The following is a 48,360-nucleotide window of genomic DNA, read 5'->3' on the forward strand; positions in this document are numbered from 1 at the left end:
GTCCAGCAGGGCGAGCAGTCCCTCGACGTCCGACATGTGCAGTCCGGTGGTCGGTTCGTCCAGGACGTACACCGCGCCGGTGCGGTGCAGCCGGGTGGCCAGCTTGATGCGCTGCCGCTCGCCGCCGGAGAGCGTGGACAGCGGCTGCCCGAGCGTGAGGTAGGTGAGGCCGACGTCGCGCAGGGAGCGCAGCCGCCGCCGTACGCCCGTGTCGGCGAAGAAGTCCAGCGCCTGGTCGGCGGTCATCGCCAGCACGTCGGCGATGGAGTTGCCGGCGACCGTCAGCCGCAGCACCTCGTCGCGAAAGCGCCGGCCGTCGCAGTCGACGCAGGTCGTCGTCACGGGGTCCATGAACGCGAGGTCGGTGCAGATGATCCCGCGCCCCTCGCAGGTGCCGCACGCGCCCGCCGAGTTGAAGCTGAAGAACCCGGCCTCCGCGCCCGTCTCCCGTGCGAAGAGCTTCCGTACCGTGTCCATGATCCCGAGGTACGTCGCCGGGGTCGACCGCGACGAGACGCCGATCGCGGACTGGTCGACGACCACCGCGTCCGGGTGTGCGGCGATCAGCTCCGCGACCAGCGTGCTCTTGCCGGACCCGGCGACCCCCGTGACCGCGGTCAGTACCCCGGTCGGGAAGGCCACCGTCACGTCCCGCAGGTTGTGGCGGCCGGCGCCCTTAACCCACAGCTCCCCGGTCGCCGTCCGCGGCTCCTCCTTCACCGCCGTACGGCGTCCGAGGAACCGCCCGGTGAGCGTGTCCGCCCCGGCCAGCTCGTCCGGCGCCCCCTCGAACACCACCCGGCCGCCGCCCGCGCCGGCTCCCGGCCCCATGTCGACGACGTGGTCCGCCAACGCGATGACGTCCGGGTCGTGCTCGACGACCAGCACGGTGTTGCCCTTGTCGCGCAGTCGCAGCAGCAGGTCGCCGAGGCGTCCGACGTCGCGCGGGTGCAGCCCGACGCTGGGCTCGTCGAAGATGTACGTCATCCCGGTCAGGCTGGAGCCGAGATGCCGCACGGTCTTCAGCCGCTGCCCCTCGCCGCCGGACAGGGTGGCGGTCTCCCGGTCGAGGCTGAGATAGCCGAGGCCGATCGCCTCGACGCGCTCCAGCGCGGTGACCGCGGCACCGGCGATCGGCCGGGCCACCGGATCGTCGATCCGCCTCAGTACGGCGATCAGGTCGGTGACCTGCATGGCCGAGCAGTCGGCGATGGAGTGCCCGTCGATCCTGGCCGCCAGCGCCGCCGCGTTCAGCCGGGCGCCGCCGCACTCGGGGCAGTCGGCCTCGACCAGGAACCGCCGCACCAGTTCCCGGGTCTTCTCGCTCATCGCCGACAGGTCCCGTTTGAGATACAGCCGCTCGAAGCGGTCGGCGAGGCCCTCGTACTCGGTGGTCCAGGTGCCGCCCGTGCCGTTGACGGTGACCTTGCTGCCGGGCCGCCCGCGCATCAGGAACGTGCGCTCGGCGTCCGTGAAGTCGCCGACGGGCTTGTCCGGGTCCAGCTCGTCCGTGTTGGTGTACGCCTGCCCCTGCCAGGTCCCCGCCGCGAACGGCGGGAAGCGGACCGCCCCGCCGGCCAGCGACCTGGCGGGGTCGAGGATGCGGTCCCAGCCGGGCTGCACCTTGCGGCCCAGGCCGTCGCAGCCGGGACACATGCCCGACGGGTCGTTGAACGAGTACGCCGTCGCCGCCCCGGCGCTGGGCGCGCCGTGCCGGGAGAACAGCACCCGCAGCACCGAGTGGATGTCGGTCATCGTGCCGACCGTGGACCGCGAGTGGCCGCCTACCGGACGCTGGTCGACGACGATCGCGGGGGAGAGGTCCTCCAGGGCGTCCGCGTGCGGCCGTTCGTACTTGGGCAGCCGGTTGCGTACGAACCAGGTGAACGTCTCGTTCAGCTGGCGCTGCGACTCGACCGCGATCGTGTCGAACACGACCGACGACTTCCCCGACCCCGAAACGCCGGTGAACACGGTCAGCCGGCCCTTCGGGATGCGAAGCGTGACGTCCTGGAGGTTGTTCTCCCTGGCTCCGGTGATGCTGATGAACTCGCTCATGCCGGGAACGCTAGGCGGGATACCCGACAGCTTCTGGCGTGTTTTCCCTCAGCTCTCCCTCCTCCATCAGCAGCCAGCGGGTGATGCCGATCGACTCCAGGAACGGCAGGTCGTGACTGGCCACCACCAGCGCCCCCTCGTACGACTCCAGGGCACCGGTGAGCTGCCGCACGCTCGCGATGTCCAGGTTGTTCGTCGGCTCGTCCAGCATCAGCAGCTGGGGCGCGGGATCGGCCAGCATCAGCGCGGCCAGCGCCGCCCGGAAGCGTTCGCCGCCGGACAGGGTCGCCGCCTGCTGGTCGGCCCGGGCGCCCCGGAACAGGAAGCGCGCCAGCCGCGCCCGGATCCGGTTGTTGGTGGCGCCCGGCGCGAACCGGGCCACGTTCTCGGCGACGCTCAGCTCGCCGTCGAGGACGTCCAGGCGCTGCGGCAGGAACCGCAGCGGGACGTGCGCCGTCGCCTCCCCCGCCACCGGCTCCAGCTCCCCGGCGATCGTGCGCAGCAGCGTGGTCTTGCCCGCGCCGTTGCGCCCGATCAACGCGATCCGCTCGGGGCCGTGCAGATCGAAACCGCCCTCCACGCGTGCCCCGTAGGCCAGTTCCAGGTCCCGCAGCGTCAGCACCGAGCGCCCCGGCGGTACGGCCGTGTACGGCAGGTCGACGCGGATCTCGTCGTCGTCCCGCACGGCCTCCACGGCGTCGTCGAGCCGCTCCCTGGCCTCGGCGAGCTTCTCCTCGTGCATGATGCGGTGCTTGCCCGCGGACTCCTGCGCCGCGCGCTTGCGGGCCCCCATGACGATCTTCGGCTCACGCTTCTGCTCGTACATCTTCTGGCCGTACCGCTTGCGACGGGCCAGCTTGACCTGGGCGTCGGCCAGTTCGCGCTTCTGCTTGCGCAGATCGGACTCGGCGACGCGCACCATCCGCTCGGCCGCCTCCTGCTCCACGGCCAGGACCTGCTCGTACGCCGAGAAGTTCCCGCCGTACCAGGTGATCTCACCGGAGCGCAGGTCGGCGATCTGGTCGACGAGGTCCAGCAGCTCGCGGTCGTGGCTGACCACGACCATGACCCCCGGCCAGGAGGCGATGGCCGCATACAGCCGCCTGCGTGCGTACAGGTCGAGGTTGTTGGTGGGCTCGTCGAGGAGCAGGACGTCGGGCCGGCGCAGCAGCAGCGCGGCCAGCCGCAGCAGCACCGACTCGCCGCCCGAGACCTCGCCGACGGTGCGGTCGAGCCAGATGTGACCGAGGCCGAGTTCGCCGAGCGTGGCGAGGGCGCGCTCCTCGACGTCCCAGTCGTCGCCGAGGGTCTCGAAGTGCTCCTCGGCCACGTCGCCCGCCTCGATGGCCTGCAGCGCGGCCCGCCGGGCGGCGATGCCGAGCGCCTCGTCGACCCGCAGGGCGGTGTCGAGCGTGACGTTCTGCGGCAGGTACCCGACCTCGCCGGCCACGCGGACCGTGCCGTCGGCCGGGGGGAGCTGCCCGGCGATCAGTTTCAACAGGGTGGACTTGCCCGACCCGTTGACACCGACGAGCCCGGTCCTGCCGGGTCCGAAGGCGGTGTCGAGACCCTCGAAGACGGGCGTGCCGTCGGGCCAGGCGAACGCGAGGGACGTACAAGTGATGGAAGTAGACATGCAGGGTCTCCGCGGTTGCTTGAAGCGGTCAGGGGCAAACGCGTATCGAGACACCGGGAGGCGGCGGGCGCCGTCGGACGAGGGAAGGAAGAGTCCCGGGGAGTGCTTGGGCAGAAAGAGGCCCTGCTCCGCAAGGACGGCTCGAACGCCGAGGTCGCACGCGGCGTACACACAGGACATGTGTGACGCGGTGTCTCAGGACCTCAGACGAGCAACGTCCTTCTCCAATCGGCGGCAACAGAAGCGCTGTACACCGTACGAGAGACCGGATGGGCTGTCAATGCCTTACCGTGAATCCGGTCCCACGGCCCCAAGGAGGCCCCGTGCCCAACGGCTCGCTCTCGCTGCCGGCCCGGCTCTGTCTGCTGGCCTGGGACCCGGCGCGCCCCGGGGCCACCGACACCGTCCGGCACCACCATCTGGTGCGCGCCGGCGCGCTCACCGAACTGGCCCAGCGCGGCCTGCTCGTCGACGACGCGGGCATCGCCACCCCCGTCGACCTGGACTCCCGCACCGGGGACGCCGTCCTCGACGGGCTGCTGGACCTCGTCCGCGAGTCGATGCCCCACCGGTGGCGCACGTGGGTGAGGCTGCACGCGCGGCTCACCTTCGACGCCGTCCGGGAGCAACTGGTGGCCGAGGGGTACCTGCGCGCCGAGAAGAAGCGGGTCCTCGGCATGTTCCCGTCCGTGGAGTACGTCCTGGCGCGGGGCGCCGCGGCGCAGGTGCTCCGGGAGGAGACGCGGTACGTCCTGGAGGGCCCGGTGCCGGCCGGGGAGGTCTCCGAGCGGAACGCGGCCATGGCCGCGCTGGCGGCAGCCGCGGAGGTGCGCGCCCTCGGGCCGGCCGGGGCCGACGTGCGCCGGGAGGGCCGGATCGCGGAGCTGACCGAGCGCGGCGGGGCCGCGGCCCCCGGGCTGCGGAAGATCCTGGGCGAGGTGTGGGGAGCGGTCAGCGCGGAAACGGCGCGGGCCGTGGCGTCGACGGGCGGCTGAGACGGGGCCCGCGGCCCGGCGCACCGCCGGTCGCCGAACCGGCCGCGCCGGCGGCGTCGACCACGGGAAGCTGAACCGGCTGCCGGCGAGGGAGCGTCAGGGAGTCGTCAGCAGGTCCCCCGCATCAGCTCCGCCAGGTCGTGGTCCAGGTCCAGCTGGAGATGCTCCAGGCCGACGGGGACCAGCTCGCCGGTGGCCTGAAGGAACCTGCGCAGCTCGCCCGAGCGGATGTGGATCACGGCGGTGCCCTCGGGTGCGTGGAACTCCAGGACGGTCCGGTCGTACCCGTACGGGCGCACCCGTACGTCGCCGTGACCGTCCGGCTCCCGCATCCCGGTGACGAGCAGCTCGCGGGAGAAGGTCCAGCAGACCTCCACGCCCTCGAGGGTGGCCGGAGCCGGGAAGGTCATCCGGACGGCGAACGGATCGCTGCGGTCGTAGTGCAGCGTTGCGGGAATGCTGGGCATACGCGGCGCGGCGGCGACGAGACGCGCCTCGACGGGCTGCTCGATGACGGTGGACAACGCCTTGCTCCCTCGTGACGGCTGGACGGGCTTCCGGTTGGATGCGGGCCGGGCACTGGAAGAGACGACGGAATCAGCCAATCCGTGCACACGATGACCGAGTGACCTCTGTCACCGCGTTCATGCGCGGGAGTGACGCGCCTCTCCTCGTGGGACCCGTAAGGCACTTGTGGCACTCGTGCCCGCCCGCGCGCGCCGCACACGGTCCTCCGGACGGCGCCCGGACGGTGGGGTGGCTTCGCCCGCCATGAGGAGCTTGGGGAGCCTGCGACGCACGGCACGGTCCGTTCGTACCGGTGGCAGGCGCACGGCACGGGCGGTGATCGCCGGGGCGGTCTGCGCGGCGGCGCCGGCCGCGCTGACGGCGGCCGCACCTGGCGAACCGGCGGCACGGGTTCGTACGACACCCTGGACTGCACCCCGGACCTGTGCTGCTGGGCCGCCGGCGGGCAGGGACGGGTCGCCCGGTCGGAGCGCTGACGGCGCGCGGGGCCGGGTCTTCGTCCGTAACGTGGGTATCCGTTCGCTGAACGCGAGAGGAAGTGAGCGGACATGCCACGCGGTTCGAGCTCCAAACGGGAGCGGCAGTACGAGCACATCAAGGACGGCGCCGAGGACCGTGGCGAGAGCACCGGCCGCGCCAAGGAGATCGCCGCCCGGACGGTGAACAAGGAGCGCGCCCAGTCCGGCGAGTCCAGGACCGCCAGCCGTACGTCCACGCAGGACAAGTCGCCGAGCAAGCGGGGCGGCCGGCGGTCCGGGAACCGGCAGGGCCCCCAGGGACCCACCTACGGCCAGTTGTACGAGGAGGCCAAGCGCCGGGACATCAGCGGTCGTTCGAACATGAACAAGGGCGAACTGCTGCGCGCGCTCGGCAAGTGAGCCGGACAGGCCCTAGCCGAGGGTCTCCCGGTACCGCTCCGGCGCCGGCGCCGTCTTCGTGGCGACGAACCCGGTGACGCGGTACGCGCACACGCCGGCCCTGACGAAGGGGTCGCCCGTGGTGATCTCCTCGATCCGCGCACGGTCCTCCGCGACGGCGATGACCACCCCGCCGTCGCGGGGCTCCTTGCGGCCGGACGCCAGGCACACCCCCTGCCGGTACAGCTCGTCCAGCCACGCCACGTGCTCCTCCAGCACCGCGTCGACGGCGTCCAGCGGGGCGGTGTGGGGGAGTTCCAGTACGAACATGATCGCGAGCCTACTCCGGCGCTCCCGTAGGCTTGCGGCCACCATGACGACCCTGACCGTGCAGATTCCCGCCGACTGGCCCGCGACCGAGGAGCGGGCCCGAGCCGTCCAGGACGAACTGCGGGCAGGCGTGGTGCTCGACGAGCCGGGTCCGCCGCCCGGCACGGGCCGGGTGACCGGCGTGGACGTCGCCTACGACGACGAACGGGACGTCGTCGCGGCGGCGGCCGTCGTACTGGACGCCGCGACCCTCGCCGTCGTCGCCGAGGCCACCGCCGTCGGCCGGATCTCCTTCCCCTACGTGCCCGGCCTGCTCGCCTTCCGCGAGATCCCGACCGTCCTCGCCGCCCTGGACGCGCTGCCCTGCCCGCCCGGCCTGGTCGTGTGCGACGGCTACGGCCTGGCCCACCCGCGCCGCTTCGGCCTCGCCAGTCACCTCGGCGTGCTCACCGGACTGCCCACGATCGGCGTGGCCAAGAACCCGTTCACCTTCACGCACGACGAGCCGGACGCGCCCCGCGGCAGTACGTCCCCGTTGCTCGCCGGCGCCGAGGAGGTCGGACGTGCCGTCCGTACCCGTGACGCCGTCAAGCCGGTCTTCGTCTCCGTCGGCCATCGGGTGAGCCTCGACAACGCCTGCGCGCACACGCTGGCCCTGGCTCCCGGCTACCGCCTGCCGGAGACCACCCGCAGGGCGGACGCCCTGTGCCGCGCGGCCCTGCGGGCGGCCACCACCTACCCGGCCTGACCCTCGACGCTCCAGCGGCCCACCTCCTGGTACGCCGAGTCGTAGACCACCGAACCGTCGCCGGGCCGCAGCGCGTAGTGCTTCAGGTTGCCGCCCCAGTACCGCAGGATCCGCTGCAACTCGCCCGCGGGGTCCTCGGCGAGCGCGCCCTCGTCCATGGTGACTTCGAGAAGGAACTTCATGCCTTCAAGGATTTCATTGCACTCCTTGTTGGCACTCCGCCGGCCGGGAGCGCTGGTGCTGGTGGGCCAGTGGCGGGCCAGTAGTGGGCCGCTGTCGGACGGGCGGCGGGAGAAGTCTCAAATCTGTGTTGAGGGCACGTGCTCGTGGCGCGGGCCGGTGCTCAGCGGCCGCCTGAGTATCCGTACGGATGTGCTCCCGCCGACGGCCGGGACAGGCTGGGCCGCATGACGACGCACCGCGCACCCAAGCAGTCCGCGCGCCACCCCGGCCGGCCCGTCGAGCGGGCCGTGGTCGCGGGACTGGTGCTCGCCGTGGGAGCGGGGCTGGCCTGGATCGGCGGGATGATCTACACGATCGTCGGGTGGTGGGGGTAGGGCCTGTCCGGCGGATGGACGTGCCGGCCCCCGCGTCGGCGGCATGGTCCGCCGACGCGGGGGCGGGTCCGTCAGCGGGCCGCGGCCACCCGGAAGCGGATGCCCGCCGTCCGCAGCCGCTCGATCAGCGCGTCCCCCATCGCCACGGCCGTCGTGACCTGCCCGGCCACCGGCGGCAGGTCGTCGAGGGCGAGGGACAACGCCGCCTCGGCGAACATCTTCGCCGTCTCGTCGTACCCGGGGTCGCCGCCCGAGACCTCGGTGAACACCTTCCGGCCGCCGCCTTCGCCCACGAAGCGGACCGAGAACCAGCTCCTCGCCCGCTTCTCGGGGCTCGGCCCGTCACCCGGCTTGAGCCGGTCCGACAACCAGCGCCGCGCGGGCGGTACCTGAGCCGCCGCCACGAGCGCGCCCACGGCCGCCACCCCGCCCACCGCGACGGGCAGACGCCGCACGGCGGCGTAGTGGCGGTAGCGGAAGTCGGGGCCGTAGCGGTCCAGCGCCTTCGCGGAGCGCCGCACGATCTGTGCGTCGATGGTCGGCAGCGGCAGCGCCCATGCCCCCACCTCCCCGGCGAACCGCGGCGCGCCCGTCGGTGTCGCCGCCCGGCGGCCCACCAGTCGTGGCTCGTGCCGCCGGCGTTCCCGCGCGGCGGCCTGCAACTGCCTGCCGCGCGCGAACTGGCCCAGCGCGGAGGCGAACGTCCCGCCCGAGAAGGTGGCGTCGGCGGTCACGAAGCCGTCCACGGCCAGCGGCACCCCCTCCGGCAACTGCCGCACGGTGAAGTACACCCCGAGATCGTGCGGCACGGAGTCGAAACCACAGGCGTGCACCAGCCGCGCGCCGGTCTCCCGCGCGCGGGCGTCATGACGGACGTACGTCAGGTCCACGAATTCGGGCTCACCGGTGAGGTCGAGATAGTCGGCCCCGGTCTCCGCGCAGGCGGCGACCAGCGCTTCGCCGTACTGGACGTACGGTCCCACCGTCGTGGCCACCACGCGCGCCTGCTCGGCGAGTTCGCGCAGCGAGGCCGGATCGGAGACGTCCGCGCGCAGCATGCCGATGTCCGCCGCGCCCGGCAGCCTCTCCCGCAGCCGCCGCAGCTTCTCCTCGCTGCGGCCGGCGATCGCCCAGCGCAGCCCGTCGGGCGCGTGCGCGGCGAGGTACTCCGCGGTGAGTTCGCCGACGAACCCCGTCGCTCCGAAGAGCACGATGTCGTACGGCCGGCCGGCCGTTTTCAGCCTGGTCATGACATCCCTTCGTCACCCGGTGGCAACCCCTGGGCCCGCAGCGCGCGCCGTTGCCGGTGGCCGAGGCTAGCGTGAGGACTGCGAGTCCGGAGGAGAGCCGGCCCACAATTGGCTAAGCGCTTGCTCGCTCCGGCTCTTGTGCCCAGTGGAACACGTTTCTAGCATCACCGGTGTTACATCATTGGTGTCACAGAGCTGGGGGCTCGATGTCGGAGGCGAGGACGGCGGGGCGCACGCCGGGCGAGGGCCCGCTCACGGGTGTGCGTGTGGTCGAGCTGGCCGGTATCGGGCCCGGGCCCTTCGCCGCCATGCTCCTGGCCGACCTGGGAGCCGACGTCGTCCGCGTCGACCGCCCCGGCGGCCCCGGCCTCGCGATCGACCCCGCGCACGACGTCACCAACCGCAACAAGCGCTCGGTGGTCGTCGACCTGAAAGCACCGGACGGTCCGGCCCAGGTCCTCGACCTCGCCGAACGCGCCGACGTGCTGATCGAGGGCTACCGCCCCGGCGTCGCCGAACGGCTCGGTGTCGGCCCCGGGCACTGCCACGCCCGCAACCCGCGCCTCGTCTACGGTCGCATGACCGGCTGGGGCCAGGACGGCCCGCTCGCCCAGCGCGCCGGTCACGACATCGGGTACATCGCGCTCACCGGCACCCTCGGCATGATCGGCGCCCCCGACGAGCCGCCGGCCGTCCCCGCCAACCTCGTCGGCGACTACGCGGGCGGCTCCCTCTACCTGGTCGTCGGCGTCCTCGCCGCCCTGCACCACGCGCGCGCGACGGGTACCGGCCAGGTCGTCGACGCCGCCATCGTCGACGGTGCCGCCCACCTCTCCTCGATGATCCACGGCATGCTCGCCGCCGGCGGCTGGCAGGACCGGCGGGGAGCCAACCTCCTCGACGGCGGCTGCCCGTTCTACGGCACCTACGAGACCGCCGACGGCCGGTACATGGCGGTCGGCGCCCTGGAGCAGCGGTTCTACGCCGAGTTCATGGAGTTGCTCGGCATCCCCGAGCAGGCACCGGCCCGCGACGACATGGCCCGCTGGGGCGAACTGCGCGCGGCCATCGCCGCCCGGTTCAGGTCCCGTACCCGGGACGAGTGGACGGCCGTCTTCGCGGACTCCGACGCCTGTGCCGCCCCCGTCCTGTCGCTCCGCGAGGCCCCGCACCACCCGCACCTCGCCGCCCGCTCCACCTTCACCGACCACGGGGGCATCACCCAGCCGGCCCCGGCGCCCCGCTTCTCCGCGACCCCCACCGCCGTCCGCACCGGGCCCGCCCGGCCGGGCGCCGACACCGAGGCGGTGGCCCGCGACTGGGACCTGCCGCGGAACCCTCGGACGAACAGCTGAACAGCCCCGCCAAAAAACCCTCAGTGAAAGGCCTGCCAGTGACCACCGAAGCGTACGTGTACGACGCGATCCGCACCCCGCGCGGACGCGGCAAGGCGAACGGCGCCCTGCACGGTACGAAGCCCGTCGACCTGGTCGTCGGCCTGATCCACGAGATCCGCGCCCGCTTCCCGGACCTCGACCCGGCCGCCGTCGACGACATCGTGCTCGGCGTCGTCGGTCCCGTCGGCGACCAGGGCTCCGACATCGCCCGCATCGCCGCCATCGCGTCCGGACTGCCGGACACCGTGGCGGGCGTCCAGGAGAACCGCTTCTGCGCCTCGGGTCTGGAGGCCGTCAACCTGGCCGCCGCCAAGGTGCGCTCCGGCTGGGAGGACCTGGTCCTCGCGGGCGGCGTCGAGTCGATGTCCCGGGTGCCCATGGCCTCGGACGGCGGTGCCTGGTTCAACGACCCGATGACCAATCTCGCCACCAACTTCGTCCCGCAGGGCATCGGTGCCGACCTGATCGCCACCATCGAGGGCTTCACCCGCCGCGACGTCGACGAGTACGCGGCCCTCTCCCAGGAGCGCGCGGCCAACGCCTGGAAGGAGAACCGCTTCGAGCGGTCCGTCGTGCCGGTCAGGGACCGCGCCGGCCTCACCGTCCTCGACCACGACGAGCACCTGCGCCCCGGCACCACCGCCGACTCCCTCGCGGGCCTCAAGCCCTCCTTCGCCGACATCGGCGAACTCGGCGGGTTCGACGCCGTGGCGCTGCAGAAGTACCACTGGGTCGAGCAGATCGACCACGTCCACCACGCGGGCAACTCCTCCGGCATCGTGGACGGCGCCTCCCTGGTCGCCATCGGCTCCAAGGAGGTGGGCGAGCGCTACGGGCTCACCCCCCGCGCACGGATCGTCTCCGCCGCCGTGTCCGGCTCCGAGCCCACCATCATGCTCACCGGCCCCGCCCCCGCCACCCGCAAGGCGCTCGCCAAGGCCGGGCTGACCATCGACGACATCGACCTCGTCGAGATCAACGAGGCGTTCGCCGCGGTCGTGCTGCGCTTCGTCAAGGACATGGGCCTGTCTTTGGACAAGGTCAACGTCAACGGCGGCGCCATCGCGCTCGGCCACCCCCTCGGCGCCACCGGCGCGATGATCCTCGGCACGCTCGTCGACGAACTGGAGCGCCAGGACAAGCGCTACGGCCTCGCCACCCTGTGCGTGGGCGGCGGCATGGGCGTCGCCACGATCGTCGAGCGCGTCTGAATCCCTGCGGAAGCGGCACCACGGCCACCGAAGACCTCACTGGAGACCCCTGTCATGACGACCGAGAGCACCACCATCCGCTGGGAACAGGACGACACCGGCGTCGTCACCCTCGTCCTCGACGACCCCGCCCAGTCCGCGAACACCATGAACCAGGCGTTCCGCGAGTCCCTCGCGGTGATCACCGACCGGCTGGAGGCGGAGAAGGACGGCATCCGGGGCGTCATCGTCACCTCCGCCAAGAAGACCTTCTTCGCCGGCGGCGACCTGCGCGACCTGATCCGCGTCACACCCGAGACCGCCCAGGACCTCTTCGACGGCGGCATGGCCATCAAGCGGAACCTGCGCCGCATCGAGACCCTCGGCAAGCCGGTCGTCGCCGCCATGAACGGCGCGGCCCTCGGCGGCGGTTACGAGATCGCCCTCGCCTGTCACCACCGCGTCGCCCTCGACGCCCCCGGCTCCAAGATCGGCTGCCCCGAGGTCACCCTCGGCCTGCTTCCGGGCGGCGGCGGCGTCGTCCGCACCGTCCGGATGCTCGGCATCACCGACGCGCTGCTGAAGGTGCTCCTCCAGGGCACCCAGTACAACCCGCGCCGCGCCCAGGAGAACGGCCTGGTCGACGAGGTCGCCGACAGCCGCGAGGACATGCTCGCCAAGGCCCGCGCCTTCATCGACGCCAACCCGGAGTCCGCCCAGCCCTGGGACCGGCCCGGCTACCGCATCCCCGGCGGTACGCCGTCGCACCCGAAGTTCGCGGCCAACCTGCCCGCCTTCCCCGCCAACCTGCGCAAGCAGACGAACGGCGCCCCCTACCCGGCGCCGCGCAACATCATGGCCGCCGCCGTCGAGGGCTCCCAGGTCGACTTCGAGACCGCGCAGGTCATCGAGGCGCGCTACTTCGTCGAGCTGGCCGCCGGGCAGACCTCGAAGAACATGATCCAGGCGTTCTTCTTCGACCTCCAGGCCGTCAACTCCGGCGCCAACCGACCGGGGGGCGTCGAGCCGCGCAAGGTCCGCAAGGTCGCCGTCCTCGGCGCCGGCATGATGGGTGCCGGCATCGCCTACTCGTGCGCCCGCGCGGGCATCGACGTCGTCCTCAAGGACGTGGCCCTGGAGTCGGCGGTCAAGGGCAAGGCCTACTCCGAGAAACTGTGCGCCAAGGCCGTCGCCAAGGGCCGTACGACCCAGGAGAAGGCCGACGCGCTGCTGGCCCGCATCACGCCGACGGCCGAAGCCGCCGACCTCGCGGGCTGCGACGCGGTCATCGAGGCAGTCTTCGAGGACACTTCCCTCAAGCACAAGGTGTTCCAGGAGATCCAGGACGTCGTCGCCCCCGACGCGCTGCTCTGCTCCAACACCTCCACCCTGCCCATCACCGCGCTGGCCGAGGGCGTAGAGCGCCAGGCGGACTTCATCGGGCTGCACTTCTTCTCGCCCGTCGACAAGATGCCGCTCGTCGAGATCATCAAGGGCGGGCGGACGGGCGAGGAGGCGCTGGCCCGCGCCTTCGACCTGGTCCGGCAGATCAACAAGACGCCGATCGTCGTCAACGACTCGCGCGGCTTCTTCACCTCCCGGGTCATCGGCCACTTCATCAACGAGGGCGTGGCCATGGTCGGCGAGGGCATCGAGCCCGCCTCCGTCGAACAGGCGGCGGCCCAGGCGGGCTATCCGGCCAAGGTGCTCTCCCTGATGGACGAGCTGACCCTCACGCTGCCCCGGAAGATCCGCAAGGAGACCAGGCGGGCCGTGGAGGAAGCGGGCGGCACCTGGACCGCGCATCCCGCCGAGGCCGTCATCGACCGCATGGTCGACGAGTTCGAGCGCCCCGGCCGCAGCGGCGGCGCCGGGTTCTACGAGTACGGGGACGACGGCAGGCGGGCAGGACTCTGGCCTGGCCTGCGGGAGCACTTCACGAAGCCCGGCCACGAGATCCCGTTCGCGGACATGCAGGAGCGCATGCTCTTCTCGGAGGCGCTCGACACGGTCAAGCTCCTGGAGGAGGGCGTGCTGACCTCCGTCGCCGACGCCAACATCGGATCGATCCTCGGTATCGGCTTCCCCGGCTGGACCGGCGGCGTCCTGCAGTACATCAACGGCTACGAGGGGGGTCTGCCCGGTTTCGTGGCGCGCGCGCGTGAGCTCGCCGACCGCTACGGCGAGCGCTTCACGCCGTCCGCGCTGCTGGTGGAGAAGGCGGACAAGGGGGACGTCTTCACGGACGGCCGCTGAGCAAGCGGCTCAGTCTTCGCCGCCCCTGCCGCCCTCGCAGTCCCCGCCGAGCCACTCCCGCAGCTCCTCCCGCAGCGACCGCTGGAACGTGGTCAGCAGCGCCTGCACCACGAGCGGGTGCATGTGGGCGGACAGGGACCGCACGTCCCGCGCGTCGCGTTCGGCGACCGCGTCGCGCAGCAGCCGCGACAGGTCGCGCGCGGCGGCGCGGGAGTGCTCGAGCAGGGCCGTACGGGCGGCGAGGACCGTGTCGGGGGAGAAGGGCACGTCGAGCAGTTCGACGCCGAGCCGGAGCAGCCCGGCGTCGACCCGGTAGGCGTCACCGCCCGGGACCGCGCCGTCCCGCGTGACGATGTCCATCGCCGTGAGCCGGTCCACCTCGTCGTCCGTCAGCGGCCGGCCCGCCCGCCGGCCCAACTCCTCGCGCGTGACGCTCTCCACCGTCTCCGGCGCCCAGGAGGCCACCACCGCGCGGTGCAGCGCGAGGTCGTGCGGGCTCAGGTCGGGCGGCAGCTGCTTGAGATACCGCTCGATCGCGGCCAGCGTCATGCCCTGGTGCTGCAATTCCTCGATCAGCGCCAGCCGGGCCAGGTGCTCCCCGCCGTAGTGCCCCACCCGGCGCGGGCCGATAGCCGGTGGCGGCAGCAGCCCCCTGGTGCCGTAGAAGCGGACCGTGCGGACCGTGACGCCGGCCCGCGCGGCCAGCTCGTCGATCGTGAAAGTCGGCTCCTCGGTGTCGGTCGTCGTCATGTGCAGCAGTATCGCTGTCTCACCAATGCTGTGACACCTCCCGCGCACCATGCGCACCCTGTGTGGAGACGGCTGACGGATCTTGTGACAAGTCACGCTGTGTGACATCAGACACCGCATGTGCACGCAGGGTCGTGGGAAGGTGCTGCCTTGGTCTGTGCCGCGAAGGGTGGTGCGGGCCTTGTCGCTGTCTGCGACCACGGGGACGCCGCCTGAGCCCTACCGGTCGGTGCGCGTGCGGTCGGTCAGTTCCCGTGCGCGTCGTTCGGGGGCCGCCGATGCCCGGAGCGCTGGGGGAGTGGGCCGCCGCCGACGCCGGGATCGCCGGCATGAGGGAGGTGGCGCCCAGTGCGCCCGGCACGATGCTCCCGCGGTGCCCGAAAGCTCCAAGTCGTAGGGGACCGAAGTCTGTTCGGAGCCCGTTCAGCCGCGGTGCGCGCGGTCATGCCCACGGTCACCCCTGTCACACGATCGCCCTTCGGTCGTCATGAGACACACGTTGCCCTCTTCTGCGCGGGAGTTGACCGATGTAGCGTCCGCGCATGCCGATACGCATGCGCTTCACGATCTGGAGACCGCTCGCGACGGCGGCCACGGCCGCTCTCATGGCAACCCTTCTCACTCCCGCCGCGACAGCCCACCCCGCGACCCCGCGACAGAGCGAACCCGTTCACTCCTACGACGACGCGATCCGCGAGGCCGTCTGGGTGGACACCGGGTACGACGGGGACGGCGACGGCGAGGACGACCGCGTCGCCGTCGACATCGTCCGCCCCCGGGAACCCGCACAGCAGGGCCGGAAGATCCCCGTCATCATGGACGCCAGCCCGTACTACTCGTGCTGCGGACGCGGCAACGAGAGCCAGAAGAAGACGTACGACGCCGACGGCGACGTCGACGGGATGCCGCTGTACTACGACAACTACTTCGTGCCGCGCGGCTACGCCTTCGTCGGCGTCGACCTGGCCGGCACCAACCGCTCCGACGGCTGCGTCGACGTCGGCGGACGCTCCGACGTCCGGTCCGCCAAGGCCGTCGTCGACTGGCTGAACGGCCGCGCGAAGGCGTACACCACCCGCACCGGCGGCGAGCGCGCCAAGGCGACCTGGACCGACGGCAGAACCGGCATGATCGGCAAGAGCTGGGACGGCACCATAGCCAACGGCGTCGCCGCCACCGGTGTCGAGGGCCTGGAGACCATCGTCCCGATCGCCGCCATCTCCTCCTGGTACGACTACTACTTCGCCCAGGGAGCCCCGCTCTACGGATCCGGCCCCGACTGGTTGTCCGACTACGTCAACAGCCCCGATGCCCGCGACCGGTGCGGCGCCGTCCAGCAGAGGCTCGTCGACGGCGCCCCGCGCACCGGCGACTGGACGCGGCTGTGGACCGAGCGCGACTACGTCGAGGCCGCGAGCAAGGTGAAGGCGAGCGTCTTCCTCATCCACGGCACGCAGGACCTCAACGTCCGCATGCAGCACGTCGGCCCGTGGTGGAACGCCCTCGCGAAGAACGGCGTCGACCGCAAGATCTGGCTCTCCCAGACCGGCCACGTCGACCCCTTCGACTTCCGCCGCGCCGAGTGGGTCGACACCCTGCACCGCTGGTTCGACCACGAACTCCTCGGCTACGACAACGGCATCGACCGCGAACCGATGGCCGACATCGAACGCCGGCCCGAGCAGTGGGAGACGTCGAAGACCTGGCCGCCGCGCTCCACCGCCACCACGACCCTGCGCCCCGCCGACGGCGCGCAACCGGGCGTCGGCACCCTCGGCCTGCACCGGGACCGCGGCACCGAGACGTTCACCGACGACCCCGCGCTGAACGAGACGGACTGGGCCGCGCACATCGACGAGCCGACCCCCGGCAAGGCCGGGTTCGTCACCGGCCCGCTCACCCGCGACCTGCGCCTGTCCGGCGCCTCCGAGGTCACCGTCACCGCGCGGTCCAGCACCCCGACGGCCCACCTCTCCGCCGTCCTCGTCGACCTCGGCCCCGACACCATCCGCGACTACGCCGACCGCGGTGAGGGCATCACCACCCTCACCGACCGCACCTGTTGGGGCCCGAGCACCCCGGGCGACAGCTCCTGCTACAAGGAGACGGCGGCGAAGACCACCGACGTGGACTACACGGTGGTCAGCCGAGGCTGGGCCGACCTGGGCAACCACGCGTCCAAGTGGCGGGGACGCCCGCTCACTCCGGGCAAGGCCTACACCGTCACCCTCGACCTGGCGGCCACCGACCACGTCGTCCCGGCCGGCCACCGCCTCGCGCTCGTCGTCGCGGGCACCGACAAGGACCTCATCGACCCGCCCGCCGACACGCCGACCCTCACCGTGGACCTCTCCCGCACGTCGGCACGCGTACCGTTCGTCGGCGGCACCGCCGCGTTCGCCGAGGCCACCGCCGGTACGGCGACCCCCGCCCCCGCCCCCGCGCCCCTCGACGGCGTGACCGCGCCGCACACGACCCACCGCGTTCCGAAGGGAGCCCGATGAACCGCCTGCGCACCCTCACCGTGACGACCGCGGCCCTCGCCGCGTCCCTCCTCACCGCGCCGGCCCACGCCGCCGACACCGCAACCGCATCCGAACCGCCCCGCACCGGCTTCGAGAAGACGCACGGCGCGCGCTGGACCAGCCAGCCCGAGGAGCGGGCGCTGCTGGCCGCCGCCGACCGGGCGAGCAGCCGGGTCACCGTCGACCGCATCGGCACCACGAAGCAGGACCGCCCTCTCCAGCTCGTGACGATCGGCAGGCAATCCGCCCCGAACAAGGTGCTCCTCGTGTGCAGCCAGCACGGCGACGAGCCCTCCGGCCGCGAGGCCTGCCTGTCCACCGTCCGCGACCTGGCGTACGCGACGGACCGGCCGACCCGGCGCTTCCTGGACCGTACGACCGTGCTGGTCGTGCCCACCGCCAACCCCGACGGCCGGGCCGCCGACACCCGCGGCAACAGCGACGGCGTCGACATCAACCGCGACCACCTCGCCCTGAGGACGGCCGAGGCCCGCGCCCTGGCCGCCGTCGTCCGCGACCAGCGCCCCGACGTCCTCTACGACCTGCACGAGTACGGCGCCACACCCCCGTACTACGACAAGGACCTCTTCGACCTCTGGCCGCGCAACCTCAACACCCACACCCGGGTCCGCGACGAGGCCCGCACCCTGTCCGGGGAGTACGTCCGCCCCGCCGCCGAGCGGGCCGGCCACTCGACCGGCACGTACGGCATCTGGACCGACCCGGTCACCGGCGACCCGGTCAAGCAGACCGCCGGCGACGGCCAGGAACGCATCCTGCGGAACATGTCCGGCGTGAAACACTCGGTCGGCCTGCTCATCGAGAGCCGCGTCGACGCGCTCACCGACGCCGAGCGCGCGGACGAGGCCCTGAACAACCGGCGCCGGGTGAACTCGCAGCTCGCGGCCCTGGACGGCATGTTCCGCTACGCGGACCAGCGGCGCGGACGCGTCGAGGCGGCCACCGCGGTCGCCCGGTGGTCCGCCCTGGCCGACACCGGACCCGTCCACCTCGGCGGCGCGGACAACGACCCGGCCGAGCCCACCGAGGTGATCGAGGACCCGCCCTGCGGCTACCGGCTCACCGCCGACCAGTACGCGGACCTGGAGGACGAACTCGCACTGCACGGTGTACAAACGCGTCCGACCGGGGAGAAGGGCGCCTACGTACCGCTGCGCCAGCCGCTGCGCGCCCTCGTGCCGCTGCTCCTGGACGAGCGTGCGACGTACCACTTGACGGTGGGTGAACCCGACACCCGCTGCTGAAGAGGTGAGTTCCGCGTCGCACGTGGTAAGGGCGTAGCGGAGAATTGTTTTCAGCCTCACCGACTTGAAAGGTGCCGCCCGTGACGCAGGACCGACCGAGCGACAAGGAACACCACGAAAGAGGCACACTGCCGGGTTCGGAGGCGGGCCTGCCGGGGCAGGCGAACAAGCCCCGGACCGACCGCGTCGTCTTCGGCGTCACCGCGGCCCTTACCCTCGCGTTCGTCATCTGGGGCGCGGCCGGCACGGACTCGCTGGAGGACGCCTCCGGCAGCATGCTCGGCGGCCTGATGCACAACGGCGGCTGGGCGTTCGTGCTGGCCGCCTCCGGCTTCGTCGTCTTCGCCCTCTGGCTCGCGGCCAGCCGCTACGGCCGCATCCACCTCGGCGCCGAGGGCGAGAAGCCCGAGTTCCGCACGGTGTCCTGGGTCGCCATGATGTTCAGCGCGGGCATGGGCATCGGTCTGATGTTCTGGGGCGTGAGCGAGCCGCTGGCGCACTTCGACACCGCCCCGCCCGGCAGCAGCCCCGCCGACACCGGCGACCGCATGGCGACGGCCATGGCCACCACCCTGTTCCACTGGACGCTCCACCCTTGGGCGATCTACGCGGTGGTCGGCCTCGGCATCGCCTACAGCACCTTCCGCAGGCGCCGCCGGCAGACCATCAGCGCCGTGTTCACCCCGCTCATCGGCGAGAAGCACGCGAACGGTGTGAGCGGCCGGGTCATCGACATCCTCGCCATCATCGCGACGGTCTTCGGTTCCGCGGCCTCGCTCGGCCTCGGTGCCCTGCAGATCGGCTCCGGCGTCGAGAAGCTCGACTGGATGGACAAGGTCAGCACCGGGCTGCTGGTCGGCATCATCGCGGTGCTGACCGTGGCGTTCGTGGCCTCCGCGATCTCCGGCGTCGAGAAGGGCATCCAGTGGCTGTCCAACACCAACATGGTGCTGGCCCTGTTCCTCGTCGTCTTCGTGTTCGTCGCGGGCCCGACCATCCTCATCCTCGACCTGCTGCCGACCTCGATCTTCACCTACCTCGGCGACCTGCCCGAGATGGCCGGCCGCACCGAGATCAGCGGCGGCGAGGGCGTCGCCGACTGGCTGAGCAGCTGGACCGTCTTCTACTGGGCGTGGTGGATCTCCTGGACGCCCTTCGTCGGCATGTTCATCGCCCGTATCAGCCGGGGCCGGACCATCCGCCAGTTCATCGGCGGCGTCATCCTCGTCCCCAGCACCGTCAGCCTGATCTGGTTCGCGATCTTCGGCGGCTCGGCGATGAGGCTCCAGGAGCAGAACCGGCTCGGCGACGAGACGACCCCCGAGGGCCGGCTCTTCGCGGTGCTGCAGGAGTACCCGATCGCCACCGCCACCAGCCTGCTGGTGATGGTCCTCGTCGGCATCTTCTTCGTCTCGGGCGCCGACGCGGCCTCCATCGTGATGGGCACCCTCTCGCAGAAGGGCGCGCTCGAACCCAGCCGCTGGGTGGTGGTGTTCTGGGGCGTGGTGACCGGCGCGGTCGCCGCCATCATGCTCCTGGTGGGCAGTGGCGAGGGAGACGCGCTCACCGGTCTGCAGAATCTGACGATCCTCGCGGCGGCCCCCTTCGTCATCGTGATGATCTTCATGTGTATCGCCCTCATGCGCGACCTGCGCCGTGACCCCCTGATGGTGCGCGGTGAGATGGCCTCCGAAGCCGTCGAGATGGCCGTCATCGAGGGCCACAAGCAGTACGAGGGCGACTTCGAGATCCGCATCGGCCCGGGCCCCGGCACGGACGTGGAGGGCGACCCGATCGGCAAGCACCACTGACCGGCGCGGAGTCGCTCAGGCGGGGAAACGAAAAGGGGCCGGCACACACCCACGTGCCGGCCCCTTCCCCCGTTTCGGAGCGCGCGCCGCCCGGACCGGGGCACGGTCAGCGGGAGGCCAGCCCGGCCGCCTCCCGCGCGCAGCCCCAGGCCACGGTGACGCCCGCGCCGCCGTGGCCGTAGTTGTGCACCAGCAGCCGCCCGTCCGGCAGCCGCTCGCGCTCCAGCCGTACCGCGTCCCGGGCCGGCCGCAGCCCCACCAGGTGCGCGAGCACCCGCGCCCCGGCGATCTCGGGCCGCAGCGCCGCGCACCGCCGTACGATCGCCTCCGCGACCGCCGGGTCCGGCTCGGCCGACCAGGCGTCCTCCTCGGCCGTGCCGCCCAGCACCAGGCGGCCGGGCTGCGGAAAGAAGTACGCCATCTCGCCCGAGACGGGATCGGTGGAGACCATCCAGGTCCGGATGCCGGGGTTCTCCACGACGACCAGCTGCCCGCGCACCGGACGCACGGACGCGTCCGGCACCAGCTCCCGGGCGCCCAGCCCCGTGCAGTTGACCACCACCGGCGCCTCGGCCTCGGCCAGATCGGTCACCGCGCGGGTCTCCACCACACCGCCCGCCGCCACCAGCCGCTTCCGCAGCCACGACAGATGAGTCGACATGTCGATGAGCGGCAGCCGCGCCCACAGCCCCGACCCGCCGTACTCCTCCGCGGTCGCCACCCGCAGTCCCGGCAGCCGTGCGGCCGCCCAGGCGTCCGCCTCGTCCAGGCCGGTCTCGCCCAGCACCCCTTCGACCATGCGTACGCCGCTCTCCCCGGGCCGCGCCGCCAGCTCCTCGTACACGTCCAGGGAGCGCAGCGCCCACGACCGCGCCAGCGCGACCGGCTTGATGCGGTACGGCCACCACAGCGCACCCGCGACCGCCGAGGTGGTCCGCTCGACGGGCTCCCGCGTCCACAGCCGCACCCGCCTGCCGCGCTCGGCGAGAACGACGGCCGTCGTCAGCCCGACCACCCCGCCGCCGACCACGACGACTTGGTCATCCAGTTCGGTTTCCACACCGGGACGTTAGCGGAATGCCCCATGCCGTGCGCAGAGCGGTCGCACCCCGGGAATACTCACCGCATGGCTGCCGAGTACGCGACCTTCGCTCTGGCCCCGGCGGTGCGCGCCGGCGGCGTCCGGGCCGACGGTGACTACCAGGTCCACCGCGACTTCATCGACTTCGTCGTCGACGGACGTCCCCTGCTGTTCCGCCTCTCCGACCTGGACGCCGTCTCCCCGCTCGCCTCCGACGTGCCTCCCGCGATCCTCACCGCACAGGTCCGCAGCCTGCTCCTGGAGACCGACGCGCCCCTGTCCGGCGGCCGCTACGTCATCTACGCCTGCCCCGAGTGCGAGGACCTCGCCTGCGGTGCGGTGACCGCCGTGATCCGGCGGGACGGCGACGACTTCGTCTGGCGGGACTTCGCCTGGCAGACCGGCGAACGGGCCGACCTGGAGTTCAACGGCTACCACGGGATCGGCCCGTACGTACCGCTTCCCCGGCGCCGAGTACCGTGCCGCCCTCGCCGCCCTGCTCGACGGCGGCTCCGCGCACACCCGACGCAGGGTGCTGCTGATCGGCGACCGCGTCGCCCTGCTCGCCAGGCTCGCCGCCGCGCTGCGCACCATCGGCATCGGCGCCGACATCACCCATGACGCCGGTGACGTGACGGCCGACGAACTGCGAGCCTACGGCGCCGTCGCCTTCGGGCGCGGGATCGCCGAGAAGGAGCGGACGGCCGTACGCCGCGCCTTCGCGAACGCCGGGGTGGACGTGTCCTACGTCGACGGCCTCGCCCCGATCGTCCCGTTGCTCGTCGCCCAGATCGAGAACGCCCTGGACCGCGGCCCGGCCGAGCGGCGCAGACTGGCCCGCCTGACGGCGACCGGTACCGCGGCCGACGTCGAGGTCACCTCGACCTGCCGGGTACGGCTCACCGCGTACCGGCTGGACCGCCTGCACCGCACCCACACCCACGAGGTCTTCGACGGCGTACTCGAACCGGGCGGCCACCGCGTCGACCTGGACGCGGGGACGGTGAAGGGGGAGGCCTTCGTGGTGGCGCGGGCGCCGGGAGGCGTGCTGGTGGCCGCGGTGACGCACGGGAAACCCGGCTGAGCGGGCAGTGAACCACCGCTAAAATCGGCGGTCTGATGACTGCCACCCTCGTCGCCAAGAACCTCGCCGCCGGCCACGGCGACCGCTCCCTGTTCACCGGGCTCGACCTCGTCGTCGCGCCCGGCGACGTGATCGGACTCGTCGGAGCCAACGGCGCGGGCAAGTCCACCCTCCTGCGGATGCTCGCCGGACTGACCACCCCGGAACAGGGCGAGCTGCGCCTGTCCCCGCCGGCCGCCACCGTCGGCCACCTTCCGCAGGAGCCCGAGCGCCGCCCCGGCGAGTCGATCCGGGCGTTCCTGGCCCGCCGTACCGGCGTCACCGAGGCGCAGCGCACCCTGGACGAGGCCACCCAGGCACTGGTCGACGGCGCTCCCGGCGCCGACGACGCCTACGCGACCAGCCTGGAGCGCTGGCTCGCCCTGGGCGGCGCCGACCTCGACGACCGTGCGGCGGAGACCGCCGACGCACTGGGCCTGACGGTCGGCCTGGACCAGCCGATGACGTCCCTGTCGGGCGGCCAGGCGGCGCGCGCCGGACTCGCCTCCCTCCTCCTCTCCCGCTACGACGTCTTCCTGCTCGACGAGCCGACCAACGACCTCGACCTGGACGGCCTGGAGCGCCTCGAACGCTTCGTGACCGGCCTGCGGGCCGGCACCGTCGTCGTCAGCCACGACCGCGAGTTCCTCACCCGCACCGTCACCAAGGTCCTGGAACTCGACCTCGCCCAGCGGCAGATCACCCTCTACGGCGGCGGCTACGAGGCCTACCTGGAGGAACGCGAGGTGGCCCGCCGGCACGCCCGTGACGAGTACGAGGAGTACGCCGACAAGCGGGCCTCCCTCCAGGACCGGGCCCAGACGCAGCGCTCCTGGATGGACAAGGGCGTCAGGAACGCCCGGCGCAAGGCGGGCAACGACAACGACAAGATCGGCCGCAAGTTCCGCAGCGAGGCCAGTGAGAAGCAGGCCGCCAAGGCCCGCCAGACCCAGCGCATGATCGAACGCCTGGACGTCGTCGAGGAACCCCGCAAGGAGTGGGACCTGCGCATGGAGATCGCCTCGGCGCCACGCTCGGGCGCGGTGGTCGCCACCCTGCGCGACGCCGAGGTCCGGCGCGGCGACTTCGTCCTCGGCCCGGTCTCCCTCCAGATCGACTGGGCGGACCGGGTGGCGGTGACGGGAGCGAACGGCGCGGGCAAGTCCACGCTGCTCGCCGCCCTCCTCGGCCGGGTCCCGCTCGACGCCGGACACGCGGCGCTCGGCTCCGGCGTCCTGCTCGGCGAGGTCGACCAGGCCCGCCGGCTGTTCTACGGCCCCGAGGCCCTGCTCGACGCCTTCCGCTCGGCCACGCCGGACACGGAACCGGCCGAGATCCGCACCCTCCTGGCCAAGTTCGCCCTCAAGGCGGACCATGTCATGCGCCCGGCGTCGACCCTCTCACCGGGCGAGCGCACGAGGGCCGCCCTGGCACTCCTCCAGGGCAGAGGCGTCAACCTTCTGATCCTGGACGAGCCGACCAACCACCTCGACCTGCCGGCCATCGAACAACTGGAATCGGCTCTGGACGCCTACGAGGGCACGCTCCTCCTGATCACCCACGACCGTCGCATGCTGGACGCGGTCAGGGTGACGAGGCGCCTGGAGGTCACGGACGGCAAGGTGGTCGAACGCACGTAGCTGCCCCCTCCGCAGATGCAGGCAGTCGTGCCTCCCCCAGAGCCTGAACGGCCTGGGAGGTGCCCCCAGGGGCGGACGGGTGGGCGGTGGCGGTCCCCCGCTCGGGGGAAGCCGGGAGTGGGGGAGGCACCCGGCGAGCGCCGGCCCGCGCACACCCCCCCCGCAACCTTCCGTCGGGCGCCTACGCCAACCCGGCCCGCCGCAACGCGTCAGCCATCGCGTCGTTGGACGGAGCAGGCGCCGACGACCGCCCGTTGCCGCCACCACCGCGGCCGGAGGCCTGCCGCTGCTGCCGCTGCCTGGGCGGCCTCCCCCCACGCTCCCGCTTCTGCTCGCCCTGCGCGGCGGCGGCCTCGTCGTCCAGCCGCAACGTCAACGAGATCCGCTTCCGCGGAATGTCGATGTCCATCACCTTCACCTTCACGATGTCCCCGGGCTTCACCACATCCCGCGGATCCTTCACGAACGTCTTCGACATGGCCGACACATGTACCAGCCCGTCCTGGTGCACACCGACGTCCACGAACGCACCGAAGGCCGCGACATTCGTCACGACGCCCTCCAGGACCATCCCGGCGGACAGCTCGGAGAGCTTCTCCACGCCCTCCTTGAAGGTGGCCGTCCTGAAGGCGGGCCGCGGGTCGCGCCCCGGCTTCTCCAGTTCCTTCAGAATGTCCGTGACCGTCGGCAGACCGAACGTCTCGTTCACGAACTCCGCCGGCTCGAGCGACCGCAGCACGGACGTGTTGCCGATCAGGCCGGCCACCTCCTGCCCGGCGGTCTTCACCATCCGGCGCACCACCGGGTACGCCTCGGGGTGCACGCTGGACGCGTCCAGCGGGTCGCTGCCGCCCCGGATCCGCAGGAAGCCCGCGCACTGCTCGTACGCCTTCGGGCCGAGCCGCGACACCTTCTTCAGCTCGGTCCGCGACGTGAACGGCCCGTTCGCGTCCCGGTGCGCCACGATGTTCTCGGCGAGGCCGGAGGTGACGCCGGACACGCGGGCGAGCAGCGGCGCGGACGCCGTGTTGACGTCCACGCCCACGCCGTTCACACAGTCCTCGACCACCGCGTCCAGCGAGCGCGACAGCTTCACCTCGGACAGGTCGTGCTGGTACTGGCCGACGCCGATCGACTTCGGGTCGATCTTCACCAGCTCGGCCAGCGGGTCCTGCAGCCGCCGGGCGATCGACACCGCGCCGCGCAGCGAGACGTCCATGTCCGGCAACTCCTGGGAGGCGAAGGCGGAGGCCGAGTACACGGAGGCACCGGCCTCGGACACCATCACCTTGGTGAGCTGCAACTCCGGGTGTCTGCTGATCAGTTCGCCGGCGAGCTTGTCGGTCTCGCGGGACGCCGTGCCGTTGCCGATGGCGACCAGTTCGACCGCGTGCTCCTTGGCGAGCCGCGCCAGCTTGGCGATCGCCTCGTCCCACCGGTTGGCGGGGACGTGCGGATGGATCACGTCCGTGGCCACGACCTTGCCGGTCGCGTCGACCACGGCGACCTTCACGCCCGTACGGAAGCCCGGGTCCAGGCCGAGCGTCGCGCGCGTGCCCGCCGGAGCGGCCAGCAGCAGGTCGCGGAGGTTCGCGGCGAAGACGTTCACCGCCTCGTCCTCGGCGGCCGTGCGCAGCCGCAGCCGCAGGTCGATGCCGAGGTGTACCAGGATGCGGGTGCGCCAGGCCCAGCGGACCGTGTCCGTGAGCCACTTGTCGCCGGCCCGGCCGCGGTCGGCGATCCCGAAACGGCTCGCGACGATCCCCTCGTACGACGACGGTCCGTCGGTGGCTTCCTCGGGCTCCAGGACGAGGTCGAGTACGTCCTCCTTCTCGCCGCGCAGCATGGCGAGGATCCGGTGCGAGGGCAGCTCGGTGAACGGCTCGGCGAAGTCGAAGTAGTCGGCGAACTTGGCGCCGGCCTCCTCCTTGCCCTCCTTCACCTTGGCGGCGAGCCGCCCGCGCACCCACATCCGCTCCCGCAGCTCGCCGATCAGGTCGGCGTCCTCCGAGAACCTCTCCGTGAGGATCGACCGCGCTCCGTCCAGGGCGGCCTGCGGGTCCGCCACGCCCTTGTCGGCGTCGACGAACGCGGAGGCCGCGGCGACGGGGTCCACCGACGGGTCGCCGAGCAGGCCCTCGGCCAGCGGCTCCAGACCCGCCTCGCGCGCGATCTGCGCCTTGGTACGCCGCTTGGGCTTGTACGGCAGGTAGATGTCCTCGAGGCGGGCCTTGGTCTCCGCACCGCGGATGCGCGCCTCGAGCTCCTCGGTGAGCTTGCCCTGCTCGCGTACCGAGTCGAGGACCGCCGTACGACGCTCCTCCAGCTCGCGCAGATAACGCAGCCGCTCCTCGAGCGTGCGCAGCTGCGCGTCGTCGAGCATCTCGGTCGCTTCCTTGCGGTAGCGGGCGATGAAGGGCACCGTGGAGCCGCCGTCGAGCAGCTCCACCGCGGCCTTCACCTGCCGCTCCCGCACGCCGAGTTCTTCGGCGATCCTGCTCTCGATGGACCTCACGTCGATGGACGCGCTGGACCCGGGTGTCGTCACGATCCCGTACCGCCTTCTCACAGAGGTTGCGCGGCAATTGTGGCAGGTGGTGCCGACAATCGGGGATCAGGGCGCCACCCGGCCCGGTCGGCAACGGGTCGCGCCGGACGCGGCGTCAGACCCGGCGGCCGCGGGTCGAGGACGAAGCCCCGCCGAAAAGCCGGGCCAGGGCCCGGAAGGGAAGCGTCACGACGGTGGCGATGGCCCCACCGATCTGGCGCAGTACGTCTGCGATGGCACGGAACACGAGAAGCCCCTTTCCTCTCCCGGCCCCTCCGGCCGGGAGCCCTACGGGTACCTCCGGATCGGCCGGACATGCCCGTCGGCGGGGCCGGACCTGGTCAGCGCTTGCCGAGCAGGTCCGCCGGGAAGGCGCCGGCGCCCAGCGCCGTGCGGGCGAAGGACGCTCCGAGCTCCGTCAGACGGGCCACGCCCTCGGCTCCGAGGTGCGCGTAGGGGGCCGCGTCCAGCCGGTCCGTCTCCCGTTCGATCTCGTCGCGCAGTGCCACACCCCGCTCGCTCAGCTCGCCGGCGTCGTCGATCAGGCCGCGGTCGCGCAGCCGGCCCGTCGCCGCCTCCCACTCCGCCTGGGTCCAGCCGCGGGTGGTGAAGATCCACTTGGGTGCCATGCCCTTGCCGGTCGCGGTGTGCGTCACCAGCGCCTCCAGGCCGTCGAGGCCCGCGGCCAGCAACGCGGTGAGGTGGCCGTCGCCCCGGTGCTCGCGCAGCAGGGTCGCCGCGTGCCAGAACGCCAGGTGCGGCGCGTCGGGCACGGGCAGGTCCGCGTGAGCGGAATACAGCGGGCGGGCACTGCGGGAGCAGCCCTCGGCGGCGCGCAGCGCCAGACCGGCGGCCTCCGACATCTCCGCGGACGCCAGGGTCTCGTCGCCGAGCAGGCGGCGCAGCGTCGCGTCGACGGCACGCGCGCGTGCCGCCAGGACCTGTGCCGGGGTGGCGGTCTCCCACACCGCGGGCACATGCCGGGCGACGAGGTCGTGTTTGTAGTTGTAGAACGTCGCCGTCACGGCGCCGGCGCCGACCGGCCCCAGCGCGGCGGCGCGCACCGCGAAGTTGACGGCCCGGGGGTCGGCGACCCCGAGGTCGCCCAGTTCCCGCCCCAGGTCGGGCGAGAAGTAGTGCGTCGAGTGCAGCGAGTTGAGCGCGTTGTGGCAGCGGCGTCCGGCGCGTGCGTCGATGGCAGCAGTGGTCATGCCACGCACGTTACCAACCGCTCAGTATGTCCTCCAGGGATCTGCCGCGGGGCCCGCTCCGAGCGTGGGACGTATGGCAGGAAAGGCGGGGATCTCGTCCTTGCGGCCATCACCGGGCGGGCGAAGAATCGACGGCGCGCACCGAACCGTCCTCGTCGTCCTGTTCGACGACGTCCAGAGCCTCGATGTCACCGGCCCCGCGGAGGTCTTCGCGGGCGCCGAGCAGCACACGCCCGGGACGTACCGCATCCGTACGGCCTCGCTGGACGGCGCCCCCGTGCGCACCTCCAGCGGTCTGACCGACGTACCGGACCTGGCCCTCGCCAAGGCGCCCGTCCCGGACACCCTGACCGTTCCCGGCGGCCGGGGCTCCCAGAACCCCGACCCGCGCCTGGTCGAGTGGCTGCGAGGCCACGGGACGGGCGCCCGGCGCCTGGTCTCCGTCTGCACCGGGGCGATCCTGCTCGCCGCCGAGGGTCTGCTCACCGGCCGCCGTGCCACCTCGTACTGGCTGGCACTGGACCTCCTCGTACGGTTCGGCGTCGAGCCGACCGGGGAACGGGTGGTCACCGACGGCAAGTACGTCACCGCGGCCGGCGTATCCTCCGGCATCGACATGGGTCTCACACCGGTCGGCCGCATCGCCGGCGACGAACACGCCCAGGCGGTCCAGCCGCTGGCGGAGTACGACCCGCGGCCGCCCTGCGACGCGGGGTCCCCCGAGAAGGCACCCGCGCATCTCGTCGAGGAGTTCCGCGTGAAGAACCGGTTCATCCAGACGTAGACCCGCTCGGCGGCATGCTCCAGCCGAAACGCGGCTGCCTGCGCTCCAGGAAGGCGGCGACCCCCTCCGCGGTGTCGCCGCTGCCGCGCGCCTGGGCGGCCCAGTACGCGTCCCGGTCGGTGCGCCCGTCCGCGAACTCCTTCGCCGCGGCCTGCGTCAGCCGTGAGCGCGACGCCAGTACCCGGGTGAACTCCGCCACCCGCTTGCCGAGTTCGCCCTCCGGCAGCACCTCGTCGACCAGGCCGGTGCGCAACGCCCGCCCGGCGTCGATCAACTCCCCCGAGAAGAGGAGGTACTTCGCGCAGGCCGGGCCCGTCAGCGCCACCAGCCGCCGGGTGGAGGACGCCGGGTACACGACCCCCAGCCTGGCCGGGGTCACCCCGAACAGCGCCGACTCCTCGGCGAACCGCAGGTCGCAGGCGGCCGCCAGCTGAGCCCCGCCGCCCACACAGTGACCGCGGATCGCAGCCAGCGTCGGCTTGGGGAAGGCCGCGAGGGCCTCCTCGGCCCGAACGGCGAGCCCCTGCGCGTCCTCCGCCGGCTCCCGCAGGGTGGAGATGTCGGCTCCGGCGCAGAACGTGGCTCCCTCACCGGTGAGCACCAGCGCCCGCACCGACGGGTCTCCCGCCAGGGCGTCGAGCAGTTCGGGCAGCGCCCGCCACATCGCGGCCGTCATGGCGTTGCGCTTGGCCGGGTGGTGGACGACGACGGTGGCGACCGAGTCGGCGACCCGGTGCAGCAGCTGGGGCTCCATGCGCCGGATGTTATCCGCCGGCCCGTTGGGTTCACGCGGCCGGTGCGAGCGGGACAGGAACGGTCCCACAACTGACCGTGTCGTACGCCAACGATCAGAAGTGTTCGATATCGGCTGACTTGTGTTCAGTTCTCCGGAGCGGAGCGACGCGTTACCAACACTCGGAGTGTGGTGACAATCGAGCCCAGGGGTGGCGACCGGACGATGGACGAGACCGGGCCCGCCGGGCCGCTGCCGTACGAGGGCGTCTGGCGGTTCACCGCCCCCGCCGTGGACGCGTCGGTCCCGCAGGCGCGGCACGCCGTTCGGGACCTGCTGGTGCGCCAGGGCGTGCCGGTCTCCGACGAGGTGACCGGGGGCCTGCTCCTGATCGTCTCGGAGCTGGTCACGAACGCCGTCCGGCACGCGGCGGTGCTGTCGCCGGTGCTCGCCGTGGAGATCGCCGTCGGGCCCGAGTGGGTGCGGGTGTCCGTGGAGGACAGTCACCCCTACCGTCCGACCGCCCTGGAGGCCGATCACGGTCAGACGGGCGGGCGCGGGCTGCTCCTGGTCCGGGAGATCACCCGGGAGGCGGGCGGGGCGTGCGACGTGGCCCACACGGCGAGCGGCGGCAAGGTGATCTGGGCCGCCCTGCCGCTCAAGCACGCCCTGCGATAGGCGGGCTCACCAGCCGGCGGAGGGGCCCGTCAGCTCGCGGACCGCGGGCCGGGCCGCGTCCAGCACCGTCATGAACCATGCCGAGAAGGTGTCCTTGCCGTGCCGTTCGGCCAGCTCGGCGGGTGACACGAAGGCCGTCTCCGCGACTTCCTCCGCATCGGGCCGCGGCGCTGCCTGCACCAGGCCGACGAAGAGGTGGTTGTACTCCTGCTCGACCAGCCCGGAGGCCGGGTCCGGGTGGTTGTAGCGCACGGTGCCCGCCTCGGCGAGCAGCGAAGGGGAGACGCCCAGCTCCTCGTACGTCCGCCGGGCCGCCGCCGCGAAGGGCGGCTCGCCGGGGTAGGGATGACCGCAGCAGGTGTTGGACCACACGCCGGGGGAGTGGTACTTGCCCAGCGCCCGCTGCTGGAGCAGCAGCCGGCCCCGCTCGTCGAAGAGGAACACGGAGAAGGCGCGGTGCAGCCGCCCCGGCGGCTGATGCGCGGAGAGCTTCTCCGCGGTGCCGATCGTCACGCCGTTCTCGTCGACCAGTTCCAGCAAAATCGCGTCTGCGGTGCCGTTCGACGAACTGTGCGTCGCGGTGGCAGGAGTGATCGGCATACCCATCCTTCACATCGGTCCTCGCGCCCCAAGTGTGCCGTACGAATCCGGCACTCCCGGCACTTCCCGGCACTCCCGCATGTCCCGCGCGGCGGCGCGGGCGGCGGTCGTCACCGGTCGGACGCCGAGGAAGGGCCCAGTTGATCATCCTGCCCGGCGTCGCGGACCGGGAACCGTCCACGGCGTGACCGGAAGGAGTGCCGCGGGAGACAGGACCGGGGGCAGGACGTGAACGAGCGGCGGACGGCCGCACTCCGCAGCGCGTTCCGACACGCGCACGCCCCCACCGCGGTGCACCGGTGCCACCGAGACCTCAGTGACACAACCTCGCCTCGTGCTCCGCGTGGCCGCCGGGCTCCAGCTGGAAGGTGCAGTGCTCCACGTCGAAGTGGTCGCCGAGGCAGCCCTGCAACTCGTGCAGCATCTTCTCGTGGCCGATCGTGCTCAGCGCCTCGCCGCTCACCACCACGTGCGCCGACAGCACCGGCATGCCCGAGGTGATCGTCCAGGCGTGCAGGTCGTGGACGTCCTCGACCCCGTTCAGCGCCAGTATGTGGGCGCGTACCTCGGCGATGTCCACGCCCTTGGGCGCGGCCTCCAGCAGCACGTCCAGGGTCTCGCGCAGCAGCCGCCAGGTGCGCGGCACGATCATCAGGCCGATGACCAGCGACGCGATCGGGTCGGCCGGCTGCCAGCCGGTGGCCAGGATCACCAGCGCCGAGACGATCACCGCAAGGGAGCCCAGCGCGTCCGCCGCCACCTCCAGGAAGGCGCCCCGCACGTTCAGGCTCTCCTTCTGGCCGCGCATCAGCAGGGTCAGCGACACCATGTTCGCCACCAGGCCGATCGCGCCGAAGACGACGGTCAGCCCGCCCGCCGTGCCGGCCGGTGTGATGAACCGCTCGATCGCCTCGTACAGGACATAACCGCCGACCCCGAGCAGCAGCAGACAGTTGGCCAGGGCGGCGAGGATCTCGGCGCGCGCGAAGCCGAAGGTGCGCCGGTCGCTCGGCGGCCGGTTCGCGAAGTGAATGGCCAGCAGCGCCATGCCGAGGCCCAGGGCGTCCGTCGCCATGTGCGCGGCGTCGGCGATCAGCGCGAGCGAGTCGGCCAGCACGCCGCCGACGATCTCGACGACCATGACGAAGAGCGTGATCGCCAGCGCCACTCGCAGTCTGCCGCGGTACGCGGCCGTCGCCGTCCCGCCGGCCTGCGCCCCGTGCGCGTGCCCGTGATCATGCCCAGCCCCCATGAGGAACAGCCTCCTGTATGTCCGGCATCCGGCGTCCGGAGCACAGTGAACTACGGGTAGGGGGTATCCGGCAACGCGGCACTGAACACCGTTGTCATGTGCCCTGACCTGCGGAAACGATACGCAGGTCAGAGCGCCGGGACGTCCTGGGCGGGCCGTCCGGGTGAGGCCGGCGGACGGCCGGGCCGAGGCGGCCCTGACCCTGCGCGAATGCCCGTCGACACTGTGCGATGTCCGCGATGCCCGGTCTGGGAGCGCGGTTTGTGGGGCGGGCCCCGGATCCACGATGATGATCGCGGCAAAGGCGGGTGCAAGTGGCGTCGACCGACCGTGAAACGGGCGGTGAACATGGCGTTCCAACCATCCGATAACCTCTGCCGACATGCCGCCCGGGTGCCGCAGGCACGGGCGTCCCACCATGCACAGGCCCGGCGCCCAGGCGTCGGCACCCAGGAAGTGAGTTCGGTTGTCGACCGCCATCCTCACCGGTCAGCCGGTTCCCGGTTCGTCGATCGAGAGCGAGCTGCGGTCCCTGGGCTTCGATGTCCGTTCCGCCTCCGGCGCCGCCGACGCCGAGACGCTGCTGGCCCGGGTGCCGGCCGGTGAGCGGGTCGCCGTGGTCGACGCCCGCTTCGTCGGCCACCTGCACGCCCTGCGCCTCGGCCTCACCGACCCCCGCTTCCCGCTCGCCGCGATCCCCGGCGCCGTCACCGCGCAGCCGGACGCCCGCCAGGCCCTGACCCGCGCGATGGCCCGCGAGAACTCCGGCCGCGGCGGCGCCGCCCGCGGGGGCGCCCCCGCGCCGGCGAAGCCGAGCGTGGGGGGCGTCGACAGCCTCGCCGACCGGATCACCACCGCCCTCGACGCCGACGGTGCGGGCGTCCACCGGCCCGAGCTCGGCAGCCTGGTCGCCGCCGTCCCCGCCGATCCCCAGGCCCGCAACGAGGCCAGGCAGGCCGTCGCCGGCGTCGACGACGAGGCCGTACGCCTGAAGTCCGCGGTCAAGGCCCGCGACGGCTTCGTCACCACCTTCCTCATCAGCCCCTACTCCCGCTACCTCGCCCGCTGGTGCGCCCGACGCGGACTGACCCCCAATCAGGTCACCACCGCCTCGCTCATCACCGCGCTCATAGCGGCGGGCTGCGCGGCCACCGGCACCCGCGGCGGTTTCGCCGCCGCCGGCGTCCTGCTCATCGCCTCCTTCGTCCTCGACTGCACCGACGGACAGCTCGCCCGCTACTCCCTGCAGTACTCCACGCTCGGTGCCTGGCTGGACGCCACCTTCGACCGCGCCAAGGAGTACGCCTACTACGCGGGCCTCGCCCTCGGAGCCGCCCGCGGCGGCGACGACGTATGGGCCCTCGCCCTCGGCGCGATGGTCCTCCAGACCTGCCGGCACGTCGTCGACTTCTCCTTCAACGAGGCCAATCACGACGCCGCCGCCAACACCAGTCCCACCGCCGCCCTCTCCGACAAGCTCGACAGCGTCGGCTGGACGGTCTGGGTGCGGCGCATGATCGTCCTGCCCATCGGTGAACGCTGGGCCATGATCGCTGTCCTGACCGCGCTCACCACGCCCCGGATCACCTTCTACGCGCTGCTGATCGGCTGCGCCTTCGCCGCGACGTACACCACCGCCGGCCGCGTCCTGCGCTCGCTGACCCGCAAGGCGACGCGCACCGACCGGGCCGCGAAGGCACTGGCCGACCTCGCCGACTCGGGACCGCTCGCCGAGGCCGCGGCCAAGGGGCTCGCGCGGACCGCCCGCCGGCTGCCCGGCTTCACCGCCCCCGCCGTCGCACTCCTCGGCGGCGCCGCCGTCGTCGCCACGTCCGCGCTCACCGACCTCGGGGGTCCCTGGCCGGCCGTCGCCGCGATCGGCTATGTCCTGGCCTCCGCCCTCGCCGTCGCCCGCCCCCTCAAGGGCGCCCTCGACTGGCTGGTCCCGCCGTTCTTCCGTGCGGCCGAGTACCTCACCGTCCTGGTACTGGCGGCGAAAGCCGATGTGAACGGGGCCCTTCCGGCGGCTTTCGGGCTGGTGGCCGCGGTCGCCTACCATCACTACGACACGGTCTACCGCATCCGCGGCGACGCGGGAGCGCCGCCGCAGTGGCTGGTGCGGACGGCCGGGGGGCACGAGGGCCGCACGCTGGTGATCACCGTGCTGACCGTGCTGCTCACCGCCGCACAGTTCAAGGTCGCGCTCACGGTCCTCGCCGTGGCCGTGGCTCTCGTGGTGCTCGTGGAGAGCATCCGCTTCTGGGTCGCCGCCCACAAGGTCGGTGCACCCGCCGTACACGACGAAGGAGAACCCGCATGATCGGCCTCGTGCTGGCGGCCGGCGCCGGACGCCGTCTGCGCCCCTACACCGACACCCTGCCCAAGGCACTGGTCCCGGTCGGCCCGGAGGGGGCGGAGGACAGCATCACCGTGCTGGACCTGACGCTGGCCAACTTCGCCGAGGTCGGCCTGACCGAGGTCGGGATCATCGTCGGCTACCGCAAGGAAGCCGTGTACGACCGCAAGGAGGCGCTGGAGCAGAAGTACGGCGTCAAGCTCACCCTGATCGACAACGACAAGGCCGAGGAGTGGAACAACGCCTACTCCCTGTGGTGCGGCCGTGACGCCCTCAAGGACGGCGTGATCCTCGCCAACGGCGACACCGTGCACCCGGTCTCCGTCGAGAAGACCCTGCTCGCCGCCCGCGGCGACGGCAAGAAGATCATCCTCGCGCTCGACACGGTGAAGAACCTCGCCGAGGAGGAGATGAAGGTCGTCGTCGACCCCGACAAGGGCGTCCAGCGCATCACCAAGCTCATGGATCCGGCCGACGCGACCGGCGAGTACATCGGCGTCACCCTCATCGAGGGCGAGGCGGCCGTCGAGCTGGCCGACGCGCTGAAGACCACCTTCGAGCGCGACCCGCAGCTGTACTACGAGGACGGCTACCAGGAGCTGGTCAACCGCGGCTTCAAGGTCGACGTGGCGCCGATCGGCGACGTCAAGTGGGTCGAGATCGACAACCACGACGACCTCGCCAAGGGCAGGGAGATCGCGTGCCTGTACTGACGAGGCTCATCCCGTCGCCGGTCGTCGTGGACATCCGCGCGGGTGCCCTCGACGACCTGGGATGTGTGCTCGCCGACGAGCGCATCTCCCACTCGGGCAAGCTCGCCGTCGCCGTCAGCGGCGGCTCGGGTGCCCGGCTGCGCGAGCGTGTCGCCCCGTCGCTGCCCGGCGCCGACTGGTTCGAGGTCGGCGGCGGCACCCTGGACGACGCGGTCAAACTGGCCGGTGCCATGAAGGGCGGCCACTACGACGCGGTCGTCGGCCTCGGCGGCGGCAAGATCATCGACTGCGCGAAGTTCGCCGCGGCGCGCATCGGCCTCCCGCTGGTCGCCGTGCCCACGAACCTCGCCCACGACGGGCTCTGCTCGCCGGTCGCCACCCTCGACAACGACGCGGGCCGCGGCTCCTACGGTGTCCCGAACCCCATCGCCGTCGTCATCGACCTGGACGTCATCCGCGACGCCCCGGTGCGGTTCGTGCGCGCCGGCATCGGCGACGCCGTCTCCAACATCTCCGCGATCGCGGACTGGGAGCTGGCCAACCGGGTCAAGGGCGAGCGGATCGACGGCCTGGCCGCCGCGATGGCCCGCCAGGCGGGCGAGGCCGTGCTCCGGCACCCGGGCGGCGTCGGTGACAACGACTTCCTCCAAGTGCTCGCCGAGGGCCTGGTCCTGACCGGCATCGCCATGTCGGTCTCCGGTGACTCGCGGCCCGCCTCCGGCGCCTGTCACGAGATCAACCACGCCTTCGACCTGCTCTTCCCCACCCGCGCGGCCTCCCACGGCGAGCAGTGCGGTCTGGGTGCGGCCTTCGCGATGTATCTGCGCGGGGCCCACGAGGAGTCCGCCCAGATGGCCGGGGTACTGCGCCGGCACGGACTGCCGGTGCTGCCGGAGGAGATCGGGTTCACCCCGGAGGAGTTCTTCCGGGCGGTGGAGTACGCCCCGCAGACGCGGCCCGGCCGCTACACGATCCTCGAGCACCTCGACCTCAAAACCGACCAGATCAAGGACCTGTACGCCGACTATGTCAAGGCCATCGGTAGCTGAACTACGTCCGGTCGTCCACCCCGCGGGGGTGAAGGACCGGCGCAGCGGTGAGCACTGGGCGGGACGCCTCTACATGCGCGAGGTCTCGCTGCGGATCGACCGCTACCTGGTGAACACCAGGATCACGCCCAACCAGCTCACGTACCTGATGACCGTCTGCGGCGTGCTCGCGGCCCCGGCCCTGCTGGTGCCGGGCATCACGGGCGCCGTGCTCGGCGTCGTGGCGGTCCAGCTCTACCTGCTGCTGGACTGCGTCGACGGCGAGGTCGCGCGCTGGAAGAAGCAGTACTCGCTCGGCGGCGTCTACCTGGACCGGGTCGGCGCCTACCTGACCGACGCCGCCGTCCTGGTCGGCCTCGGCCTGCGCGCCGCCGACATCTGGGGCACCGGACGCATCGACTGGCTGTGGGCCTTCCTCGGCACCCTGGCCGCGCTCGGCGCCATCCTGATCAAGGCAGAGACCGACCTGGTGGGCGTCGCCCGGCACCAGACCGGGAAGGAGCCGGTCCAGGAGTCCGCGTCCGAGCCGCGCTCCTCCGGCATGGCGCTGGCCCGCCGCGCCGCCGGGGCGCTCAAGTTCCACCGGCTGATCCTCGGTATCGAGGCGTCCCTGCTGATCCTCGTCCTCGCGATCGTCGACGCGAGCCGCGGCGACCTGTTCTTCACCCGCCTCGGCACCGCCGTACTCGCCGGCATCGCGCTGCTGCAGACCCTGCTGCACCTGGTGTCCATCCTCGCCTCCAGCAGGCTCAAGTGAGCGGGTCCGTGAAGGTCGGCGCCGTCGTCATCACGATGGGCAACCGCCCGGAGGAACTGCGCGCCCTGCTCGACTCGGTGGCCAAGCAGGACGGCGACCCGGTCGAGGTGGTCGTGGTCGGCAACGGCTCGCCCGTCCCGGAGGTGCCGGACGGCGTGCGCACCGTCGAGCTGCCCGAGAACCTGGGCATCCCCGGCGGCCGCAACGTCGGCATCGAGGCCTTCGGCCCGGGCGGCAGCGACGTCGACATCCTGCTCTTCCTCGACGACGACGGCCTGCTCGCCCGCACGGACACCGCCGAGCTGTGCCGCGAGGCCTTCGCGGCCGACGACGAGCTGGGCATCATCAGCTTCCGCATCGCCGACCCGGAGACCGGCGAGACCCAGCGCCGGCACGTCCCGCGGCTGCGCGCCTCCGACCCGATGCGCTCCTCCCGGGTCACCACCTTCCTCGGCGGCGCCAACGCCGTCCGCACCCGCGTCCTCACCCAGGTCGGCGGCTTGCCGGACGCGTTCTTCTACGCCCACGAGGAGACCGACCTGGCCTGGCGGGCGCTGGACGCGGGCTGGATGATCGACTACCGGTCCGACATGGTGCTCAACCACCCCACGACCGCGCCCTCGCGGCACGCGGTCTACCACCGCATGGTCGCCCGCAACCGCGTCTGGCTCGCCCGCCGCAACCTCCCCGCGCTCCTCGTCCCGGTCTACCTCGGGGTGTGGATGCTGCTCACACTGTTGCGCCGCCCCTCGCGACCTGCCCTGAAGGCCTGGTTCGGCGGCTTCCGCGAGGGCTGGGCCACCCCCTGCGGTCCGCGCCGGCCCATGAGGTGGCGTACGGTGTGGCGGCTGACCCGGCTGGGCCGGCCTCCCGTGATCTGACAAGCTCGTATCCGAGAGCGTCCCGGTCCGTCCGGGGCCAACAGGTCCATGCCAGGCCCGCGCGGCCGAGCATTCCGAAGACGAAAGTTTCCACCAGTGAGTGAGACAACGCACGACGGCACGGTCGCCATGACCAAGCCCGTGTCGCCCGACGAGGGCCTCACACCGGCCCGGCTCGCCGCCAAGTACGGGCTGTCCGTGAGCGGTGCCCGGCCGTCCCTCGCGGAGTACGTCCGTCAGCTCTGGAGCCGGCGCCACTTCATCCTCGCCTTCTCCCAGGCGAAGCTGACCGCCCAGTACAGCCAGGCCAAACTCGGCCAGCTGTGGCAGGTGGCCACCCCGCTGCTGAACGCGCTCGTCTACTTCATGATCTTCGGCCTGATCCTCAACGCGGGCCGCGGCATGGAGAAGGACGTGTACATCCCGTTCCTGGTGACGGGTGTGTTCGTCTTCACCTTCACCCAGTCCTCGGCGATGGCGGGCGTACGCGCGATCTCCGGCAACCTCGGCCTGGTGCGGGCGCTGCACTTCCCGCGCGCCTCGCTCCCGATCTCGTTCGCGCTCCAGCAGCTCCAGCAACTGCTGGCCTCGATGATCGTGATGTTCGCCGTGGTGATCGGCTTCGGCAGCTACCCCTCGCTGTCCTGGCTGCTGGCCCTCCCGGCGCTCGTCCTGCAGTTCCTCTTCAACATGGGGCTGGCGCTGATCGTGGCCCGGATGGGCGCCAAGACGCCGGACCTGGCCCAGCTGATGCCGTTCATCATGCGGACCTGGATGTACGCGTCGGGCGTCATGTTCTCCATCCCGATCATGCTGGAGGACCAGCCGGCCTGGCTGGCCGACGTCCTCCAGTGGAACCCGGCCGCCGTCTACATGGACCTGATCCGCTTCGCGCTGATCGACGGCTACGGCTCCGAGCACCTGCCGCCGCACGTGTGGGCGGTCGCGCTCGGCTGGGCCGTGGTCCTCGCCGTGGGCGGTTTCGTGTACTTCTGGAAGGCGGAGGAGAGGTACGGCCGTGGCTGAGCAGCAGCAGGGCGAGCGGGTGCCGACGGTCATCGCGGACGAACTGCACATCGTCTACCGCGTCAACGGCGCCAAGACCGGCAAGGGCAGCGCGACCGCCGCCCTGAGCCGCATGATCAGGCGAGGCTCCGACGACGCGGCGCGGGGTGTGCGCAAGGTGCACGCCGTGCGGGGTGTCTCCTTCACCGCCTACCGGGGCGAGGCCATCGGCCTGATCGGTTCCAACGGTTCCGGCAAGTCGACCCTGCTGCGGGCCATCGCCGGCCTGCTGCCCGCCGAGCGGGGCAAGGTCTACACCGACGGCCAGCCCTCCCTCCTCGGCGTGAACGCGGCCCTGATGAACGACCTGACCGGCGAGCGGAACGTGATCCTCGGCGGACTGGCCATGGGCATGTCCCGCGAGCAGATCAAGGAGCGCTACCAGGACATCGTCGACTTCTCCGGGATCAACGAGAAGGGCGACTTCATCACCCTGCCGATGCGCACCTACTCCTCCGGCATGGCCGCCCGCCTGCGGTTCTCCATCGCCGCCGCCAAGGACCACGACGTCCTCATGATCGACGAGGCCCTGGCCACCGGCGACCGCAAGTTCCAGACGCGCTCCGAGGAGCGCATCCGGGAGCTGAAGAAGGAGGCCGGCACCGTCTTCCTGGTCAGCCACAACAACAAGTCCATCCGCGACACCTGCAACCGCGTGCTCTGGCTGGAACGCGGCGAGCTGCGCATGGACGGCCCGACCGAAGAGGTGCTCAAGGAGTACGAGAAGTTCACGGGCAAGTAGCCCGACACGCCGGGGTCGCGCGGGAACTGTTCCGGCGTGGCCCCGCGTCTGCAAAGGAAGCGTCAACTCCTGGCGTTCGCAGGAACCTTGAAGCCGATCGGTGTGTTCTTGTGATGCGCCAATGACCCCGGCGAACCTCCGTGAGTTGTACAACGTAAGCTGTACCGGTCCCGAAACGCGGCACATGTAGCGATAATGCCCGACACCCTCGAGCGGGCCTGCCGCGCGGGCGGTCGGGCGGCGTGTCCGAAATAGTGTGCGTTGGGTCGGCAGTGTAGAACGGGAGATGTGACGGCAATGGCTACGGAAACTCCCCACCTCCCCGAAGCGTGCGCCGTCGCCGCCCAGGGCAGTCCGCGATGACGGTGCGCGAAACGGCGCACGGCGTCGACCCGGAGCGCGGCACCCTCGCCAAGGCCGCGGACGAGAACTTCCCCGTGGCCCCCTTCTTCCTGCCGCGCGACTGGCGCACCGACCTCATGGCCGTGTACGGCTTCGCCCGCCTCGTCGACGACATCGGTGACGGCGACCTGGCCCCCGGCGGCGCCGACGCCCGCCTCCTCGGCGTCCCCGCCGGCCGCGCCGAGGACCGGCTGCTGATGCTGGACGCCTTCGAGGACGACCTGCGCAGGGTCTTCGACGGCTCCCCCCGCCACCCCTTGCTGCGCCGCCTCCAGCCGACCGTGCGCCGCCGCTCGCTGACCCCCGGTCCCTTCCTCGGCCTGATCGCCGCCAACCGCCAGGACCAGCTGGTCGGGCGGTACGAGACCTACGACGACCTCCTCGCCTACTGCGAGCTGTCCGCCAACCCGGTCGGCCGGCTCGTCCTCGCCGTCACCGGTACCTCGACGCCCGAGCGGGTCCGCCGCTCCGACGCGATCTGCACCGCCCTGCAGATCGTCGAGCACCTTCAGGACGTCGCCGAGGACCTGCGCCGCGACCGTGTCTACCTCCCCGCCGAGGACATGAAGCGCTTCCACGTCCAGGAGACGGACCTCGCCGCGCCCACCGCCGGCGCGTCGGTACGCGCCCTGGTCGCGTACGAGGCCGGACGCGCCCGCGATCTGCTGAATGAGGGCGCCCCCCTGGTGAGCAGCGTCCACGGCAGGCTGCGCCTGCTGCTCGCGGGGTTCGTGGCGGGAGGAAGGGCGGCCCTCCGGGCGATCGCCGCCGTCGATCACGACGTACTTCCCGGCCCACCCAAGCCCGGCAAGGTCCAGTTGCTGCGCGAGGTGGGCGTGACCCTGCGAGGAGAGGGGTGATCGGGACCGTGGAGTCGTCAGCGCACGCGTCGGCGCCGGTGCTCGCCGCCTACAGCTACTGCGAGGCCGTCACCGGACAGCAGGCCCGCAACTTCGCCTACGGCATCCGGCTGCTGCCGACGCCCAAGCGCCGGGCGATGTCGGCGCTGTACGCGTTCTCGCGCCGCGTCGACGACATCGGCGACGGGGTGCTGGCGGACGACGTCAAGGTCGCCAGGCTCGAGGAGACCCGGGCCGTACTCGCCCGCATCCACGAGGGCGCCGTCGACGAGGACGACACCGACCCGGTCGCCGTCGCCCTCGCCCACGCCGCGCGTGCCTTCCCGATCCCGCTCGGCGGCCTCGACGAACTGATCGACGGCGTCCAGATGGACCTGCGGGGCGAGACCTACGAGACCTGGGACGACCTGAAGGTCTACTGCCGCCGCGTGGCGGGCGCCATCGGACGCCTCTCACTCGGCGTGTTCGGTACGGAACCAGGGGCGCGCGGCGCCGAGCGCGCGCCCGAGTACGCCGACACGCTCGGGCTCGCGCTTCAGCTCACCAACATCCTGCGGGACGTCCGTGAGGACGCCGAGGACGGGCGGACCTACCTGCCCGCCGACGATCTGGCCAAGTTCGGCTGTTCGGCCGGATTCAGCGGGCCGACACCACCCGAGGGCTCCGATTTCGCGGGCCTCGTGCACTTCGAAGTGCGCCGGACCCGCGCCCTCTTCGCCGAGGGATACCGGCTGCTGCCCATGCTCGACCGGCGCAGCGGCGCCTGCGTGGCCGCCATGGCCGGCATCTACCGCCGCCTCCTGGACCGCATCGAGCGCGATCCGGAGGCCGTGCTGCGCGGCCGGGTATCGCTCCCCGGCCGGGAGAAGGCATACGTCGCCGTGCGGGGCCTGTCCGGTCTCGACGCCCGGCACGTCACCCGGCGGGCCATAAGGAGGCGCGCCTGATGGACACATCCGGCACACTCGACACGCCGGGCCCGGGCGATACCTCCGGAGAAGAACGGCGGGCAACCCTCCGGTGGCGGTCGGCGTCCCTGACTGAGACGGTCTGCCGTACGCCGTTCAAGCACCGCGGCGACCGGACAGGGAAGGGCGCACCATGACGCACGGCAACGGCACGCGTGACGGCGGGCAGCTCGCGGATGTCTCAGCCCTCCGCCCCGGCGGACATGCCGTCGTGGTCGGTGGCGGGCTCGCCGGAGTCACCGCCGCGCTCGCGCTCGCCGACGCCGGAGTGCGCGTCACCCTGCTCGAAGGGCGGCCGCGCCTGGGCGGGCTCGCCTTCTCCTTCCAGCGTGGCGACCTCACCGTCGACAACGGCCAGCACGTGTACCTGCGCTGCTGCACCGCCTACCGCTGGTTCCTCGACCGTATCGGGGGGACGGCGCTCGCTCCCGTGCAGGACCGTCTCGACGTGCCCGTCCTCGACCTGGCCAGGCCGGAGGGACGGCGGCTCGGCAGACTGCGGCGCGACGCGCTGCCCGTGCCCCTGCACCTGGGGCGGAGCCTCGCCACCTATCCGCATCTCTCGCTCGCCGAGCGCGCGAGTGTCGGGCGTGCCGCGCTCGCGCTCAAAGGGCTCGACCTCGCCGACCCCGCCCTGGACACGCAGGACTTCGGCAGCTGGCTGACCAGGCACGGTCAGTCGGCGCGTGCCGTCGAGGCCCTGTGGGACCTGGTCGGTGTCGCCACCCTCAACGCGGTCGCGGGTGACGCCTCCCTGGGGCTCGCCGCGATGGTGTTCAAGACCGGTCTGCTGTCCGACCCGGGCGCGGCCGACATCGGCTGGGCCCGCGTCCCGCTGGGCGAACTGCACGACCGGCTGGCCCGCAAGGCGCTCGACTCCGCGGGTGTCCGTACCGAGGTCCGTACACGCGTCACCTCCGTCTGTATGAACGAGAACGGCGGCTGGAGCGTTCAGGTTCCCGACGAGACGCTCGAGGCGGACGCGGTCGTCCTCGCCGTCCCGCAGCACGAGGCGCACGACCTGCTGCCCGCCGGTGCCCTCGACGCCCCCGGAAATCTTCTGGAGATCGGCACCGCGCCGATCCTCAACATCCACGTGATCTACGACCGCAAGGTGCTCGCCACTCCGTTCCTCACGGCTCTGGGCACCCCGGTCCAGTGGGTGTTCGACCGTACCGAGGCCTCCGGGCTGAAGGAGGGTCAGTACCTGGCGCTGTCTCAGTCGACCGCGCAGAACGAGATCGACGAGCCCGTGGCCGCGTTGCGCGAGCGCTACCTGCCCGAGCTGGAGCGGCTGCTGCCCCGCACCCGGGGTGCCGAGGTCAAGGACTTCTTCGTGACCAGGGAGCGCACCGCGACCTTCGCTCCCGCCCCCGGCGTCGGACGGCTCCGGCCCGGCGCCCGTACCAAGGCACCCGGCCTCTACCTGGCCGGAGCGTGGACCGCCACAGGGTGGCCCGCGACCATGGAGAGTGCGGTTCGCAGCGGTGTCGGGGCGGCGGGCGCCGCGCTCGGCGCCCTGGGCCGGTCCCGCGGCCTCCTTCCCGATTTCTTCGAGGAGGCGGCGTGAAAGCAGATCCGCGTGGGACCGACTCCCGCACTCCCGGTACCGCAACTGGAGGAAAGACTGTGCCCACTGTGCCCCCGGCCCCGAAAGCCGCTCCGAGGACCACGGTGGACGTGACCGCGCTCCTGGAGCGCGGCCGGACCCTGTCGACGCCGGTTCTGCGGGCGGCCGTCGACCGCCTGGCACCGCCCATGGACACCGTCGCCGCCTACCACTTCGGCTGGATCGACGCCCAGGGCAAGCCCGCGGACGGCGACGGCGGCAAGGCCGTCCGCCCCGCGCTCGCGGTGCTCTCCGCCGAGGTCACCGGTGCCGCGCCCGAGGTCGGTGTGCCCGGAGCGGTGGCCGTGGAGCTGGTGCACAACTTCTCCCTCCTGCACGACGACCTGATGGACGGCGACGAGCAGCGCCGCCACCGGGACACGGTCTGGAAGGTGCACGGCCCCGCCCAGGCCATCCTCGTCGGCGACGCGCTGTTCGCCCTGGCCAACGAGGTGCTCCTGGAACTGGGCACCGTCGAGGCCGGCCGCGCCACCCGCCGTCTCACCAGCGCCACCCGCGCCCTGATCGACGGTCAGGCGCAGGACATCTCCTACGAGCACCGCGACCGCGTCAGCGTCGAGGAGTGCCTGGAGATGGAGGGCAACAAGACCGGCGCCCTGCTCGCCTCCGCCAGCTCCATCGGAGCGGTACTCGGCGGCGCCGACGAGCACACCGCCGACACGCTGGAGAAGTACGGCTACCACCTGGGCCTCGCCTTCCAGGCCGTCGACGACCTCCTCGGCATCTGGGGCGACCCGGACGCCACCGGCAAGCAGACCTGGAGCGACCTGCGCCAGCGCAAGAAGTCCCTGCCCGTCGTGGCCGCCCTCGCGGCGGGCGGCCACGCCTCCGAGCGGCTCGGCGAGATCCTCGCCGCCGACGCCAAGGCCAGCGACTTCGCGAACTTCTCCGAGGAGGAGTTCGCGGCCCGCGCCGCCCTGATCGAGGAAGCGGGCGGCCGGGAATGGACCGCCGACGAGGCACGCCGTCAGCACACCATCGCCATCGAAGCCCTCGACTCCGTCGACATGCCCGACCGGGTGCGGGACCGGTTCACGGCGCTCGCGGACTTCGTCGTCGTACGAAAGAGATGATCACTATCGGTCGAATAGCCCTCGCGTAGTCGCCGGCCGGTGTCGCGGGTAGACGAGCACCGGCCGACGGCGGACCCACAGCAGAAGCACCATTTGTTACTGCACGAAGGGGAAGCCATGACAGCGACGACCGACGGAAGCACCGGGGCCACCCTGAAGCCCCTCGCAGCCGCGGCCAGCGAAACCGACATCACGATCCCCGCGACGGCGGCCGGGGTACCAGAAGCCGCCGCACGCGCCACCCGGCGCGCCACGGACTTCCTGCTCTCCCGGCAGGACGCCCAGGGCTGGTGGAAGGGCGACCTCGAGACGAACGTCACGATGGACGCCGAGGACCTGCTCCTGCGCCAGTTCCTGGGCATCCTGGACGAGGGGACCGCACACGCCGCCGCCCTCTTCATCCGCGGCGAGCAGCGCGAGGACGGCACCTGGGCCACCTTCTACGGCGGCCCCGGCGACCTGTCCGCCACCATCGAGGCCTACGTCGCCCTCCGCCTGGCCGGCGACTCGCCCGACGCGCCGCACATGGCCAGAGCGTCGGACTGGGTCCGCACCCGGGGCGGCATCGCCTCCGCCCGCGTCTTCACCCGGATCTGGCTGGCCCTGTTCGGCTGGTGGAAGTGGGACGACCTGCCCGAACTCCCGCCGGAACTCATCTACTTCCCCACCTGGGTGCCGCTCAACATCTACGACTTCGGCTGCTGGGCCCGGCAGACCATCGTGCCCCTCACCATCGTCTCCGCGAAGCGGCCGGTACGTCCCGCGCCCTTCCCGCTCGACGAGCTGCACACCGACCCGGCCCTCCCCAACCCTCCGCGCCCCCCGGCACCGGCGGCGAGCTGGGACGGCTTCTTCCAGCGCCTCGACAAGGCACTGCACGCCTACCGCAAGGTCGCCCCGCGCCGGCTGCGCCGGGCCGCGATGAACACCGCCGGCCGCTGGATCATCGAGCGTCAGGAGAACGACGGCTGCTGGGGCGGCATCCAGCCACCGGCCGTGTACTCGGTCATCGCGCTCTATCTCCTCGGCTACGACCTCGAACACCCCGTGATCCGCGCGGGCCTGGAGTCGCTGGACCGCTTCGCCGTGTGGCGCGAGGACGGGGCCCGGATGATCGAGGCCTGCCAGTCCCCGGTGTGGGACACCTGCCTGGCCACCATCGCGCTGGCCGACGCGGGCGTGCCCGCCGACCACCCGCAGCTGGTGAAGGCCGCGGACTGGATGCTCGGCGAGCAGATCGTGCGCCCCGGCGACTGGTCGGTGAAGCGGCCCGGACTCCCGCCCGGCGGCTGGGCGTTCGAGTTCCACAACGACAACTACCCCGACATCGACGACACCGCCGAGGTGGTCCTCGCCCTGCGCCGGGTCAGCCACCACGACCCGGAGCGGGTGGAGAAGGCGATCGGCCGCGGCGTGCGCTGGAACCTCGGCATGCAGTCGAAGAACGGCGCCTGGGGCGCGTTCGACGTCGACAACACCAGCTCCTTCCCCAACCGGCTGCCGTTCTGCGACTTCGGCGAGGTCATCGACCCGCCGTCCGCGGACGTCACCGCGCACGTCGTCGAGATGCTCGCCGTCGAGGGCCTCGCCCACGACCCGCGCACCCGGCGCGGTATCCAGTGGCTGCTGGACGAACAGGAGGCGGACGGTTCGTGGTTCGGCCGCTGGGGCGTCAACTACGTCTACGGCACCGGCTCCGTCGTTCCCGCCCTGACCGCCGCCGGACTCCCCGTCTCGCACCCGGCCATCCGCCGCGCGGTGACCTGGCTGGAGTCCGTCCAGAACGACGACGGCGGCTGGGGCGAGGACCTGCGCTCCTACCGGTACGTCAGGGAGTGGAGCGGCCGGGGCGCCTCGACCGCCTCGCAGACGGCCTGGGCGCTGATGGCCCTGCTCGCCGCGGGGGAGCGGGAGTCCAAGGCCGTCGAACGCGGTATCGAGTGGCTGGCCGCCACCCAGCGGGAGGACGGTTCCTGGGACGAGCCCTACTTCACCGGGACCGGCTTCCCCTGGGACTTCTCCATCAACTACCACCTCTACCGGCTGGTCTTTCCGCTCACCGCGCTGGGCAGGTACGTGCACGGCGAACCCTTCGCCGGGAAACCGCACGCGGCGGTGGTCACCGCCCCCGCCGGGCAGCCCCCGACCGAGACGTCCGCGGCCGAGGTGAGGGGCAGCTGATGAACCGACAGCCCGGCCCGTCCCCGCTGCTGATCGCCTGCGCGCTCGGCATCGAGCACCTCGCCCTGCGCACCGGCGACCGCGGCGGCGCCGGCGGGCCGGTCACCGTCCTGCGTACGGGCATGGGTCCGAAGGCGGCCGAGCGCTCGGTCGCCCGGGTCCTGGCCGAACCGGCGCTGGACGGCGCCGCAGTGCTGGCCACCGGCTTCTGCGCGGGCCTCGCCCCCGGTATGCACCCCGGCGACCTGGTCGTCGCCGAGGAGACCCGGGACCCGCGCGGTACCGTCGCCGGCGTCGGGACGGACCGGCTGGTCAAGGAACTGGCGCGCGCCGTGCCCGGGCGCACCGTCCACACCGGTCCGCTGACCGGCTCGGACCACGTCGTCCGGGGTCCCGAACGCGCCGACCTGCTCGCGACCGGAGCGATCGCCGTCGACATGGAGTCCGCGGCCACGCTCCTGAGCGCCGTCCGGACGGGCGTGCGCCCGGTTGCGGCCGTCCGGGTGGTCGTGGACGCTCCAGAACACGAACTCGTCCGGATCGGCACGGTGCGCGGTGGAATATCGGCTTTCCGCGTCCTTCGATCCGTTCTTCCCGCATTCTTCGAATGGCACCGTTCGTTGCTGCTCCCCCGGAGGTGAGCCCAGATGGCCATGCCGCTGCGCCAGTCCATCAAGGTCGCTACATACCTGGCCGAACAGAAGATTCGCCGACGGGACAAGTTCCCGCTCATCGTGGAGTTGGAGCCGCTCTTCGCCTGCAACCTGGCGTGCGAGGGATGCGGCAAGATCCAGCACCCGGCCGGCGTGCTCAAGCAGCGCATGCCGGTCGCGCAGGCCGTGGGTGCGGTGCTCGAATCGGGGGCGCCGATGGTCTCCATCGCCGGCGGCGAGCCCCTGATGCACCCTCAGATCGACGAGATCGTCCGGCAGTTGGTGGCCAGGCGGAAGTACGTCTTCCTGTGCACCAACGCGCTGCTCATGCGCAAGAAGATGGACAAGTTCAAGCCCTCGCCGTACTTCGCCTTCGCGGTGCACATCGACGGGCTGCGGGAGCGGCACGACGAGTCCGTGGCGAAGGAGGGGGTGTTCGACGAGGCCGTGGAGGCCATGAAGGAGGCCAAGCGGCGCGGCTTCCGGGTGACCACCAACTCGACCTTCTTCAACACCGACACCCCGCAGACCATCGTCGAGGTCCTCAACTACCTCAACGACGACCTCAAGGTCGACGAGATGATGATCTCGCCCGCCTACGCCTACGAGAAGGCGCCCGACCAGGAGCACTTCCTGGGCGTGGAGCAGACCCGCGAGCTCTTCAAGAAGGCCTTCTCGGGCGGCAACCGGGCCCGCTGGCGGCTCAACCACTCCCCGCTGTTCCTCGACTTCCTGGAGGGCAAGGTCGACTTCCCGTGCACCGCGTGGGCGATCCCGAACTACTCCCTCTTCGGCTGGCAGCGCCCCTGCTACCTGATGAGCGACGGGTACGTCCCGACGTACCGGGAACTGATCGAGGACACCGACTGGGACAAGTACGGCCGCGGCAAGGACCCGCGCTGCGCCAACTGCATGGCTCACTGCGGCTACGAGCCCACCGCCGTCCTGGCCACCATGGGCTCCCTCAAGGAGTCCCTGCGTGCGATGCGCGAGACCGTCTCCTCGAACCGGGACTGATGTCGTGAACGCCATCTCCCTGGGCGTCCCCGAGGTACCGGCCCGGCCGATCGCCGAGCGACGCGTGTCGCGGCGGATCCAGGTCGGGCCGGTCCCGGTGGGGGGCGGGGCCCCGGTGTCGGTGCAGTCCATGACCACCACCCGTACGTCGGACATCGGCGCGACGCTCCAGCAGATCGCCGAGCTGACGGCGTCCGGCTGCCAGATCGT

43 protein-coding genes and 2 pseudogenes (1 of these 45 only partly in view) are annotated in these 48,360 nt (G+C 72.0%); 31 read left to right on the forward strand and 14 right to left on the reverse strand.

Annotated elements, in window-relative coordinates; all coding sequences use genetic code 11:
- Together ACIQ1J_RS27680 and ACIQ1J_RS27685 are read right to left on the reverse strand one after the other, a co-directional pair.
- A protein-coding gene (locus tag ACIQ1J_RS27680) for an ATP-binding cassette domain-containing protein (RefSeq protein WP_403560976.1) crosses the window boundary here: on the reverse strand, window positions 1–2,058 show its 5' portion. It extends 201 nt beyond the left edge of the window; the window shows 2,058 of its 2,259 coding nt (coding positions 1–2,058); the start codon lies at window positions 2,056–2,058; its stop codon lies off the left edge, out of view.
- A gap of 10 nt (window positions 2,059–2,068) precedes the next feature.
- The gene (locus ACIQ1J_RS27685; RefSeq protein WP_403560978.1) at window positions 2,069–3,694 is read right to left on the reverse strand and encodes an ABC-F family ATP-binding cassette domain-containing protein; all 1,626 of its coding nucleotides are present in this window, start codon (window positions 3,692–3,694) and stop codon (window positions 2,069–2,071) included.
- Between the two features lie 323 nt (window positions 3,695–4,017).
- On the opposite strand from ACIQ1J_RS27685, the gene ACIQ1J_RS27690 reads away from it, so the two are divergent.
- Window positions 4,018–4,689 carry a GPP34 family phosphoprotein gene (locus ACIQ1J_RS27690; protein ID WP_403560980.1) on the forward strand — a complete coding sequence of 224 codons (672 nt, stop codon included), beginning with the start codon at window positions 4,018–4,020 and terminating at the stop codon, window positions 4,687–4,689.
- Window positions 4,690–4,796: 107 nt separating this feature from the next.
- On the opposite strand, the gene ACIQ1J_RS27695 is transcribed toward ACIQ1J_RS27690, so the two are convergent.
- Entirely contained in the window at window positions 4,797–5,213 is a 417-nt protein-coding gene (locus ACIQ1J_RS27695) for an SsgA family sporulation/cell division regulator (RefSeq protein ID WP_403560982.1), read from the reverse strand.
- Window positions 5,214–5,570: 357 nt separating this feature from the next.
- On the opposite strand from ACIQ1J_RS27695, the pseudogene ACIQ1J_RS27700 reads away from it, so the two are divergent.
- Both ACIQ1J_RS27700 and ACIQ1J_RS27705 read left to right on the forward strand, forming a co-directional pair.
- Window positions 5,571–5,693: pseudogene (locus ACIQ1J_RS27700) on the forward strand (oxidoreductase); the annotation flags it as partial.
- 72 nt (window positions 5,694–5,765) lie between these two features.
- The gene (locus ACIQ1J_RS27705) at window positions 5,766–6,095 is read left to right on the forward strand and encodes a plasmid stabilization protein (protein ID WP_403560984.1); all 330 of its coding nucleotides are present in this window, start codon (window positions 5,766–5,768) and stop codon (window positions 6,093–6,095) included.
- Window positions 6,096–6,107: 12 nt separating this feature from the next.
- Here ACIQ1J_RS27705 and ACIQ1J_RS27710 read toward each other — a convergent pair whose 3' ends face one another.
- Window positions 6,108–6,404 (reverse strand): YciI family protein, encoded by a 297-nt coding sequence (locus tag ACIQ1J_RS27710; protein ID WP_403560986.1) that lies wholly within the window; start codon window positions 6,402–6,404, stop codon window positions 6,108–6,110.
- Between the two features lie 43 nt (window positions 6,405–6,447).
- On the opposite strand from ACIQ1J_RS27710, the gene ACIQ1J_RS27715 reads away from it, so the two are divergent.
- A complete protein-coding gene (locus tag ACIQ1J_RS27715; RefSeq protein ID WP_403560988.1) occupies window positions 6,448–7,152 on the forward strand; it encodes an endonuclease V in 705 nt (234 codons plus the stop codon).
- On the opposite strand, the gene ACIQ1J_RS27720 is transcribed toward ACIQ1J_RS27715, so the two are convergent.
- Window positions 7,140–7,334 carry a hypothetical protein gene (locus ACIQ1J_RS27720; RefSeq protein ID WP_121750196.1) on the reverse strand — a complete coding sequence of 65 codons (195 nt, stop codon included), beginning with the start codon at window positions 7,332–7,334 and terminating at the stop codon, window positions 7,140–7,142. The two genes, ACIQ1J_RS27715 and ACIQ1J_RS27720, sit on opposite strands and share 13 nt — an antisense overlap.
- 225 nt (window positions 7,335–7,559) lie before the next feature.
- Here ACIQ1J_RS27720 and mmpA point away from each other — a divergent pair, with 225 nt between their 5' ends.
- Window positions 7,560–7,709 carry a morphogenic membrane protein MmpA gene (gene mmpA, locus ACIQ1J_RS27725; RefSeq protein ID WP_403560990.1) on the forward strand — a complete coding sequence of 50 codons (150 nt, stop codon included), beginning with the start codon at window positions 7,560–7,562 and terminating at the stop codon, window positions 7,707–7,709.
- 71 nt (window positions 7,710–7,780) lie between these two features.
- Here the strand turns inward: mmpA and ACIQ1J_RS27730 are convergent, their stop codons facing one another.
- Complete coding sequence (locus ACIQ1J_RS27730; protein WP_403560992.1) at window positions 7,781–8,959, reverse strand: saccharopine dehydrogenase family protein; 1,179 nt, start codon at window positions 8,957–8,959, stop codon at window positions 7,781–7,783.
- A gap of 206 nt (window positions 8,960–9,165) precedes the next feature.
- On the opposite strand from ACIQ1J_RS27730, the gene ACIQ1J_RS27735 reads away from it, so the two are divergent.
- The 3 genes from ACIQ1J_RS27735 to ACIQ1J_RS27745 are packed head-to-tail and all read left to right on the forward strand — an operon-like array spanning window position 9,166 to window position 13,802.
- Window positions 9,166–10,314: a CaiB/BaiF CoA transferase family protein gene (locus ACIQ1J_RS27735; RefSeq protein ID WP_403560994.1), complete on the forward strand. Its 1,149-nt coding sequence runs from the start codon at window positions 9,166–9,168 to the stop codon at window positions 10,312–10,314.
- 38 nt (window positions 10,315–10,352) lie between these two features.
- Window positions 10,353–11,567 carry an acetyl-CoA C-acetyltransferase gene (locus ACIQ1J_RS27740; protein WP_403560996.1) on the forward strand — a complete coding sequence of 405 codons (1,215 nt, stop codon included), beginning with the start codon at window positions 10,353–10,355 and terminating at the stop codon, window positions 11,565–11,567.
- Between the two features lie 54 nt (window positions 11,568–11,621).
- A complete protein-coding gene (locus ACIQ1J_RS27745) occupies window positions 11,622–13,802 on the forward strand; it encodes a 3-hydroxyacyl-CoA dehydrogenase NAD-binding domain-containing protein (RefSeq protein WP_403560998.1) in 2,181 nt (726 codons plus the stop codon).
- A gap of 9 nt (window positions 13,803–13,811) precedes the next feature.
- Here the strand turns inward: ACIQ1J_RS27745 and ACIQ1J_RS27750 are convergent, their stop codons facing one another.
- Window positions 13,812–14,552: a MerR family transcriptional regulator gene (locus ACIQ1J_RS27750; RefSeq protein WP_403561000.1), complete on the reverse strand. Its 741-nt coding sequence runs from the start codon at window positions 14,550–14,552 to the stop codon at window positions 13,812–13,814.
- Between the two features lie 542 nt (window positions 14,553–15,094).
- Here ACIQ1J_RS27750 and ACIQ1J_RS27755 point away from each other — a divergent pair.
- The 3 genes from ACIQ1J_RS27755 (at window position 15,095) to ACIQ1J_RS27765 (ending at window position 20,153) form a co-directional block, all read left to right on the forward strand.
- Window positions 15,095–17,056: a Xaa-Pro dipeptidyl-peptidase gene (locus tag ACIQ1J_RS27755; protein ID WP_403561002.1), complete on the forward strand. Its 1,962-nt coding sequence runs from the start codon at window positions 15,095–15,097 to the stop codon at window positions 17,054–17,056.
- The gene (locus ACIQ1J_RS27760) at window positions 17,053–18,342 is read left to right on the forward strand and encodes a M14 family metallocarboxypeptidase (RefSeq protein WP_403561003.1); all 1,290 of its coding nucleotides are present in this window, start codon (window positions 17,053–17,055) and stop codon (window positions 18,340–18,342) included. The genes ACIQ1J_RS27755 and ACIQ1J_RS27760 overlap by 4 nt, the downstream gene beginning before the upstream one ends.
- An 80-nt stretch (window positions 18,343–18,422) precedes the next feature.
- Entirely contained in the window at window positions 18,423–20,153 is a 1,731-nt protein-coding gene (locus tag ACIQ1J_RS27765) for a BCCT family transporter (RefSeq protein WP_403561004.1), read from the forward strand.
- Between the two features lie 106 nt (window positions 20,154–20,259).
- Here ACIQ1J_RS27765 and ACIQ1J_RS27770 read toward each other — a convergent pair whose 3' ends face one another.
- Window positions 20,260–21,213: an FAD-dependent oxidoreductase gene (locus ACIQ1J_RS27770; protein ID WP_210961017.1), complete on the reverse strand. Its 954-nt coding sequence runs from the start codon at window positions 21,211–21,213 to the stop codon at window positions 20,260–20,262.
- Between the two features lie 66 nt (window positions 21,214–21,279).
- Here ACIQ1J_RS27770 and ACIQ1J_RS27775 point away from each other — a divergent pair.
- A pseudogene (locus ACIQ1J_RS27775) lies at window positions 21,280–22,318 on the forward strand (oxidoreductase).
- Between the two features lie 35 nt (window positions 22,319–22,353).
- Window positions 22,354–23,997: an ABC-F family ATP-binding cassette domain-containing protein gene (locus ACIQ1J_RS27780; RefSeq protein ID WP_403561006.1), complete on the forward strand. Its 1,644-nt coding sequence runs from the start codon at window positions 22,354–22,356 to the stop codon at window positions 23,995–23,997.
- Between the two features lie 181 nt (window positions 23,998–24,178).
- On the opposite strand, the gene ACIQ1J_RS27785 is transcribed toward ACIQ1J_RS27780, so the two are convergent.
- The 3 genes from ACIQ1J_RS27785 to ACIQ1J_RS27795 all read right to left on the reverse strand — a co-directional run bounded on the left by ACIQ1J_RS27785 (window position 24,179) and on the right by ACIQ1J_RS27795 (window position 27,756).
- Entirely contained in the window at window positions 24,179–26,545 is a 2,367-nt protein-coding gene (locus ACIQ1J_RS27785) for a Tex family protein (protein ID WP_403561008.1), read from the reverse strand.
- A gap of 115 nt (window positions 26,546–26,660) precedes the next feature.
- The gene (locus ACIQ1J_RS27790) at window positions 26,661–26,792 is read right to left on the reverse strand and encodes an LPFR motif small protein (protein ID WP_274595154.1); all 132 of its coding nucleotides are present in this window, start codon (window positions 26,790–26,792) and stop codon (window positions 26,661–26,663) included.
- Between the two features lie 94 nt (window positions 26,793–26,886).
- The gene (locus ACIQ1J_RS27795; RefSeq protein ID WP_403561010.1) at window positions 26,887–27,756 is read right to left on the reverse strand and encodes a hypothetical protein; all 870 of its coding nucleotides are present in this window, start codon (window positions 27,754–27,756) and stop codon (window positions 26,887–26,889) included.
- A gap of 73 nt (window positions 27,757–27,829) precedes the next feature.
- Here ACIQ1J_RS27795 and ACIQ1J_RS27800 point away from each other — a divergent pair, with 73 nt between their 5' ends.
- On the forward strand, window positions 27,830–28,540 hold the full coding sequence (locus ACIQ1J_RS27800; protein ID WP_403561012.1) for a DJ-1/PfpI family protein: 711 nt from the start codon (window positions 27,830–27,832) through the stop codon (window positions 28,538–28,540).
- Here ACIQ1J_RS27800 and ACIQ1J_RS27805 read toward each other — a convergent pair.
- Window positions 28,527–29,294 carry an enoyl-CoA hydratase/isomerase family protein gene (locus ACIQ1J_RS27805; protein ID WP_403561014.1) on the reverse strand — a complete coding sequence of 256 codons (768 nt, stop codon included), beginning with the start codon at window positions 29,292–29,294 and terminating at the stop codon, window positions 28,527–28,529. The genes ACIQ1J_RS27800 and ACIQ1J_RS27805 overlap by 14 nt on opposite strands.
- A gap of 204 nt (window positions 29,295–29,498) precedes the next feature.
- Here ACIQ1J_RS27805 and ACIQ1J_RS27810 point away from each other — a divergent pair, with 204 nt between their 5' ends.
- Window positions 29,499–29,951, forward strand: coding sequence for an ATP-binding protein (locus tag ACIQ1J_RS27810; protein WP_403561059.1), 453 nt, complete (start codon window positions 29,499–29,501; stop codon window positions 29,949–29,951).
- Window positions 29,952–29,957: 6 nt separating this feature from the next.
- Here the strand turns inward: ACIQ1J_RS27810 and idi are convergent, their stop codons facing one another.
- Entirely contained in the window at window positions 29,958–30,551 is a 594-nt protein-coding gene (gene idi / locus ACIQ1J_RS27815; protein ID WP_403561016.1) for an isopentenyl-diphosphate Delta-isomerase, read from the reverse strand.
- A 313-nt stretch (window positions 30,552–30,864) separates the two neighbouring features.
- Window positions 30,865–31,803 carry a cation diffusion facilitator family transporter gene (locus ACIQ1J_RS27820; protein ID WP_403561018.1) on the reverse strand — a complete coding sequence of 313 codons (939 nt, stop codon included), beginning with the start codon at window positions 31,801–31,803 and terminating at the stop codon, window positions 30,865–30,867.
- A 466-nt stretch (window positions 31,804–32,269) separates the two neighbouring features.
- Between ACIQ1J_RS27820 and ACIQ1J_RS27825 the strand changes: the two genes are divergently transcribed.
- The 16 genes from ACIQ1J_RS27825 to ACIQ1J_RS27900 all read left to right on the forward strand — a co-directional run.
- Window positions 32,270–34,123: a DUF5941 domain-containing protein gene (locus ACIQ1J_RS27825; RefSeq protein WP_403561020.1), complete on the forward strand. Its 1,854-nt coding sequence runs from the start codon at window positions 32,270–32,272 to the stop codon at window positions 34,121–34,123.
- Window positions 34,120–34,872 (forward strand): sugar phosphate nucleotidyltransferase, encoded by a 753-nt coding sequence (locus ACIQ1J_RS27830; RefSeq protein WP_210961008.1) that lies wholly within the window; start codon window positions 34,120–34,122, stop codon window positions 34,870–34,872. The genes ACIQ1J_RS27825 and ACIQ1J_RS27830 overlap by 4 nt, the downstream gene beginning before the upstream one ends.
- The gene (locus ACIQ1J_RS27835) at window positions 34,860–35,921 is read left to right on the forward strand and encodes an iron-containing alcohol dehydrogenase family protein (protein ID WP_403561022.1); all 1,062 of its coding nucleotides are present in this window, start codon (window positions 34,860–34,862) and stop codon (window positions 35,919–35,921) included. Before ACIQ1J_RS27830 ends, ACIQ1J_RS27835 begins: the two co-directional genes overlap by 13 nt.
- Window positions 35,899–36,678 carry a CDP-alcohol phosphatidyltransferase family protein gene (locus ACIQ1J_RS27840; RefSeq protein ID WP_310869945.1) on the forward strand — a complete coding sequence of 260 codons (780 nt, stop codon included), beginning with the start codon at window positions 35,899–35,901 and terminating at the stop codon, window positions 36,676–36,678. The genes ACIQ1J_RS27835 and ACIQ1J_RS27840 overlap by 23 nt, the downstream gene beginning before the upstream one ends.
- Window positions 36,679–36,686: 8 nt before the next feature.
- A complete protein-coding gene (locus tag ACIQ1J_RS27845) occupies window positions 36,687–37,559 on the forward strand; it encodes a glycosyltransferase family 2 protein (protein ID WP_121750216.1) in 873 nt (290 codons plus the stop codon).
- Between the two features lie 96 nt (window positions 37,560–37,655).
- Window positions 37,656–38,585 carry an ABC transporter permease gene (locus tag ACIQ1J_RS27850; RefSeq protein ID WP_403561024.1) on the forward strand — a complete coding sequence of 310 codons (930 nt, stop codon included), beginning with the start codon at window positions 37,656–37,658 and terminating at the stop codon, window positions 38,583–38,585.
- Window positions 38,578–39,366, forward strand: coding sequence for an ABC transporter ATP-binding protein (locus ACIQ1J_RS27855; RefSeq protein WP_210961004.1), 789 nt, complete (start codon window positions 38,578–38,580; stop codon window positions 39,364–39,366). Before ACIQ1J_RS27850 ends, ACIQ1J_RS27855 begins: the two co-directional genes overlap by 8 nt.
- 359 nt (window positions 39,367–39,725) lie before the next feature.
- Window positions 39,726–40,628 carry a squalene synthase HpnC gene (hpnC, locus tag ACIQ1J_RS27860; protein WP_403561026.1) on the forward strand — a complete coding sequence of 301 codons (903 nt, stop codon included), beginning with the start codon at window positions 39,726–39,728 and terminating at the stop codon, window positions 40,626–40,628.
- Window positions 40,625–41,575 (forward strand): presqualene diphosphate synthase HpnD, encoded by a 951-nt coding sequence (gene hpnD, locus ACIQ1J_RS27865; protein ID WP_403561028.1) that lies wholly within the window; start codon window positions 40,625–40,627, stop codon window positions 41,573–41,575. The genes hpnC and hpnD overlap by 4 nt, the downstream gene beginning before the upstream one ends.
- Window positions 41,575–41,733 carry a DUF6380 family protein gene (locus ACIQ1J_RS27870; RefSeq protein WP_403561030.1) on the forward strand — a complete coding sequence of 53 codons (159 nt, stop codon included), beginning with the start codon at window positions 41,575–41,577 and terminating at the stop codon, window positions 41,731–41,733. Before hpnD ends, ACIQ1J_RS27870 begins: the two co-directional genes overlap by 1 nt.
- The gene (hpnE, locus tag ACIQ1J_RS27875; protein WP_403561032.1) at window positions 41,730–43,166 is read left to right on the forward strand and encodes a hydroxysqualene dehydroxylase HpnE; all 1,437 of its coding nucleotides are present in this window, start codon (window positions 41,730–41,732) and stop codon (window positions 43,164–43,166) included. Before ACIQ1J_RS27870 ends, hpnE begins: the two co-directional genes overlap by 4 nt.
- 68 nt (window positions 43,167–43,234) lie before the next feature.
- Complete coding sequence (locus tag ACIQ1J_RS27880; RefSeq protein ID WP_403561062.1) at window positions 43,235–44,299, forward strand: polyprenyl synthetase family protein; 1,065 nt, start codon at window positions 43,235–43,237, stop codon at window positions 44,297–44,299.
- A 117-nt stretch (window positions 44,300–44,416) separates the two neighbouring features.
- A complete protein-coding gene (shc, locus tag ACIQ1J_RS27885) occupies window positions 44,417–46,480 on the forward strand; it encodes a squalene--hopene cyclase (protein WP_403561034.1) in 2,064 nt (687 codons plus the stop codon).
- Window positions 46,480–47,121 (forward strand): 1-hydroxy-2-methyl-2-butenyl 4-diphosphate reductase, encoded by a 642-nt coding sequence (locus tag ACIQ1J_RS27890; RefSeq protein ID WP_210960999.1) that lies wholly within the window; start codon window positions 46,480–46,482, stop codon window positions 47,119–47,121. The genes shc and ACIQ1J_RS27890 overlap by 1 nt, the downstream gene beginning before the upstream one ends.
- 6 nt (window positions 47,122–47,127) lie before the next feature.
- Complete coding sequence (hpnH, locus tag ACIQ1J_RS27895; protein WP_210960998.1) at window positions 47,128–48,150, forward strand: adenosyl-hopene transferase HpnH; 1,023 nt, start codon at window positions 47,128–47,130, stop codon at window positions 48,148–48,150.
- 4 nt (window positions 48,151–48,154) lie between these two features.
- Window positions 48,155–48,360 (forward strand): flavodoxin-dependent (E)-4-hydroxy-3-methylbut-2-enyl-diphosphate synthase (locus tag ACIQ1J_RS27900; protein ID WP_403561037.1); only part of this gene is annotated, 206 nt, incomplete at its 3' end.

The organism is Streptomyces sp. NPDC097107 (assembly GCF_044762405.1).
GTDB lineage: Bacteria > Actinomycetota > Actinomycetes > Streptomycetales > Streptomycetaceae > Streptomyces > Streptomyces thinghirensis.

What these genes read in the sequence shown, in the direction of transcription:
- ACIQ1J_RS27685 (WP_403560978.1), bottom strand. Translation starts at nt 3,694, where the DNA reads ATGTCTACTTCCATCACTTGTACGTCCCTCGCGTTCGCCTGGCCCGAC.
- ACIQ1J_RS27705 (WP_403560984.1), top strand. Translation starts at nt 5,766, where the DNA reads ATGCCACGCGGTTCGAGCTCCAAACGGGAGCGGCAGTACGAGCACATC.
- ACIQ1J_RS27710 (WP_403560986.1), bottom strand. Translation starts at nt 6,404, where the DNA reads ATGTTCGTACTGGAACTCCCCCACACCGCCCCGCTGGACGCCGTCGAC.
- ACIQ1J_RS27715 (WP_403560988.1), top strand. Translation starts at nt 6,448, where the DNA reads ATGACGACCCTGACCGTGCAGATTCCCGCCGACTGGCCCGCGACCGAG.
- ACIQ1J_RS27720 (WP_121750196.1), bottom strand. Translation starts at nt 7,334, where the DNA reads ATGAAGTTCCTTCTCGAAGTCACCATGGACGAGGGCGCGCTCGCCGAG.
- mmpA (WP_403560990.1), top strand. Translation starts at nt 7,560, where the DNA reads ATGACGACGCACCGCGCACCCAAGCAGTCCGCGCGCCACCCCGGCCGG.
- ACIQ1J_RS27730 (WP_403560992.1), bottom strand. Translation starts at nt 8,959, where the DNA reads ATGACCAGGCTGAAAACGGCCGGCCGGCCGTACGACATCGTGCTCTTC.
- ACIQ1J_RS27735 (WP_403560994.1), top strand. Translation starts at nt 9,166, where the DNA reads ATGTCGGAGGCGAGGACGGCGGGGCGCACGCCGGGCGAGGGCCCGCTC.
- ACIQ1J_RS27745 (WP_403560998.1), top strand. Translation starts at nt 11,622, where the DNA reads ATGACGACCGAGAGCACCACCATCCGCTGGGAACAGGACGACACCGGC.
- ACIQ1J_RS27750 (WP_403561000.1), bottom strand. Translation starts at nt 14,552, where the DNA reads ATGACGACGACCGACACCGAGGAGCCGACTTTCACGATCGACGAGCTG.
- ACIQ1J_RS27755 (WP_403561002.1), top strand. Translation starts at nt 15,095, where the DNA reads ATGCCGATACGCATGCGCTTCACGATCTGGAGACCGCTCGCGACGGCG.
- ACIQ1J_RS27760 (WP_403561003.1), top strand. Translation starts at nt 17,053, where the DNA reads ATGAACCGCCTGCGCACCCTCACCGTGACGACCGCGGCCCTCGCCGCG.
- ACIQ1J_RS27780 (WP_403561006.1), top strand. Translation starts at nt 22,354, where the DNA reads ATGACTGCCACCCTCGTCGCCAAGAACCTCGCCGCCGGCCACGGCGAC.
- ACIQ1J_RS27795 (WP_403561010.1), bottom strand. Translation starts at nt 27,756, where the DNA reads ATGACCACTGCTGCCATCGACGCACGCGCCGGACGCCGCTGCCACAAC.
- ACIQ1J_RS27800 (WP_403561012.1), top strand. Translation starts at nt 27,830, where the DNA reads ATGGCAGGAAAGGCGGGGATCTCGTCCTTGCGGCCATCACCGGGCGGG.
- ACIQ1J_RS27805 (WP_403561014.1), bottom strand. Translation starts at nt 29,294, where the DNA reads ATGGAGCCCCAGCTGCTGCACCGGGTCGCCGACTCGGTCGCCACCGTC.
- ACIQ1J_RS27810 (WP_403561059.1), top strand. Translation starts at nt 29,499, where the DNA reads ATGGACGAGACCGGGCCCGCCGGGCCGCTGCCGTACGAGGGCGTCTGG.
- idi (WP_403561016.1), bottom strand. Translation starts at nt 30,551, where the DNA reads ATGCCGATCACTCCTGCCACCGCGACGCACAGTTCGTCGAACGGCACC.
- ACIQ1J_RS27820 (WP_403561018.1), bottom strand. Translation starts at nt 31,803, where the DNA reads ATGGGGGCTGGGCATGATCACGGGCACGCGCACGGGGCGCAGGCCGGC.
- ACIQ1J_RS27830 (WP_210961008.1), top strand. Translation starts at nt 34,120, where the DNA reads ATGATCGGCCTCGTGCTGGCGGCCGGCGCCGGACGCCGTCTGCGCCCC.
- ACIQ1J_RS27840 (WP_310869945.1), top strand. Translation starts at nt 35,899, where the DNA reads ATGTCAAGGCCATCGGTAGCTGAACTACGTCCGGTCGTCCACCCCGCG.
- hpnC (WP_403561026.1), top strand. Translation starts at nt 39,726, where the DNA reads ATGACGGTGCGCGAAACGGCGCACGGCGTCGACCCGGAGCGCGGCACC.
- ACIQ1J_RS27870 (WP_403561030.1), top strand. Translation starts at nt 41,575, where the DNA reads ATGGACACATCCGGCACACTCGACACGCCGGGCCCGGGCGATACCTCC.
- hpnE (WP_403561032.1), top strand. Translation starts at nt 41,730, where the DNA reads ATGACGCACGGCAACGGCACGCGTGACGGCGGGCAGCTCGCGGATGTC.
- shc (WP_403561034.1), top strand. Translation starts at nt 44,417, where the DNA reads ATGACAGCGACGACCGACGGAAGCACCGGGGCCACCCTGAAGCCCCTC.
- ACIQ1J_RS27890 (WP_210960999.1), top strand. Translation starts at nt 46,480, where the DNA reads ATGAACCGACAGCCCGGCCCGTCCCCGCTGCTGATCGCCTGCGCGCTC.
- hpnH (WP_210960998.1), top strand. Translation starts at nt 47,128, where the DNA reads ATGGCCATGCCGCTGCGCCAGTCCATCAAGGTCGCTACATACCTGGCC.